A 57,671-nucleotide genomic window follows, 5' to 3' on the forward strand; every position below is an offset into this window, starting at 1 on the left:
CGGTTCATCCCTGCGGGCGCAGGGAACACTGCCCTGAGCAACAGCTCACGGTAAGCACAAACGGTTCATCCCTGCGGGCGCAGGGAACACACCCTGATGCGATATTGCTGACCTCTGATCAGCGGTTCATCCCTGCGGGCGCAGGGAACACCGCTCGAAGATAGAACGCAAGTCACGTTCAACCGGTTCATCCCTGCGGGCGCAGGGAACACATTACAGACGCAGATATCAAGGGTTTGGGACCCGGTTCATCCCTGCGGGCGCAGGGAACACTCCTGCTGTAAAATCATCACCTGATACGACACCGGTTCATCCCTGCGGGCGCAGGGAACACCGTGATGAGGTAATCACCAATCTGGATATTACCGGTTCATCCCTGCGGGCGCAGGGAACACACTTCACCCAACTCTCTAACTTCCAATGTTTGCGGTTCATCCCTGCGGGCGCAGGGAACACTGAAGCGGATCGTTTGGCGGCGATCAATGGCGCGGTTCATCCCTGCGGGCGCAGGGAACACACGATGAAGATTCAGCTGAGGGAAAAGCGTACCGGTTCATCCCTGCGGGCGCAGGGAACACATCGGATAATCACGTTCACCTTCCAGCCACACCGGTTCATCCCTGCGGGCGCAGGGAACACGCTGAACTTGTTTCACTTCGATCTGACGATAACCGGTTCATCCCTGCGGGCGCAGGGAACACCGTTGCCCAGCCGTTTATTGACCAACTCAATGCGGTTCATCCCTGCGGGCGCAGGGAACACTGCAGCGAGCTTATGACCGGCAGAAGGTAGGGCGGTTCATCCCTGCGGGCGCAGGGAACACTGGTTTATGTGATAGGCCGTTGCCCTATTGCCCGGTTCATCCCTGCGGGCGCAGGGAACACATGTTGGCTCAAGGCTCCCTCAATGATGAATCCGGTTCATCCCTGCGGGCGCAGGGAACACTGTCCTGTTTTGTTTGACATAAAAAGAGCGTTCGGTTCATCCCTGCGGGCGCAGGGAACACCAACATCAGGCCGTTATTGTCACCCTCTAAGGCGGTTCATCCCTGCGGGCGCAGGGAACACAGCATCATTAGGTGTGTAACCTATCCGAAAACCGGTTCATCCCTGCGGGCGCAGGGAACACTCTAAAAAAATACATTATTAAATCAGTACGTTGCAAGACCTAAATATTCCACCAGCAAATTCAGCAAAAAATTCACTGAAAAAATTCCATTGTTAAAGAGCAAATTGATCATTCTTCGGACTGAAAAAGAACCAGCCTTAAACCATCTTCCTCAATGGGGATTCTTCTGTTTTTGCCGTAGGTCTGAAAATCAAACCCGGATTCAGTGTTGGTTGCCCAGGCCATAGCCACGTTACCATCTTCAGCAAGTGCAGTGATCTGCTCCCAGATCATCTCCCTGATTCTTATGGAAACATCGCCAACATAAACACCTGCCCTTATTTCCAGTAACCATACGGCAAGCCTGCCTCTTAATCTTGGTGGCACATTTTCCGTCACAACAACCAGCATACTCATTTCAGCTACTCCTATGACCCGTGTCCCCTATAGAAACAGGCTCAGGAATGGCCGGTGGCTGTGCATCTTCTGGAGGTGGAGGTGGCGTGATTTCTCCAGCGGCCAGAATTTCTTCAATGGTGGGAATGATTTTTCTCAGTAACCGTGTTTTACGAAAACTGTCACGACAAGCGATACGTACATCTCTATCTGGACTATGGGTACCTTTGGCTGCAATCTGAAACGCCACAGGCACTACTGTCTCGAATTTAAACAGGTCAGCAATGTCATACACAAACGCTTTCGGTTTACCGGAATGGATAAAGCCAATCGCAGGCGCATATCCCGCCGCTAACACCGCAGCTTCCGTAACGCCGTAGAGGCAGGCGGTAGCGGCACTTAAACATTTGTTGATGGTGTCTCCGGATTCCCAGTCTTTTGGGTCATAACTTCGTCCCTTCCATTGCACACCATATTGTTTTGCCAACAGCTGATAGGTTTTTCTGACCCTGGCACCTTCAATGCCTCGCAACTGATCCACGGAGCGGCGAGAAGGGGCTGGCTCACCAAAACGAAATTCAAACATCTTGCGAACCACTTTTAGCCTCAGTTCTTCATCCAGTGCCAGTTTTGCCTGATAAAGCAATTTATCTGACCTTGCTCCACCCGGCTGTCCGGCAGAGTAAAGTCGAACACCGGACTCCCCTGTCCAGATCAAGAGCGTACCGGTTGTGGCCGCCAACTTAACAGCAGCATGAGATACCCGAGTACCTGGTTCAAGCATGATACAAACGACGGAACCTACAGGGATATGCTTTCTGTCTCCCTTGACTTCATCAACCACAACGAAGGCACCATCGCGGACATCAATCCGGCCTTTGCTGACAAAAACCATGGATACCCGATCTTTGATCGGGATGGGTTTCAGGGGTATGAATGACATTCGCCCTCCGGGTGGCCTGTTATTGGAATTTATTCCGCTGTTCTATCAAAAGCTTTCTTGAGAGAATCGCCAGACTACATCGGGCGAATAAGCATCAGTCCACAACCAAATCGTTTTGCCGGACCAAAGCCTTTATTGAGCTGTGATACAAAAGTATTTGTATCAGTTACCCGAAGAACGCCCTGATAGTCCATGCTACTGTAACCCGCGTTGCGTTTCTGTTTGACAGTACTCAGTGAATGCCAGAGATAGCCTGTTGCCTGAGTCTGTTCCAGTTCGAAACCACCTGCTTCAGCCTTTTTCTCCAGCCAGTTAACTGCCGCCAGATCAGCTTTCTGCTGCTGCTCTTGCATAAAAGCTTCACGGCGGGCATGTTCCTTAAAAGCCGGAAGTGACAGCAGTTTCTGTTGTAACTGTTTGCGGTCCAGATTATTTCGAAGCGTTCTTCGCTGCTTTTGTTGACCAAGATGTTGCTCAAGATACACATCACCTTCGGTCACCACCCCGTTTTCAAAACAGTGCTGCAGGAGATGCTGATATTTAGCATCCATCACTACATCATGACGAGCTGAGTTTTTTTTACCCTCCTGACGCTTGGCTACAGTTGGATTAGCTCGCAGATGAAACGACAGCCGATCACCATTATGCAGCTTTGGCTGAAAAGGTTTGGAGTCAACCCTAAAGAGAGGTGAATTTTCACTGGGCGGTTTATGAGACAACGCATAAAACAGCGGCCAGCTTTGGACAGTGTTCTGCTGTTCACGACTATTTTCTTCCCGGAACAGATATTGCCCATCCGGGAATAAATCCCATAACAGCTGATGCATGCCATAGCTGTCTCGGCGAAGCAGCCTGCCCAACTGGGTTTGCTCCAGCAATGCGGGTGTGAGTTGTATTCGGGATAAATACATCAACTATCCTCTCTTACCGTTAGTTGCTGAAGCCATAGGTTTTCTTTCCGGGGCTGAAACTGCCAGCGTCGACGAGATAATGGCTGGTCATGGCGTACTAGTTGATGCACCTGGCTGGCTGGCACTTCATCGGGCTGGGCAAAATCTGTTAACTTCCCCTGCCAGTAATAGTGACAGGCGTTGTCTTTCTTCAGAAAACGCTCATCGGTCGCCCAGTCGTACTCTCTGCTAAGTAACTCTTTAGGTTGGTAATCCGTCAGTGCCTTAAGGAAACCCTCCGCCTCCATCAGTTCAGGTTGTAATGGTGCTGCCAGAGGGCAGGCTTTGCGGCCAAGGTATAGGTGAAACATTGGTTTCAACAACGCCTGCTGTAGTTGCTGGAGAGACCAGTAAGCTTGCTCACTGGCTCTGATAGCCACTATTGCCAGCGCATCGGTGCGATATTCCCGGCTGGAGAGGACTGTCCCTAAGGGCTTTTTCCCTAAAACAATTTCATCCCGCCGTGTCCGAAAATGAAAGCCTTTCGCTTCATTTTTAGGAGCCTGCGCTGTGTGATAATCCATGAGAAAACCACCAGCAGAAACCTGTTTAACGGCAATGGAATAATCCTGCGCCAGAGCCTGCTGAGAAGATTCATCGCCACGGCGTATACCCAGCGCCGCTCCCAGTAATCCAAGAATGGCTGATTTGCCAGGGTAGCTGGCACTATGGCGATTTTCGCCCAGTGCTATCTCCCCCCAGCTGGCCATAGGGCCATAGAGTCGAAAAAGCAGATAGTTCATCCTCTGCTCCTACTCTGCAACAAAAGCCAGAAGCTCTTGAAGGCTGCCTTCACCTGTGATGGCGTTTAGAGAGCTGTAGACATCAGCACAATCACCATAAACACGGTTAAAGTTGTCACGCTGTTTTTCCAGAGCCTGTACAGCTTCTGTCGCATAATCTTCAGCGTACTTATTCACTGGCTTCAAGAAAGCAACAGAAAGTGAACGCGGTTGCTGGTCACCCTTTTCTGCCAATACATAGGACGCGTAAGCCCGACTGCCGAAACTGTTTTGCTTACCTTGTGGGGACACTTTAACTGCCGCTTCGGTTAATGCAGCAATGGCCTTATTAGCCAGCTCAATATCGCTATTCAGGTTTTCGACCAACAGTTCTTTGTTGATACAGATGTATGAGTAGAACAACCCAGCGGCAAAACCTGTTTCACCAATATGAGCAGCACCGGCATCTTCACTGCCGTCATTCAAATCATCAACAGCGGTAAAGTAGTCATCTTCGATAGTGACAGGGTGAACAGATATAGCGTGGGCGACCTGACAAGCCGCTTCTTGACCAAAATGCTGCTTGCCTTTTACTGCCAACATCCGACCAAACATTGCAATATCAACACAGTGACTATTTTCCCGCAGCAAGTTCAGCTCTTCTGTTTTAGGAGCCCTTTTTTCACTTAACAGGGCAGAAACCAGCTCTTGAACTGCGTTATATTCATCCCTAGATAAATGGACAGGTTGTTTTAAAATAGTTTCTTTATATGCATTCGTTTTATCTTTACCTTCGGTATCAGCAAAAGCAGAAGCTATCTCTTTACCCCATAAAACAGCATCTTTTTCCTTTATTCCATTCTCACTAAACTTTTTTGCCGCATCATAACCCATGCGTTTTGTTCGAGTGCCAATATGGTTTCCTAAAGCACGTTCAAATAACTCTGATGTTTTCCAAGATCGCTTCAGGCTCTGGGAAGAAACCCTGAGACGATCTGTGCCACCCATTTTGGCGGTTTTTGGCCGTCCAAGATCATCACGATTAAGGTTTGCGGGTGGGTAGGAAGTGAGCAGATGCAGTTGCAGAAAACGGCTCATAATGATATCTCCTTCAAATAAAAGGTTAGTTCGCTATCAGTCTTTGAATGCAGCGTAATAGTCACTGGCCCACCTTACAGCCAGCCGATCCTGAGGACGTGAAGCCGGTGCAAACCGGAACTCCCTGAGCCAGTGCAGGATGCTGTCGGCCAGAGAGAGAATATTCACCTTGCCACCGAGCAGATCAACTGCGCGACAGAGGCGGGTAAAAAATTCCTGCTCAGTACGGCTTTTTTGTAACTGCTGAAATCTCAATTCACTCATGGGCACTTTGCCGCCTTTTTCCTTTGGCTTTGCCAGGCTGGTTGCAAAGCTCTGTTCTGGTGAAGCGTCTTTCACCCGGGCAAGCACAGCGGCTACCATGGCTGCATCTGAAAAACCAATTCCGGTCGCATCCGGTGCTACGCCCCAGTAACCCGGCATTTGCTGTAAAAAGCCAGCAAAAGCGGAAGTGAGTAATACATCATCACTGTTGGATACACGCCGCAACCGGGCTCGTTCTCCCCGATTGTCTTGCAGCGACTTATGCCAGGTTTTTAGTGCCTTTTGGTCGTTTTCATTTATTATGTGATAGGTCTTCATTAAGCGACCTCCGGTTCTTTAGCTACTAATTCTTGCATTTTCTTAACACAAGGTATGCGATAGAAGTTTTTCTCTAGTGAATTTCTGGCATTGGCTATCCGCCTCATATTTTTTCCTTCAAAGTCACTGGTCAGCACTGTTTGATCAAACAACTCTGTATAGGTGCTTGAAATCAGTTGAAGCCAACTTTGTGCTACTTTTGAAGGGAAACGGTGATTATCAATACTATCTATAAGATCAGATAAATTTTTATAAAATTCAGTTTCAGCCATTTTCCAAAAGGCAAGTTCAAGATATTTAGTTTTCTTAAAAGCAGCTATAGCTTGCTTATTTCGTTCTCTTTCTGCTTTATCATTGCCCCACCACGCCTCAGAGACAGCAACGTACAGTTTTTCAATTGCTTTTTCAGTGACTTCAATGAGCATAAATGTCCACTCAGATAGTACCGTCTTTTTCTCATTTGCAACACGCAGTGCAGGTATTTTTTTATTTATGAAGCCCAGTACTTTGGCACTCTCTGCTCGATAACCAAAACACCACAATGAAAGGTCATCAATATTGCGCTCATAGAGAGCAAGCTGAACAACAACTGCTGGTGAGATTTGTTTTCCCTGATAATGCATGCCGCACACAATTGATGGCCAATCGGAGAATCCGTAAGAAAAATCCACTCCTGCCAACGCCTTGGGGAATTTATTTTTCTTTTCTTCCAAAACATAAGGACTTAGTGGATGAACCCAGCCATCGGCGTAGAAAACACCATCTTTGATTCTTTTATAAGTTTTTACCCCCGTAGTAAGAGACTCTCCTGAAATATCACAAAATCCGTTTACTTTCTCTACTTGCAAACAAATCCTTCTAGGTTGAGTCCAGTAATGCTGTAAAGGGTTTGTATCAGCAGGGGATGTTTTCTCTTTTTTAGGACTTATTCTCGTTTTCGTTAACCATGGAAAAATAAACTCGGCATTAGCTTTTTCCCAGTCTCCACGTATTAGAAAACCACTTTCTCGATCAATAATGTTAAGCCAGAGTTTTTGCCACAATAAGGATTCATAGCCTGTAGTTAACAAAGTAGTTACAGGGCCATTGTGACGCAACCCAATCCTGTGTTTTCCCCATGCTAAAACACCTGTTGTTTGTGTATCAAACAAAGCGATTGCAGCCCAATAAGGCGAAACAACCCTTGTTACTCCAGTTTTTACAAAAAGGTCAGTATTTTTGTCTCTTGTATTAACGCTCAATTCTCCGCCAATAATATCCTCAATGGGTAAACTGTCCCCTTCAAAATCTTCAAAATCCTGCATAAATGCAGGCCCATCGCTTATATCAATATTGAAAGCCTGCCTAACTGACTCAAAAGCCTTTTTAAGAACCTGTGCATCCGGAACAGTGTCCCAACACTCAAACCACGCCTCATCATCTTCCGGCGCGAAAGTAGTTTGCAAAAGTCCAATCAAGAACTGATACAAAGCGCCCTGAAAGTCAACCCTGGGGGCGTTGATCTCAATCACAGGATTTTCGGTTTCGGCAATTTGCCAGGGAGCGATTTTACAGGGGCTGCCGTCTTGCCGGGTAACAGGCAACCACTGATCTGAAATAAGGTTCATTACTCAGTACCTCTGTAAGCTTGTACAAAGATAGGCATTTTATTCATTTTGTTTCCTTTAATGCAGACATCCCTGTCTAAACTCACTGACGTTATTTCTCTGATGCTAAGAGATGAACCGCTTAGCAGTTTGGTAAACAAAGTTGTTCCCTGCCTTAGCAGGGTTTTCGTCCAAAATCCCAGCCACTTTGTGCCTGATACAGATGTTCTGTTTCAGGAACCAGGGGAAACATCTGAACATACTTTAAAGAAATTATTTCCTGTTTGAGTTGCTCTATGACAGGTAACCAGATTTCAGGAATCAGAGATCTGGCCTTTTCCCACTCATGGACTGGCAGTTGAATCTGGCTAAGCCGCCAGCGGTGGTTTGGATTTTCGTTTTCTGCCCAGGGCTTTAACTGGCCACTGTCGTCCGGCATCACCAGTACCACAGCGAGAGTTTCTACTTCATTGAGCCGGGTTGGGGTATGGATCTCTTCATCCCAGACATTGGCAGGGCCACCACTTTTCGAGGTGTAGCCCGGTTTCAGCTCAAGGCAGTTGAATTCACCTATATTTTTCCTGGATTTATCTTCCCCCTCTGCTTCAAAACTTTGCTGCTGCAGGCATTCTGGAATATCTGACTGTGCTTCATCGCCATAAACCCCCTCGATTAAACGCCGAGCATCTTCGGGCATAGCAAACCCTTGTTTTTTGAGAAGTAAACGCGCCGTCAACCAGAGCTGACCAGTGTGGAAATAAACGCTCTGGGTTCCGGGCAAGACAGACCTGAGCCATTGTTCACTATTTACTGAATCCGGATCAGGTGAATGCAGGAACAGACAAGGCGGCGGGCGCTGGTCAATTTCATTTGTATTTAGCAGGTTCCCATGTGAATCACGGCTATGCCTCTGCAAACGGCCTGCACGTTGAATCAGCAGATCAATAGGGGCCAGATCGGAAATCAGTTGATCAAAATCCAAGTCCAGACTTTGTTCTACTACCTGAGTAGCAATCAGCACCCGCCCTGCTCTTTGTTCTGCTCCAGATTTTTTACCAAACCGTTCCAACACATTGCCTTCAACAGTTTGCCGGTCAATCATGGCAAACCGGCTGTGAAATAAAGACAGGTTCTCAGAATCAATGCGCGGGTCATTCAAGAGTTGCTGATAGGCTGCCCGGGCATCTTTAACAGTATTGCGAATCCAACAGATACAACGCCCCTGCGCCACTACTTGAGCAATTTGTTCAACCGCCTCTTCCGGGTTATTCACCCTTTTAACCTGAACTTTACGTTTTACGCTGTCACGGGTAGGGAGTGCCCGTTTATTAAACCCATGATCAGAGACATAGCTGACCAGCGGGTATTCTTCCGTCTCAGACAACCCAGACAATGGAAGCTCCCTGCCCTCAAGGTAAGCATCCAGCAACTCTTTGCGAAACTGAAACGGTAAGGTAGCCGACAGCAGGACGACACTGCCCCCCTGGGCAGCATGGAATTTTAACAGGGCGGTAAGGAGCTTCCGCATGTATGAGTCATAGGCATGCACTTCATCCAGTAGCAAAACCTTCCCCTTCAGCCCCAGCATCCTTAACGACTGGTGACGTGCAGGCAGCACTGCCAGCAACGCCTGATCAATAGTGCCTATGCCGACATCAGCTAACAGTGCTTTTTTTCGGTTATCTGCTAACCATTGGTTGCAATAGGCACTGGCTGACTGATCGCCAGAACCGTAATTATGATCATCTTCCTGCCCAGAAAGCTTCACTGATTCCTGAAACTTTTCGGATAACTGGCTGGCACCATGAGCAAGTATCAAAGAGGGTTTAGGTTCTCCCTGAAACAGGGACTGATAACTCTTACTGAGTCGGTTATACATCCCGTTGGCTGTCGCCATAGTGGGCAAACCAACATATAAACCTTCTGCCAGCCCCTGATTCATTAAACGATGAACCAGAACCATGGCCGCCTCTGTTTTCCCCGCGCCAGTAACATCTTCAAGAATAAATAACTGTGGACTTTGGGGAATATCTACCGTTTGTGCAAACTGCTGAAGAGGTGTCGGCTGCTCAATAAAATCGAACTGCTGTTTAATCGAAGAAAAAGGATTAATGGCTTTAGGTTGAAATTCAGCTTTTGTCAGAACTTCTTTTGCACGGGGCAGTGCCACCTTACTCCAATATTCCTGTAAAGATTGCCGGGTGCATTGGTATTTAAATACTGTTTGATCAGAACCCAACCAGTCCGCCAGGACTGCGACTCCGGCCAGTTGCCATGACGTTTTTCTGAAACGTTTTCGGCAAATTGTCTCCAGCGGAGAAAGATCAGGTAACCAATACTCAGCAGCGGCTCTGAAAAAAGCTTCGGCTGCTGGAATGTCTTCGTCAGGAACCAGAGATGTTGTTACAGCCCTTACTAGTGGCTGTACTGGTTTCCCATGATGACCACAGACAATTTCCAGCCAGCCGTCAATATTACGCTGTGTTTTACCAACAGGGATAATATCGGTTAGTTTTTTTCGCAGCTCTTTTTGCCAGAGGCCATAGCCTAAAGAATCATGTCGAATCTGTTCATTATCAATTACAGCAAAGGGTACCAGATCATCGGATAACCCGGTCACCTTATTTTGAAAGCTCCGGGCAAATTTACCCAGATCGTGCAACATCAGACAAAAAGTGAACCATTGCTGCAACCATTCAGGCTCTACTTTTAACTGTTCAGCCAAAGATTTGCACAGTGTTTTTTGTGGGTCTAACAGACACCGTCCAACCGCAGCTACATCAAGACAATGATAAACCAGCAAGTGATAACTGTTTTTATCATCCTGATCTTTACTGGCTTTGCCCCAATAACGGTAGAAAGACATATTTCTTTCAACTCTATGTAGCATGGAGTTGTTTATTATACGTATTTACTCTGTACACGACAGTTTTCCATGAGCTCCTGTTCCATCTTGGTTCAAAGAGGAGCGACAGTATTTTGAGAAACTCGTTAAACCCTGTTTCAGGATGCGCTGAAGGTGATCCAGCCCTGCACGAAAAAGGGTTTGCGCTTTTCACGCCCCTTAAGGGCTTGAATTTATGAATTCAGAGCAGGCTTTAATCACGAATATGTTCAGATGCTGATGGGGCACTCCACTGGAAAAATAACGACAGAGTACCAGGAAGGGCACGAGATCCGATACGAGTCTGTAGAGGCTGGGCTGAGTTTGAAAGGCTTAGAAATTTGATCGTTATTTTTCGAGTTTTTTACGATAATTTTACGACGAGCATAAAAAAGCCCACTATAAAAGCGGGCTTTTCTTCAGTGATTTCAATCACTTATTTGGTAGGCGGTACTGGAGTCGAACCAGCGACCTTTACGATGTCAACGTAACGCTCTAACCAGCTGAGCTAACCGCCTGAAGTTGCTGCGTATATTATCAACGCAGCTGAAAAATGCAAGCCCCGATTCCTGATTAATCTAAAAGAAAATCAAACGTTTAGAAGAAAAGACCAGTACTATCGTTTGTACTTACATTCTGAACAAGCATCATCGTACGGGTTTCTTAAACACCAGACAGCGATTGTTGGCGGGCATAGCAATATCCTGAAGGAGCGACAATCCAACCCTGCCTGCCAACCTTTCTATTGCTTCGAAATCACGAATAGCACTGTTGGGGTCTTGCTGTTTCAGCCATTCATCAAATCGGGCATTACTTTCACTGGAATACTGCCCCTGATAGTTAAAAGGCCCGTAGAGACAAACCAGACCACCGTCCAGTAACACTCTGCCAATCCCTGCAAAAAGCTTCTCAACTTCCTTCCAACTCATAATGTGCAGAGTATTTGCCGTAAAAATATTGTCTGCCTGCTGGATGGGCCAATCTGAATTAACATCCAGCTCCAGTGGTGGAAAATAGTTACTCAAGCCACTGGCCTGCCGTCTTGCTTCAATCACTGCTAAATGCTCAGCCCTGTCAGTGGGCTGCCAATGAATAGCTGGCATAGAAGAAGCAAAGAATTCAGCGTGCTGACCAGTGCCGCTGCCAATCTCCACGACACTGACAGCTTTTTCAAAGAGAGGTCGAATCACTTCCAGAATGGGCTGTTTGTTTTTTTCACAGGCTTCTGAGAAAGGTAAACTCATTTTAATACCCGATCCCTGAGTCTGGCGACCTGATCACGGACGGCTGCCGCTTCTTCAAACTCCAGATTCTGAGCATGTTGCATCATCTGATCTTCCAGTTTCTTGATCTCTTTAGCCAGTTCGTGTGCGGACATTTCTCGATGATACTCTGCTTTTGGCTCAGCCACTTTCCTGCCAGACTGCCCTTTCTTCTTACCCGGAATGACAGCGCCTTCAAGAATATCTGCCACAGATTTGTGAATACTCCTGGGAGTAATACCGTGCTCTTCGTTATAGGCCAGTTGCTTCGTGCGACGACGATCGGTTTCATCCATAGCCCTCTGCATCGAACCGGTAACCTTGTCGGCATACAGAATAGCCCGGCCGTTTACATTACGGGCTGCCCGGCCAATCGTCTGGATCAGCGAGCGTTCGGAACGCAGGAAACCTTCTTTATCGGCATCCAGTATCGCGACCAGGGAGACTTCTGGCATATCCAGACCTTCCCTCAGCAGGTTGATCCCTACCAGCACATCAAAAGCGCCTATCCTCAAATCCCGGATAATTTCTACCCTTTCTACTGTATCAATGCCTGAATGCAGGTAACGACAGCGCACACCATTTTCATGAAGATAATCGGTCAGATCTTCTGCCATGCGTTTGGTCAGGGTTGTGACCAGAACCCTGTCGCCTTTAGCGACCGTTTTATTGAGTTCGGTAAACAGATCATCAACCTGTGTCGTGGCAGGACGAATTTCAATCTGCGGATCGATAAGTCCAGTAGGCCTTACCACCTGATCAACAATCTGCCCCTGGTGCTCGGCTTCATAAGGGCCGGGGGTTGCGGAGACAAAAATAGTTTGTGGTCGTCGTCCTTCCCACTCTTCAAACTTCATAGGCCGGTTATCAAGGGCAGAAGGCAGCCTGAAACCATACTCAACCAGCGTTTCTTTGCGTGACCGGTCTCCTTTATACATGCCTCCCACCTGAGGCACGGTGACGTGAGATTCGTCGATGACACACAGTGCATTATCAGGAATATAATCAAACAACGTAGGAGGCGCTTCGCCGGGTGTTGCGCCCGACAAATAGCGGGAATAGTTTTCTATGCCGTTGCAATAGCCCAGCTCCAGCATCATTTCCACATCGTACCTTACTCTTTGCTCTAACCTTTGAGCTTCCACCAGTTTGTTGTTGTTCCTGAGTACCTCCAGACGCTCTGACAGCTCTTCCTTGATGGCATCTGTAGCTTCGATGATGGTCTGGCGAGGGGTTACATAGTGTGTTTTGGGGTAAATCGTGACTCTGGGCATTTTTCTCAGCACTTCACCCGTCAACGGGGCAAATTCACTGATCTCTTCGACTTCCTCATCAAACAGCTCCAGCCTGATGGCTTCTTTTTCAGATTCCGCCGGAAAAATATCAATAACATCACCACGCACCCGGTAGGTCGCCCTTTTCAATTCCGTGTCATTGCGGGTGTATTGCAACTCAGCCAGTCGACGCAAAACTTCTCGCTGATCGATCATTTCACCCCGGGAGATGTGCAGCATCATTTTCAGATAAGACTTGGGATCACCCAGACCGTAAATCGCTGAAACCGTTGCTACGATAATGGCATCTTCCCTTTCCATTAACGCCTTGGTGGCAGAAAGCCTCATCTGCTCAATGTGCTCATTGACCGAAGCATCTTTCTCTATAAAGGTATCTGAGCTGGGAACATAGGCTTCTGGCTGATAGTAGTCGTAATAGGAGACAAAGTACTCCACCGCATTGTCAGGAAAGAACTCTTTGAATTCGCCATATAATTGCGCCGCCAGGGTCTTGTTATGAGCCATAACAATCGTGGGTCTTTGCAGCTTTTCGATCACGTTAGCAATGGTGAAGGTTTTCCCCGAACCGGTCACCCCCAGCAGGGTTTGGCAAGCCAGCCCCGAATTAATGCCCATCAGCAGCTTCTCTATGGCTTCGGGCTGATCCCCTGAAGGTTGAAACTTCGATGATACCTTGAATGTCTTTCCCATATATGTCCACTGGCAAAAGCCGCTGAGAGGGTCTTGAATCTATTGCTGATTATAAACAGCACCGGACAGGAAATGCAGCCGGGCATAACGTTTCGGGCAAGATACCGGAACACTTCGGGGACGAATCAGCCTGTAAACGGATAAAAAGCTTCAGGTGAAACCTATAACTGAGCAGCCCTTTACTACCCGTATTCGAGGCATTTTGATAATGACTTCGATAGATAAATCAGTGCGATCAAACCAATGCCAGTCGCCACGGTGACAACGGGCAAGGCTGTAGCATAAGGAATCCAAAGGCTCCCCTCTCATTACCCTTTAACATTGACCACCTGTCTCAGGGTATGAACTACTTCCAGCAGATCGGTCTGGAGATCCATTACCCGATCGATGTTTTTGTAAGCAGCCGGTATTTCATCGATAACGCCTTTATCTTTACGACATTCGATGCCTTCTGTCTGCTCACGCAGGTCCTTCTGGGTAAACGAGTTTCTGGCAGCGGTTCTGGACATGGTTCGTCCTGCACCATGGGCACAGCTACAGAATGATTCGGCATTCCCCTTGCCACGAATGATGTAGGAGCGAGCGCCCATGGAACCAGGAATAATACCCAGATCCCCTTCCCTGGCACGGATAGCGCCTTTTCGGGTCACCCAGACTCGGTCACCGTCGTGGATTTCACGCTCCACAAAGTTATGGTGACAGTTGATGGCCTCACGAGTCACCGAAAACTTCTTGAGACGATGCTTCAATGATCGCAGTACGGCATTCATCATGTGCTCACGATTCTGCATGGCATAATCCTGAGCCCAGGCGACCGCTTCCACATAATCATCAAAGTATTCGCTACCCTCTTTCAGATAACCCAGCTCTTTATCCGGAAGATGGATCTGGTGTCGCTCCATTTCCCTTCTTGCCAGACGAATAAAGTACTGACCAATCATATTGCCGATGCCACGACTGCCGGAATGCAACATCACCCAGACATCGTCGTTTTCATCAAGACAGAGCTCGATAAAGTGGTTTCCTGAACCCAGGGTTCCCAGCTGACTGGCAAACTTTCGAGCATTACCGTGTCGGGAGATACCCGAATGCTTTTCCAGAATATGACTGAGCCTCATGGCCAGTGCTGAACCACCGGCCAGCTGCTCATTTTTATGGGCCCCACCCGCTCCCAGCGGGATGGTTCTCTCAATGTCATTCCGGATCTGATACAAGTTATCCGGCAGGTCATGCGCTTTCAGTGAAAGCCTGACGGCATTCATCCCGCAACCAATATCCACACCCACAGCAGCGGGAATAATGGCATCGGTTGTAGCGATGACCGAACCCACAGTTGCACCCCGGCCCAGGTGGATATCCGGCATGCCGGCAACATGTTTGTATATAAACGGCAGGCTGGCCACCCGACGCATCTGCGCCAGGGCTTCATGCTGTACCTCATCGGTCCAGATCTTAACCGGTTTTTGCTGATCCTTCGCGGCCAGCAGCGTGACTACAGGCATAATTGCTTTCCTTTTGCTGCCTCCCCTGTTTCAGGCCGGTCATGAACCCAGGCTTTAAACAGGGGATTTAAACGGTCTTCCTGTTCTTTATGAGCGGGTATCATCAAGGATTTTTCACTGCTTCCCAGTCGCTCCAGCTCTTTGACAAGAAATTCATTAATCGGGGCTATCGGGGTGGAATAGTCTGCCTCCAGAGAAGCTCTCTTCTTCTTGAGCAGCGCTTCTATAGAAGCCATCAATCCACCTTCCGACAACAAGCCCCTGGCCAGGGTTTCAAAATCCAGTGGCGGTATGGTGTAGTATGTTTCTATCCATTTCATACACAACACTGGCCTCAATACATAGAAGTATTTCTTTAGTCGAACCCTGTCACCTTTCAGGTAATCCCGAAAATTACCATTAGCCATATGGAGATAGTGATAAAAGCCGGCTCTGGGCGAATAGTATTTATCCAGTACCCTGGTCATTGAGCTTCTGAAACTACTGACCTCTTTGTAGACATAATCAGAATTCAGCCACTCCACCAGCGATGGATTGGACTTTTTCATCAGTTTGAGCGCCTTGCGAAGGTCCCAACCACTGACATCCAACTCATCGGTGATCGGCTTCTCGATCACATCTCGCTTATGTTCGACATTGATCGTCAGATACCAGTCTGCGGGCCTGACATACAGGAATCGAACATCGTAATCGCTGTCTGGGGAAGCAAAACCCCAGGCCCGGCTTCCGGATTCACAGGCGTATAGCACTCGAACATTATGTTCTTTTTCTATGAGTGCAAGCTCTTCCAGAACTCTGTTTTTCATAGCTTTCATTGGATGACTCCTACCCAACCTTTCAACCCAGCCTGACGGTCTGTTTCATCAACTGGTCGATGCCACCGTAAACATTCAGGTTCTGAACTTTTTCAGACACCTTTTCCAAAGCTTCCAGCTCTTTTAACCGGAGCAGAATGGCGTTGTTCTCCATCATTTTCGCGGTATTGTGCAGACTCCGGGTCGCTGCAGTTTCTTCCCTTCTCTTAATCACGTTCGCTTCAGCCGCTTTCTGGGCTTCAACCACCCGGTTGAGAATCGTCCTGATCTCGCCGGGCAGGACAATATCCTTCACACCCACCCGCTCCAGCCGGATGCCTTCTGCCTCCAACTCTGCGACCACCTGATCTTTGACCGTGGTATTAATGTGCAGTTTGTCTTCCAGAAGCTGATCAAGTGTTCTTGTGCCTACCGCTTCACGCAGAGCTAATTGCAAAGCCCGGTAAGCAAATGCTTCGTGATCGGACTGACTTTCAGCCACCTGTCGTGCATCAACAATTCTCAAGCCCGCTGTCAGGTTGACCCGGATAGATACCCGATCTTTGGTCAGAATTTCCTGCCCTGACACTTCCAGGGTTTTCTGACGCAGATCCAGCAGTTTGACTTCCATCTCATGATTGATCTGCCAGAAACCATAAAGACCTGCCTTCAACTCCTGCTGCAGAACACCATCGACATACAGCATGCCTATGTGGCCTGCGGGGACCACAGATTCCAGAACAGGTACCTGCAAGCGACTACCGGGCTCCACCAGTAACCTTTGAGATTGATTGACGTTTCTGAGCCTGATTTCATTCAGTAAAGAGCGATCCACTTCCAAACCTTCTGAAAGCGACACCTTTTTTAACTCCAGTTTTCCGGCTTTTTTCCATACCAGAAGCGTGCCACCGGGAAAGGCAATGCCCTGCAGAACATCGTTGTGGTACAGCAGCCCTACTTCATTTTTGTCGACTCTCCATTCATGGAGCAGTTCGGCAATTTCCTGGTGATCCCGCACCATTTGCAGCGCACTGGGATCATCAAAGTAGAGATCATTGCTATCAAAGCTGTTGATCTCCAATGTGCAGAGTCTGCCGTGAACATGATGACGACCAGCCGACAGAACCTTTTCAAATTTTTTATTGCGATACAGTAAGGCCACTTCATTCTCGGCCACGGTAATCTGTTTGCCGAGCCAGGTGTTTTCTATAACTGCCATTTTCATTACCTCCAGCAGTTTGTTTTTTATCGAGAATAAACAGGGGCAACCCACTTGCCAGACATCAGCCTGCTCCGGGGTAAACTATCGGGAACCTTTCGGTTTGCGACGCATCATGCCGGAGCTGCAGACACCACACAGAGGTCGGTGCAGCTGTTAATTCATTAGTTTTTTGAGCAGGACATGCCTGCGAATCATGGGTTACGTAGCGGGACTCGAACCCGCAACACGAGAAATAATTCCCTGCTATACCATTTAGCTATACGTAGTAGTCAGGAGTCGAACCTGAGCCCTTGGGCTTTCCCATGTCAGCGGCGGAATACGTTTTGGCAGACCACACGCACCGGAGTGTTATTCGAAACACGTCAAAGCTGACGGCATAGGTATTTCAAGGTGCGTGCCAAAAATTTAAAAACCCCAACAAAAAGATCATATCCAATTGTTTTTATTGAATTTATTTTTATCACCGTCTTTTTTGTTGAACAACCAATGAAGCCCCATGCAAACAGAATCTATTTTTTGTGATATTTTTATATCTTTTTAGATATTCATGAATTGATTCGCAATGACTAAAAAGAACGTAGTGATCAGTATCCTGGGTGTTATTAAAGACAATAAAGGCCGGGGATCAAAGCGCTGGCAGACTTGGCGCCCCAATGTCAGTCTGGTGATGCAGGATGATTTCAAGGTTGATCGCCTGGAGCTGCTTTATGATCCGGAGTACTTCAGAATGGCCGGCAAGGTGGTGGCTGATATCCAGTCGGTATCGCCTCATACCGAAGTGGTTCTGGTTGAAGCCCCCTGGGCAGACCCTTGGGATTTTGCTGAAATTTATGGTTGGTTCGATCAATACACCCGGCACTACCCGGTTAAAACCGAGAGTGAAAACTATTTCCTGAATATCACCACCGGAACCCACGTTAATCAGATCTGTATGTTTCTGATCAGTGAGGCCCGTTTAATTCCTGCCAGCCTCCTACAGGTTTCTCCTGACTTAGACGCAGAAAACCGGGCTGTCGGCACCCTGAGAATCATCGACCTGGATCAGGCGAAATACGATGCACTGGCCAGCCGCTATCAAGAACAGGCGCAAACCGGCCAGGACTTTCTGAAGTCCGGCATTAAAACCCGAAACGCTGCATTTAATACCCTGATCGCAGAAATTGAGCAGGTAGCCATTGCTTCCTCAGACCCGATTCTGCTGGAAGGCCCCACAGGTGCGGGTAAAACTCAGTTAGCTCGAAGAATCTATGAACTGAAAGCCAGTCGAAATGATGTGATGGGCAAATTTGTATCCGTCAACTGCGCTACCTTGAGGGGTGATGGGTCTATGTCGGCCTTGTTTGGTCACAGCAAAGGGGCCTACACCGGAGCCCAGCAAAGTCGGGAAGGTTATTTGAAAAATGCCCACCAGGGGATTCTGTTCCTGGATGAAATTGGCGAGCTCGGTCTGGATGAGCAGGCCATGCTGCTGCACGCCATTGAAGAAAAGCGCTTCTACCCGGTGGGCAGTGATAAAACCGTGTTCAGTGATTTTCAACTGCTGGCAGGGACTCACCAGGATCTTCAGCAGGCGGTCATTAAAGGCACTTTCCGGGAAGATCTAATGGCCCGTATAAACATCTGGAGCTGGAAACTGCCAGGACTGACCGAACGACTGGAAGACTTTGAACCCAACCTCGATTTTGAACTGCAACAACACGCGCGACAAAAGAACAAACAGGTGCGCTTCAATAAAACGGCTCGCGCCGCTTATATGCGGTTTGCCACCCAACCGGATAGTTCCTGGTCATCCAACTTTCGAGACCTGACGGCCAGTGTGAATCGAATGGTAACGCTGAGCGAGGGTGGTCGAATCAATGAAGAGAACGTCAACAGAGAAATCTCTCGTTTACAGCAACGCTGGCAACCGGCCAAAAACCAGCATGACTCCTCAGTAGAATTGTCCGATTATCTGAGCGAAGAGCAACTGACTTCAATTGATCAGTTTGATCAGTTGCAACTGGTTAATGTCATACATATATGCCGACAATGCCGCTCCATGGCAGAAGCTGGCCGCAGGTTATTTAATGTCAGCCGATCAGAGAAAGTCAGCAGTAATGACTCTCACCGGTTAAGAAATTACCTCTCACGGTTCGGATTAACATTCAAAAACATAACTGAATAGAAAATGACACAAATATGAAACTTGTGTGTCGGTTTTCAGATGGCGCAGTGTACAAGCGTTGTGTATGATGCGCAGTGCTGATGCATGATTCCCTGATAAGACAGCTTGTCAACCTCGAGAAGTTCGCACAGGAATCCGTATCAGCCTGATTTCATAGGGTTTGAATAACGATTAATGAGGAACATCGTGACTGGTCAACCTTCCCACCGCGTTCAGATGGTTAAGCCATCCCCCACTCTGGCAGTCACTGCCCGAGCCGCTGAACTTCGCGCTGCCGGACAAGATATTATTGGCCTGGGTGCCGGTGAACCCGACTTCGACACCCCTGATCACATCAAAGCAGCTGCAATCAAGGCCATCAACGAAGGAAAAACCAAGTACACTGCCGTTGACGGTACGGTAGAACTGAAGCAGGCCATCATTGACAAGTTTAACCGCGATAATGGTCATTCATATGCTCCAGACCAGATTCTGGTTTCCTCTGGTGGAAAGCAGAGTTTCTTCAACCTCTGTCTGGCCCTGATCGACAAGGGTGATGAAGTCGTTATTCCCGCCCCTTACTGGGTGTCCTACCCGGATATGGTGGCCATTGCCGAAGGTGTGCCTGTCATCGTCAAGGGTACTATGGAGAATCGTTTTAAACTGACTCCGGATCAACTGGAAGCAGTCATCACCCCCAAAACCAAACTGGTTGTTCTGAACAGCCCATCCAACCCATCCGGTACTGCGTACACCCGCAAAGAGCTGGAAGGTCTGGCTGCAGTTCTGCTGAAGCACCCTCATGTCATGGTCGCTACGGATGATATGTACGAGCATATCCTCTGGAGTGACGAGCCTTTCTGCAACATCTTGATGGCCTGCCCTGAACTGTACGACAGAACTATTGTTCTGAACGGTGTTTCGAAGGCTTACTCCATGACCGGATGGCGTATTGGTTATGCCGGTGGTCCAGCCTGGCTGATCAAGAACATGAAGAAGATCCAGTCTCAGAGCACTTCAAACCCCTGCTCTATTGCCCAGGCAGCCGCGACTGAAGCGCTGGCGGGCCCACAGGATTGTGTGAAGGAAATGCTGGTAGCCTTCAAGAAGCGTCATGACTATGTCGTCGGTCGTCTGAACAAACTGCCGGGTGTTTCTACCATTGAAAGTGACGGTACCTTTTACGCTTTCCCTGATTTCAGCGAAGCCATGAAGAAGCTGGGCTTTGAAAAAGACACACAGCTGGCAGAAATGCTGCTGGAAAAAGGCGTGGCTCTGGTACCGGGTTCTGCCTTTGGTATGGAAGGCTGCATGCGTCTTTCCTACGCTACCAGTGACAAAGCCCTGGAAAAAGCTCTGGATCGAGTGGAAAGTGCACTGATCTGATGATTTACTCAGGAGCAGTTTCCCACTGCTCCTGCCACCTTACAATGAAAGCCCTGACCTTATTCACTTTAACACTTCTTCTGCTTTGCCCCTTTCCAACGTTGGCTAACTGGAAAGATACCGCTGAATACATCGACCATTTAGTTGCCACAGGTAAAATACATCGACCATTTAGTTGCCACAGGTAAAAAAGCGACAGTCTCAACGAGTATTTCGACACACTTCCCGATGACCAAAAAGAGGGTATTAAGTGCGTAACGATGGACATGTCCAAGGCCTATATAAAATCAGTCATGGAGAATGCTCCACAAGCAGATCAGAAGATCGCACTTGATAAACTTCATATTGCCCAATCTCTTGGAAGAGCGGTCAACAAGGTCAGGATAGAAGAGAATAAAACCCTGATAAACCAAGGGGTAGAGCTGCTTAAGGGAACTCGCTACTCGTGGTTGACCAACCCTGAAAACATGTCCGAAGAGCAGTGGGATAACTTTGAGCCACTGAGAAACTCAACGCTTAAAACCGCTCGCGCTTGGGCTATCCGGCAAATGGCCATGAGCTTGTGGAATTACAAGTCCAGAGTTTGGGCGATTAAGGCTTGGAAGAAGTGGTTATGCTGGACGCAGAGATGTCGTCTTGAGCCGATCAAAGAAGTTGCCAAAACGGTTAAAAAGCATTTATGAGGTATCATCAATGCCATTGTCCTTGAGGCCAATAACGGACGGGCAGAAGGAGTTAACAGCAAGATTCAGAGTTTGAAGAATCGGGCTTGTGGCTTCAGGAACCGTGAACGATATAAGACAGCGATCTACTTTCATCTTGGAGGGTTGGATTTGTATCCCTCTGGCTTACATCGTTGAAAACTACCCACTTAGGAATAGTCCCAAAATAACTTCCTAATTCAAATCTGCTCAAAATCCGTTCGGGCTGAAGCTTGTCGAAGCCCAATACCATAACCCTTCGACAAGCTCAGGGCGAACGGAATCCGGGTGAAAAATCGGGAAGTTATTTTGGGGTAAATCCTTAGAACGGGGAAGACCCAAATTCTTGGACGCCGTCGCCGCTTTGGAAACACTGCCCCAGTACATAGCGTACCTGGAGATCGTCTTTCTGGTCGTGGCTGGAAACACGACAATAGCACAGTGTTGAGGCCGCTTCGTTGGTGAAACTCATCAGCTCGGCCACGTCATAATAGCGGGTGCCGCCCCAGGTCTTTAGGGCAGGAAACAGCCTGTTTCCAGCCCCCGACCCATTAATCACCATCTCAATAATTTTTTCAAGTGTCAGGTTTGTTGCCATTATAAATGTACTCAAGCTGGAAAGAATGATGGCAACCATTGCACAGAAAACGCTGAATACCTGTAGGAGCCTTGCCATTTCTTGAGGCACCTTGATGCTGCTGGCAGTGTGGGCATTTAACGAGAATCATAGCCATAGTACTGCTTTCTGTCTGCAATCACAGCAGTACCAGGGAATGCAGGTCAGATCAACTCAACGGTTCTGAGGCGTCACTATTTTCATCTCCTCATCATGAACGACAGTGCTTAAGTAATGGGTTCACTTCATGATAGAAATAGGCTTTGCCTTTAGGGTTACGTCATTTTGGAAGAGATTTAATCAGTGCAAACCTGTCTATACTGTCTACGATTGATAACAACCTCCTCTGGCCACAGCCCTTGGTGCCAAGAGAAAACATATCAACAGCACTGAAGCCGTTATTGATGACTATCAGTTTTTTTAGACGCACGCTCAGTACAAATATGCAATCTATCGGTGTGTTTGTTACCAGAATAATTGTTGCCTTCATTTTGTTTTTGATTGCAGGCAGTGGTCAGGCGACAGAGCATCAGGTCGTCGACTCCTATTATGGCGCTACCGAATATTACGAAAATGAGATTATATTCTGGCCTGGAGCTGTAAAAGAACAGATCACCAGCTATCAGGAAAGCTATGAACAGAGTTATTTCTCAGGGTGGGCTATCTTACGTATGGCTCCCTATGTACTGGCAGTGCTTGGGGTATCCATAGCAAATACACATCAGTCTGCTGGTAATCTGTTTAGGAAAATGGGTTCAGTGCTGGGGATTACTGTATACGGAATCTATAATGCCTTAGATCAAATAGGCTGGCCTTTTGAGTTGTTTTTGTCTTATGGGATGGGAAAATATACTCTTTCCATAGTTACCCAGCATCAGGCGTCTTTAGCTCAGGCAACTGCATCGGTTTATCCTGTCATGTTTGAGCCAGAACCTCTCATGGCTTACCTTATTGATGAGCCTTATACTCGCGTTGATGAGCCTTATTCCCGCGCCTCTTCCCAATCCATAAAAAAACTTCGGATATTTACAGACTGCGACACAGAGTGCTTCAAAAAAAAACGTAATTCCCGCAAACCCAGCCCTGCCTTTAAACTAGCTCAGTATCTGTCGGAAAAAGATGCGAATATAGAGATTATCTTTCACGATAGTTCAAAAGAAAATCCGGCGTCTCAAGGGCTATCGGTTGTAGACATTAATGTAAACTTCCAAGCTGTGGGCGTCCCTGACAGACATTATGTGATGACTACATCCGGCCATCACTGGCTAGAAAATATTCTGTTTGGCAAAGAGCGTTGGGTCAATGCCCAGAGTTATGTTTCCTTCCTTACAGATGAGATGCTTGAGCAGTTTTATGTCTTGCTTTCGGGCTCAGACAACTCATCTAAACAGCCTTATATGCCGGTTCCGGATTTTTCAGATCAGACAAAAAACCGTACGGTTCAGTATGATGATGAATCCCACTGTCCATACCTGAATCTTGGGAATTCAAACTGGCTGATACCAAACAGGCAGGATGTATTTGGCACTATGGCAGAGGAGATAGAGCATTACTCCACTTCTACTTCTGAATACACTCCAACAGCCATGGAACACTACGGTTTAGTGATGAGAGTTCGCTCTCCAGCACTAAAAGACTGGCAAAAATTCACTCAGCATAATTATTTACAGGGACAGCTAAAACTGATAGGTGGTCGTATTTTCTGGGCAGCACTTCCTTACGTACTGGAATTAGGCTTCAGACAGCTTTCTATGCTTTACCTGTTAGAGCACAAGAGAAGAGTCGAAATCGGAGTCAACACAGCAATAGGTAAAGCTCATCAAACCGGTCAGATGCTTAATCTGGCCCAATTTCAAGCTCCGGCCCCGGGAAATGGTTTGAATATTCACAACCCGCCTCCTGACGTAAGACCTGAACCTCATAATCACAATGAGATAACAGGTGAATATCCTCAGTTTATTACACTGTTACGGCAGGGTATCCAAGACAAGAACTGGAGATCCCCGAAGCTGATTCAATCCTACAAAGACTGGCTTGGTGATCTACATGTTCGTTTGCGGATTATGCTACCGGTATTGCGTGAGGCATTGAAACAACAGCCGCCGAATATTGAAAGCCTTCGTTCGCTCCTCAAAGTATATGGCCTTGAGCTCGTACTCGTGCCGAATGCAGGCCAAAAAGAATATGATAAAGTATATCCTCTCTACCCCCATCTGCCTGCATTAGGCAGAAAGACAAACGCAAACCCCGCTATAACAGAGCTGTTGCAACCTCTTATTTTGAACAGCCCCTTTTCCGAATCAGAATTTATAACGTTTTTTGAATTTGTTACCCGGCAGTATCTGTCGGACCCCACACGAAACATCAGAGAAGAGCCACCAAAAACAGCACCTTTGGAATTCCCTGAAGATAAACCTGCTACTACATTTCAAAGAACAGCGGCACAGCCGCCCACTTCCCTCCACCGGCCACCTGTTCCGAAAGCTGTTTATGATCGTCATGAGGACTTTGCCACTAAAGAGGTTCTGAAAAATGAGGTAAAAAGAGACCTTGACCCTCTGAAACAGGCAATGCACAGTCTTATTACAGTTTGGCCAGACTGCGATCAATGTAAGCAAAAAATAATCAATTTGGAGCAGGCTGAATGCTGCGGCTTGCTCCGCTGCTTAAGTTGCATGAAGACTTCTAATGTGTGCAGGGATTGTAATAAATCACCAATTATCTACTACCATGATAAAGGCCAAGCCAAATTACTCTTGAAAAAATCCAAAGAGATAGCATCAACCATGAGTTCCATAGAAGGGCTAAAGGCTCCTCAGTGCGATCAGTGCCAAAAAAAAGCATTCCCCATTTTTCATAGTTACCCTTGCAATCATTTCTTCTGCATAGAAGATGTAGCGACATATGGCAACTATTTCCTCAAGAACTCACAACCGCCTGCCTGTAAAGTAAAGGACTGTGGGCAGCCAATAGAATCTATTGTCATAGACCGTAAGCAATGGAATAATCCGGACATTAATCCTGAAGCTAAAACAGTACAATGGAGATACCTCTACTTTAAGAACCAGTCACCTCGGAAGGAATAATTTCCAACAGGAGGTCCCATCACCCGTGCCTGAAGTAGCCTGATTAATCCTGGATCATCGCCGTATTATCACTGCATGGCACGGTGCGTTCGCAGGGCTTGCTTGCGTGATGAGGATCATTTGACCGGTAAGAGTTTTGAGCATCGGTTCCATGCCAGCCGACCTCTGGCAAAGCTGATTCCTGCCAATCAACAGGAACGAGCTGCCCGAGATTGGATGGAAGAGCAGTTCTGGCATTTATACGATGATGTTGAGACTTATTACCAGGCTCCTACGGCAGAGAGACAGGCTCAGATAGAACATGACTTTAATCGCTGGGTAACGCAGGTTGACTACCCCGATCTCCGGTTTGTGCTGGGTAAGCTTCACAGGGTACGTGAGGAATTATTGCTGATATTGGAACATCCATGGCTGCCTCTTCATAACAACCTGAGAGAGCGATAGACCAGGGAGTATGTAAAACGGCGAAAGATCAGTGGTGGAACTCGGAGTACTCTCGGTCGAAAATGCCGGGACACATTTGCAAGTCTGAAAAAGACGTGCAAGCTACATGGCATATCATGTTCCCGATATCTGAAAGATCGAATCTCCGGGATCGGAGTTATTCCTCGGCTATCTGACCTGGTGCGGGAAAAATCTGTTCAGCTTCTGGGCGGTCCTGCCTACGAATTTTGATCAGTTACTCCCTCTTTGCAAAAGGGATTAAAGTTTAGTCCGAATTCTTAAATGATGAATTCAGGTTGAACGTTTCTGTCATTCTCGCGCATCTTGACCATAGGTCAATCACACTGGCTGCATTTGAACTGCTGTATACGACCACCTCTGTGCAGGTACACGAATGCTTCAGAGGCGCCCCAATCAATATCAATACGGTCGATTACCCAACCAGAAAATGCAAACATAGGACGAAGTGAGGGGTTGCAGACATGGCTGATCCTTCAGAAATGTTGATCCGTTCAAATCAATCATTCTCTGAAGGCTGCTTCTGTTGCAACCCCTCTCTTTTCATCAGCTAACCTGCGAAAGCCTCTGTTTTTTTTGTCATCAAACAAAAATCTACCAGAAGTCAGCCGCTGGTGCTTCTACCTTCAAAATCTACCGTTTTTACCTCCAGATATCCCTGAAGAGCCTGTTTTTTTTTATTGAGTACCTCAGATACCTCTGGAGTCAAGAAGTCACTGATTCAGGTATGAGCGAGCAGGAGCTTTGCAGGCCGATTGGTCAACAGTAACGGTGAATAATAGGTCTTTATGATTATGGGAATCGTTATAATACCCATAGTAGGTGTGATGTCCGTTCGATTTAATACCGTGGTAGAGGAAATGCCAGTTATCAATGTTCCACTCATTCATCTCTTTTACGTTGCAATAATTAATTAAATAATCAAACGCACTTTTGATCTCTGATGTGCTCTCCACTCTGATACCGCTGTTTCCAGGCGATACCATAAACCCATCAAACGGGTAGGATGAATAGCTGACGAAAGCCTCAAAATCTGAATAGGGTGAAGCGTTTTCTCCAACTCGTGTTTCTGGTAAGCCGTTATTGGTGAATCGGGTGGCCAGGGCGGAAGAGAAATTACGAGCCGATGACTCTACTAGGTACGACTCATCTTTTAGGGGGGTTTTCAAAATAATATTGGAACCACTACGATCAATTCGAAGGCTTTCAGTCGCTTTACCGTATTTGGCAACGGATGAAAAGTTCCCGCTCGTTACGTTAAACAAGGCTAAAAAGGAAGCAATCGAGCCTTGAGAATTTTTACCATTAAACAGAATGTGAGAAGCATTAGCTGAAGCATCTATAGAGTGTGCTGAGCCTTCTACCAAGGTTGGGTGTGTTACCCAGGCGACTTTAAATGGCTCGTCGGTACTTGAACGGTACCATGTGACTTCACTGTATTTTGCTGGGTCTTGTGTTTTTTCTTTAAGATAGAGCCCTAAGTGTTTTTGAGTGTGAGTTAGCCGGTTTGCCAGTTCCCGATGAGGGTTGTAGGCGCGTGATTTATAACTGTGTTCAGGAGAGTGTTCAAACCCTGCTTCAAGAAGATCTTCATCGCCATAATTTACCTGATAGGTAGTTCCTGTAACTGTAAGGCCGTCATCCGCCACAATGCTTGGGATCAGGGCGTATTTAGGGTCAATGTCTTTAGGTAAAGGCAGGTACGATGAGATGTAGTTGCCGTAAGAGTTCACCTGCCATATGATAGGGGCTCCCTCAGTGTAAAGGTTTGACCCCGTATTCTCGTTATAGGCATACCCGACAGGAAAATTCAGGGCGACATCTGCCGCATATATAGTCGTTGTTTTAAATCGGTGATCACCACTGTCCTGAAGTTGTGCGATAATTCTTCCCGAGTTTTGATCCATAATCAAGCCAGCCCAGTTTTTCTCTTCCGGTGATGTAATGGGATTGCAATCGTAGCCAGGACTGCCAAGATCAACATTATAAAGAATATGCTCTTGACCGGGCTCTCCTGATGTACGAACAATAGCTCTGGCGTTGCCGGTGAAGGGAATTTCACATCCAAAATAGGGTACCGAGTAGCCGTCGGGTATGGTCAGCTCTCTATAAGAGGGTGCGTTTGCTTGAGCTACGCCGTTAAAGAGGGTAGCTGTTGCTATCGTTATTAAGATACGACGCTTAACTTCCATAAAAATGCCTTAATATGAGAGTGAATCACACAGAGAAACATAGCTGTTTGGAGAGGAGTGGGTATATTGATAGGAGATAAAGCGAGTAAGTTCTTAATTATTTTATTTTTATGAGGCCTTCAGTCTAAGTGCGGGACAAAACTTCTGTGGATATAGAATGATAAGGACTGAAGAGTATGAGTTGACTCCCCATATAGGTTAACTTGTATGCTCTCTAACCTCCGTACAGTTTACTGTTGTCGTGCATGAAAGAAGTCAACTCACCAGGAGGCTGACCGAGAATAGACAGCCCGGCCTAAAATCCAGAAAGAACGGCTATCTTTTCCACTGAATTTGCTTAAATAGGTCAACTATTCGCACAAATTCAGTGAAAAAGCTGACTCGTTCTACTGAATTTTATGCTCGGACGCTATTCTCAGTCAGCCTCCTAGTCATGGCTTCAAGCTCGAATCGTATTTTTCGCATAGTTTATTCTCTAACACCCTTTCAATGCATTTCTATGCAAAACACCCATGAATAAGCTATACACAAAACTCCTGTAGTTTATGATTCGATAACCTCAATGCCCTTCATTAAAATCAAGCCCTGCTTTTGGCTACGCAAGACCCTGCTGACCCTCTCCTGGGTTCTGCTGGCCTGTACCGCTGCACTGCCAGCGTTATCTTCATCTTTGGAAAGAGGTCTTCTGGCAACCCCTAAATCTTTACACCCCCACTATTTTGGGGGCTCTCCTGATGCTCAAGTGCTCAAGGATGTGTTTGAAGGGTTGATGGTGCAAAACAAAAACGGTGAACCTGTGCCTGGTGTAGCCAGTGATGTTGAGCGTCATCCTGACGGTATCCGATATACCTTCACCATCCGGGATAATCTGAAATGGTCAGACGGTAGCGCACTCACTGCCGATGACTTTGTCCGCAGTTTCAAAGCCCTTGCCGACCCTGATCGTCGAGCCACTTACCGCTGGTATTTAAAGGTTGCCAAAATCAGTGGCGCTGAACAGGCTCTGAATGGCAAACCCGACGCACTGGCTGTAACGGCTCGGGGCAATAAACTGATCATTGAACTGGATCAACCTGCCCCTTATTTCCTGGATCTGATGACATTCCCCAGCTTTCTGCCGGTCCATCAAACTAACCTGACTGAAGATGCCTCAAGTATCCCGATCACCAATGGCCCCTACTTGATTCAACGTGTCATTCCTCAAACCCGCATTGAACTGGGCAGCAACCCCCATTATTTTCGACATCTGAATACTGATCTCCAACAGATCAATTATCAGATAATCCCCTCGATCCATCGTCAGATTGAAGACTTTGAGAATCACACACTGGATGTGACCGCACCATTACCTGCACTGAATATCAGGGAGCTGAAGAAAAAACATCCGGTGTCTGTGTTTGAGGATCAGATTCTGGCCACTGCCAGCCTGATTGTCAGCCCCAAAGCAACAGCCCTTCAGAATGTAAAAGTACGACAGGCTTTGTCTATGGCTATTGACCGAGAGGCACTGGTCAGGAAAATCTACCCCCACAGCCACACTCAACCCGCCTGCAGCTTTATTGCGCCCCATACCCGTGGATTTAATCCGGACCCCGAAAATTGCAAAAAATTATTGAACAACCCTGATCGTAAAATGCAGGCCATTAAGTTACTGGCAGAAAGCGGCGTGAAAGGCAGCGACATCAAGATGACCATACTGTCCACCCCCAAGTACGACGCAATGGATATTCTGCCTGAGATCTGCCACCAGATTAACAGTACTCTGGGAACCGCTCTTGAGAGCACCAGTGATGATTGGGGCAGCTATCTGGAACGGATATCAAATGGAGACTACGACCTGGTCTGGTTTGCCTGGTTAGCCGGCTACAATGATGCAACTGCATTCCTGACACCGCTGACTGAGAGTAAATTCTTTGGTCCCTTCACAGCACCATCCTACCTCCGAGAACTGTCCCTCGCAGCTAAAAAGAAAACGGCCGTAGAGCGTTTACCTAACTATCAGATTGCTGAAACCATTCTGGCGAGGGATCTCCCCCTCATTCCTGTCATCCACCCATCCATGATGACCCTCGTCAACCCTGACATTGGTGGATTTTATTCTTCCAACCCGCAAGGCTGGGTGCACAGTTGGCATCTCTACCGGATTTTGGACTGATCCTCCTGGGTACCTGACCGAGAATAGACAGTGTTTCATGGCACTGTCTTCTCTATATCTAAGATGGAGTTAACCGACTTTCCCCCCTGCCCCTATACTGGAAGGAACACTCCGCTTTCCAGACTGTACTGAAAAGCTTCATAACAGCTTAGGGAACAGGATCGTCATGGATAGATTCAAACTTGGAATGAAGACAGTCCAACACAAGCCTCTTTCTGAAAAAGAGTTCGATAAGCCGCAAAAAACTGGCCTGTTAGGTCGGTGGAAAGTTAAACTCTCCAAATCCAGGGGTAGATATTCTCCCCAAAATACCGCCCTGAAAACCAATACTTATAAGCTCAAGCAGCGGGAAATCAGAAAACTGGCCGTGAACAGCTCTCCCCCCACCGAACCCAAAGCACTCAGGTCTATGGCCATTGATGCGCAATTGGCCGCATACCCCTATCACCGTTCCCTGGAAAAAATCAGGGCAGCTGGCGACATTCACAAACCAGATAAAGAGGATTTTGCTGCGAATTGGAAAGGCTCTTCAGAAATGGCAGAACTGATTGCTTCGGATGCCGGTTTAACCCTCAGCTCGGAAGACCCCGGATTCATGTATGACCAGGAAACAGGGCTAACTGCTTACGTTCTGATTAATCCAGAGCTGAAAGAAGTCCGGCTGATCTTTGGCGGCACAACGTCCGGGCTGAACACTGGCGAGTTTCTCAAGCGTTCCAGAAAGAACATCAAATTTACCGGTAAACAATGGCAAGCTAACATCAAGAATGCTCTCGGAAAGGGCATTCCCGACAGTTTCAAACAAGCCAGAGAGCTGACTGCCAGCCTTCTTGAAAAAATGCCAGTCACACCCGATGGCCAACCTTTTTCCCTGAAACTGCATGGCCATTCCAAGGGAGGAGCAGAAGCCAGCTATGCAGCCCTGTCCATGGTTCCCCCTGTTGAAGCGGTCTGCTTTTCAAGCTCTGAACTGAACCGGGTAGCCCTGTCCGATATCCCCAGAGAAAATCTGGCGAAGGCAGAGGAGAAGATTACCCATTACACCATCAGCAAGGATCTGGTCTCCAATACAGGAAGGCATTTAAGAGGTCTGGCCCATACCGGAAAAGTTATCACCTTACCGGCCAAACACGCTTATAACTCTTTGCTGGATCGACACGATAAATTTACAAGACATATTGAGCATTATGCCAGAAATGCCGCTCGCTGATTCCTTTCAAACAGTGCTCTCTGTATAAGGCCGTCAGTAGACAAAGCTCTATACCCATTGGATTTCAAGATGCTACCAGGCGACAAGTGAGTGAAGCCCTGTGAGCCTACAAGAAGTAGGTGATCAGGGTGAGCGAACGCTGGCAACAACGTAGCATCTTGAAAGGCGATAGGTATAATTCTCTTTATTGTTCAACCCTGACCCAATGCTTAGACTAATGGATTTCTTCACCTCGGCTGTGATCATCGGAGCACTCTATGACAGATAAGAATATTCCAAAAATCGGTGTTGCCGTTATAGTCATAAGAGACAGTAAAATTCTTCTTGGACGTCGAATCAACAGTCATGGCCAAGGGCAATGGGCTTTTCCCGGAGGGCATCTTGAATTTGGTGAGAGCCCTGAAGAATGTGGCATCAGGGAAGTTATGGAAGAAACCGGCCTGAATATCAACCAGCTAAGAACAGGCCCCTATACCAACGACGTCTTTATCACCGAAGGAAAACACTACATTACACTCTTTATGATTGCAGAGTCTTCCTCAGGAATACCGCAAGTCAAAGAACCGGAAAAGTGTCTTGAGTGGGAATGGTTTGAATGGGACCACTTGCCAGCGCCGTTATTTTTACCGATCGTCCATCTAAAAGAGCTGGGTTACCACCCCGTCAGTCATATTTCCTGAATATTCTTCATTATTCAGTGCCTGATGAATAAGAAATCAATCTGAGTGATTCAGTCCAGAGACAAAAATCATATCTATAATTCAGCCTAACATTAAGCTCGACACTGGCTGAAGGCATTCAAGTCACCATGCGATTATTTACCATTATGGTTTTTACCATTCTTTTTCCCTTATTGGCACTCGCTCAGCCTTATACCCAGCTTGAACAAGAGGAAACTTCTTCTTCAGCAACCGATTCCAGTAATGAGCCCCCAACCGTTAAAAAACCTACTCTTGACGTCTATTTAAATGAACACTGGTATAAAGATGCCAACACTGATGACATTATCTACTGGCACATGGACCACCCATCCTTATTTGCAGTAGATGATGAAGCATTTCGTGAAGATGACTTTAAGGACGGTAAAGTGAATGTCAGCCTGCATCGTTCAAATATGTTGGAAGAACTGCCCGCCTTCTTATCAAGAAAAGGCATTTTTCCAAAAGTGTATATCATTACCGGCCATCTGACTCACCAGAATATCAGAGATTTTCGATCGGCCGTACAAAATGCCTCTTATGATTCTGTGGTGAGTCGAAAAGAGAATATCTGGACCTATTATGCATCTGAAGGCGCTTTCCTGGTCGTCAGCCGCTATGGTTTCCCCAGCAAGGAAGCCTTACTGAAAGAAGTCTGGCTCGATGAATCCCTGTTTGGTAAAAAAATCCATGCCGGGAATATGTTAGCCATCAAAGTGAAAACAGATGAGATTCGAAGTATTGATCTTATGGTGTATTTCTCTACTTCCTTCAACTTTAGTCATCTTCGCGAACAACAAAAACTACAGGCTGATCTACCTGATATTACCAGACACCCTGTGGTCGCAGGACTGGAGCAAGCACTGATGCTGGCCAAAGAAAAAGGGTATGGCTCTATTTCCCCTCTCGTGGTGGCAGGCAACACCAATATCCCTTTATTTCCTGAGGTTAACAACGGTTTTCTGGATCATATGCAGTCCAACCTTCACCTTCATACTGCCACCTGGAATAAAAAGTCACCTGTCGTAGGCAGCTTCAACACCATGAACAATACCATCAGCAGCTTCTGGCTTGGTTTGACAGGAGGCCCTGACTATTTGCTGAATGACAGCGTGTCAGAGTTAATTGACTGGATAGCCATTTCTGGCTCCACAGGATTAAAACGACCCAACATCAAGATGAAAGCCGTTGAGTTTGAATCGGTCTGTCGTTATTCCATGCCCATACAGAAGATTTGTGGGCAAGGGTACTCGCTTAAAAGGCAGGTGATGTTAAATAAAGCTGTCCTGGAGAGCACCATTCTGGACAATATGCCTGAAGAAGTGCGATCTGGTGCAGAAGAAAAAGTGCTCGATTACGTCGTCAATGCGCCATCTGGTCACCATCCCATTCATGCAAAGCTGACACACCCGGACCTTAGAACCCAGCAACAAACACATTTTTGCGAAGTTTCCCGAATGGATATACTTGACCTGAAGTCGGTGACTGGCTTAGCACCTATCACTCCTGATGAGGAAGGTACCATAGACTTGGCATTACCCCCTGAGATTATCAAGAAAGTATTTGAGTTTGCTGAACAAGAAATGATGCCTGACAGTGAGGTGAATATTCTCATGGATCGTCAACAAAATGTTTACGCTCTTCCTGTTCGGGCAGGCCCCAGGGATTGCAACCCTATAGTACACGCCTGGTCTGGTGATGCAGGTTTGGGAAGAGTCGTCAGAACACAACAGGGCAAAATCCAATTAAAAGAAATGATGCTTCGCAGAGAGAAAGTCGATATGTGGAGCCAGATGTTTAAACAACTTTCTACTTCCAATCCAGATGATTACGCTGAGCAGTACTTCGCCTCAGGAAAAGAGCTTCAAAAACTGGGAGAGCCATTGGAAGCTAATGGCAGGACCTACACCTACTATATTCAGAGACGAGCTATGCCTGTTAACAATCAGCAGAAAACCAGTAATTAGAAACCTGATTTAACGTTCTTTAACAAGCTCTATAAGTCCCATTGTCGCTTTTTAAAAACAACAGCCCCTCTGGTGGATCGAATCTGATCTTCAGAGGTGGCTTCAACCAGAGTTTTACCGGTTGAATCAGGCAGTAGAACTCTGTGCCCATCTTTATAGCAACGAACCGCTTTTTCCATGGCTACTTTGACAATAGGGTCATCGTTGGTGCTGTCGCCCTGATTAAACAAACCGAATACCAACAAATCATCACCTGAAAACTCACCCCCCTTATCTAAAAGTCCCAGTTCAGCTAATAATTCCGGATGACGCCCAGCTATTTTATCCAGACTGCCAAATAGACTGTCACGGATATAAGTTTCCAGTACTTCCAGTTGCCTGATGGTTTCATCCAGCTTCTGGTCAAGTGACTCACCCGGCTTCATGGATATACCCAACCAGTCTTTCAATATCACAGGGAGAATGTCCTGCTTGCCTCTCGCTCGAAGATCTTGTAAAGCCTCCGATAACTCGGCATTCGCCAGCATTCGGGAAAGATTATGGGGATTTGCACCGGACATCACCCGGGTAAAACCTTTAACACGGGTGCCCTTTTCACTGGCAGGCTCACTGTCGCCCAGAACAATATCTTCACGCATAACACTACGATCAAAGAAACTGTTCCAGATCCCGAGTTTCAAAATCAGATCCAGTACTGGCTTTGTCAGTTTATCTCCCCTGGCCAGACAAAAAAGATGGATCAGGTGTGGGTACTTGCCATGCTGAATATTCAGACCTTCCATAGCATCTTTAAAACTACACTGTCTGACAATATCCTTCACCGCTTCTGATGGCAAAAACTGCAGAAAAAGCGGAGCTTCTTCCAGCCCCAGCATTGATTTGAGTTCTTCCGACAGAACTCGACCAAGAACCGATCCTTTTTTGATTGTCAGAATGTCCTCCAGCCTTTTTCTCTGAGGTATTCTGACTCGTTGCTCTTTGGCAGCCCAGCTGTTTATCGAGGATGGACAGGTGAACATCATTTTCTTTCTGGCTTCGGTTACAGTTGGGGGCGTTTCACAAAATCCCTGATAACAATCTTCCGTAAATGCCTTGCTGGGAAAAGACTCTTCCTGATGATCAGCCTTCCATAGTGACTCCACTTTTTGGGCCAGGGCGGGCAGATGTCGGGTATAAGATCGGATATCCTGAGCGGTATACATAAGCTCTTTCAGCTCTTTGTCATGCTGAAGGAATGCTTCTTTTAACTTGGGATCTCGTTCCATGTACGATCCGATCATGCACCTCTCAAGTGATACACGAGCCTTCAAAAAAGATTGAATCTGGGTTTCGAACTTTTCTTCGGTTGCCGTCAGCTCCATCCACTGACTTAACGGCATAGTGCTCAGATCTACAAGCTGGCTATCGTCTACCTCAAGCAGTTTGACGATGTAAGATGAGAGTTTTTTAGTGTCACGACCGGTCTGGTAAAACTGGGTGAGATCATTGCTGTAAAGATCCTTCCCTCGTAACTCCAGATAACAGACCCCTGGTAACAGCTCTTTTATGAGAGGAAGGTGCAACTTTGGGCGGGTTGGTACTGGTGAAGGTTGAGGAGCCACTGCTTGCATGCCTGACCCTTATGGCTGTTTGATAATGCCCCTATTATTCAGTCTGGAGTCACAATATCACTAACCAAACCACTTATTTTGGTTAGTGATTCTGACAAAAATGGGTAATAGCTCTATCCGTTGCAACTATTTAAGGTTAAGGCAAGAAGAATCTGAACCTTGAACGCCAGGCGAAGATCCAGGACTGGAGAGCCGAAGTCGACTCCCTGCAGGCTTCGTCAAGCAAAGGATTGCAGTCATCGCTGTCGGAACTCAAGCCCCTGGCCCAGGGCTTTTATTTTGTTCATACTAAAAAAAGGGTCCGATGGGACAGACGGCATTCGGGCAATTCTACGTCCCATGGTATTCAGGAAGTAATGACCTGATTTCAAACCCAGTTCATAATCCCTTTCCAGAGCTTCCATGGGACTGCCAATCAACTTTGAATCCAGCGACTTATTGGGATGAATTTCATAAATGGTGACATCATCAGGAGGTGAAGCCAAAAACGCCTGATTCTTCCGATAGCTTTCTTCATGCTCGACCAGTAGCCCCATCATATCTGCCGCGCGGGTCTTTTTCACCCACTTGCTCATACCCTTTAGCCATTGATGCTCACCGTCGAATTCCACCGGCATGGTACGAACCACAACAATGTGCCGGTATCCACGACGATACGCTTCCTGAACCGGTATTGGTGCACATACACCGCCATCTACATATCGATCTGCATCGATCTGGACTGGTTGGGTATGAAGCAACGGGATCGAGCAGGTTGCCTTTAAAGCCAGCTGCCAGTCATCTTCAGCCAGATTAAAGTAGCAGGCCTGATGCTCACTCAAACCGCAGGCGCTGGCTAATACCGTTCGATTGCGCATATTTTCCCGCCCTGCATTCCAGTCCAGCATCAAATCCGATTTAACCTGCTGTAGCAGCCAATCGAGATCAAGACCTCCGCGCCCCGTCAAAAAACGCTTGAGCGCAAAAAAATCCTGTGAAGTCGTTGCTTCGGTAATCACTCGATAAGCATGCTTTTTCTGGCCACAAATATAGGAGGCCAGATTCAAAGCCCCGGAAGAGGTGCCAATCAACAAACCAAAAGGGTTAAATCCTGCATTCAAAAAGGCATCCAGAACTCCGGCGGTAAAAATTCCTCGCTGCCCCCCCCCTTCGGTAACCAGAGCAATACTGGGTACATCTTGAGCCAGATAGGAGAGGCCATCAAAGTTCTGAGCTGAGTAAGAAATGTGTCTTCCTGGCATGGCAGTCATCTCATAAAAAAAGCAGAAGGAGTCCAGGAAAATGGACGCAGGATAAGCTGAAATTAAGCCTGATCCCAACCAGCTCAACGAGATGGCTGAAATCAGGATGCTATTCCGGACTTTGTCTAATCATTACCTGAGCAGACAATGAAAGAATATTGCGACGAGTGCACTCTTTGAAATTGATTTTTTTTATGACCCTGATTAGAACCTAATGATTACCTTCTTAACAATAACCAAAAATCTTAAGGTTCAATCATCGTTCATCCCCCCAATACCATCACCCTTCGACAAACTCAGGGTGACGGTAACGGAGTGAAAATCAGGCCGTTATTTCGAGCCGACAGGCTTTTAGGCATTTTCAGGATTAAACCATTTGAGCTTATCGTGCAGCTGAACCACATCGCCAACAATGATCAGGGTGGGCGCTTTAACGGTATTTCCCTCTACAATACTGTTGATCGTCTCGAGCGTTCCGGTAAATACCCTTTGTTTCTGAGTAGTCCCTTTTTCTATCAGAGCAATGGGCGTATCAAGACTCCGCCCATGTTTATGCAGCTCTTCACAGATTCTTGGCAATCCCATGAGTCCCATGTAAAAAACCAGAGTCTGTGAAGGATCCACCATTTCATGCCAATTCAGGTTATAGCTGTCGTCTTTAAGGTGACCGGTGACAAACCGGACGGATTGAGCATGATCTCTATGGGTCAGGGGTATACCGGCATAACTGGCACAACCGGATGCTGCTGTGATGCCCGGAACCACCTGGAAAGGAATACTCTCTTCCGCAAGGGTATCAATCTCTTCCCCACCCCGGCCAAAAATAAACGGATCGCCACCTTTGAGACGCAATACTCGCTTGCCTTTTTTAGCCAGATCAACCAGCAGTTGATTGATTTCTTCCTGGGGTCGAGCATGCCTGTCACGCTTTTTCCCTACATAAATGAAATCGGCATCTCTACGGCACAATGACAATACTTGTTCTGAAACCAGTCGATCATGCAATACTACATCTGCCTGCTGCATCAGTCTCAGGGCTTTAAACGTCAGCAGGTCAGGATCTCCCGGACCGCCACCGACCAGATAAACTTCACCTGTAGAAACGGGCTCGGAGCTGGCCAGTTGCTCTTCCATCAGACGTCGAGCAGCCTCTACATCACCGGCAATCGCTTTTTCTGCTGCACTCCCGGTCAATACTCTCTCCCAGAAGTAACGACGATCATTGATTTGACTGAATTTTTGGGACACTTTTGATCTGAACTGACCGGCCAGCGTTGCCAGATGTCCATAGCCAGCCGGTAAAATAGATTCCAGCTGTTGTCTCAGCATACGCGCCAGCACAGGTGCTTTGCCTCCCGTTGAGAACGCCACCATAACCGGAGAACGATCGACAATAGAGGGCATTACAGCATTACCGGACTCGGCATCATCAACCACATTCACAAACAGGTTTTGCAGTTTTGCCTGACTGGCCACTTTTGAGTTGACCTCCGGATCATCCGTCGCAGCAATCACAAGACAGACGCCGTTCAGATCAGAAGGCTCAAAACATTTTTGCTGAAAGTTATGTTGTCCGGCAGTGATCAAAGCCATCAAGTCCGGATGAATATCAGGAGCAACCAGTTGAATATTGGCACCGGCATCATCCAGCAATCTGGCTTTACGCAGTGCAATATCCCCTCCCCCAACCAGCAGACAAGGACGATCACGAACTTCGAGGAATAACGGCAAATAATCCACTCGGGCCACTCTCTCTTCCAGTTATCATTATTGTTTCCAGAAAACGCTGTTTTAATGGCCTATCCAGAGCCTGAACACGTTTCTTTCCTATTAACAGCCATTCTATCAGTGAATGCTTATGCCTTAATAAGAAAAAATAATTTGATACTTATTCCATTCCTATTCGGTTTTCCCTAGCAGATCACCCGTACTGCAGTTCTTATAATCATCGCCGAATAATTCAAGACTGAATATCGAACAGTCTCACCTCTTTTTTATCAGGATCTGAATGAATAAAGCCGCTTTTATGAGTGCTTCTGCGGACAGGGAGTTTTTCAGTAAACTCTGGCGCCTAGCCCTGCCTGTCTCCCTGCAATCCATGATGTTTTCACTGCTCGGGCTCATCGATATCCTGATGGTTGGTCAGTTGGGCGAAACAGCCGTTGCTGCTGTAGGTCTGGGTAACCGAATCTTTTTCTTTAATCTGATTCTGACAGCTTCTTTGGGCAGTGGCATGAGCATCTTGGCCTCTCAGTTTATTGGCTCGGGCGACACCGCAGGCCTGCGAAGAACTCTGGTGCAGTCTCTATTGACGTCGGTACTGATCTCTTTGCCTTTCGTTGCCTTTTATATACTGTTGCCCGACGTAGTCATAGGACTGTCAACCCACGATCCTGAATTAACCCGGCTGGCAGTCGAATATCTTCTGATTACTGCGCCTTCCATTATTTGCACGGCTATTGTCGTACCACTGGAGGCGGCAATGAGAGCATCAGGTGACGCCCGAACACCAACGCGCGTGGGCTTCTATGCCATTCTGCTGAATGTATTCCTGAACTATGTCCTGATTTTTGGCCATTTCGGATTTCCTGAACTGGGTGTAGCTGGATCGGCCTGGGGTACAACCCTGTCGAGATTTTTCCAAACCGCGCTTTTGCTGTGGTACATCAACCAGTTCAGAAGTCACTTGATTCCGAAAAAAAAAGATGTTGAGTGGGGTATGAAAAAAAAGGACCTGGGTCGCTATTTCAAAGTCAGCGTACCTATCGTACTTCAGGATGGCTCCTGGGCTTTAGGACTGATCATTTACAGTATTATCTACGCCAGCATGGGTGTGAATGAGCTGGCTATCATGTCCGCCATTTCATCGATTGAAGCGATTCTGATTTCACTGTTTATCGGCTTTGGGGTGGGTGGTTCCATTATTCTGGGTCAGGAACTGGGTGCTCAGCGCTTTGACAAAGCCTGGCGGCAAGGCTGGATGATGCTGCTCATGTCTCCATTTATAGCCCTATTTATTGGTGCACTATTGATTGTCTTTCGAACCGATGTCGTCAGTCTGTTTGGTAAATTTCAAGGTTCTACCATGACGCTGGCGGAACAGGCCATGATCGTAGCCAGTCTTGGTTTGTGTATCCGGGTTATCAATCTGATGGGGATTATTGGGCTACTGAGAAGTGGGGGGGATGTCAAAGCCACCGCCATCATCAACATCGCTGCTATGTGGGGTATTGGTATCCCAATGGCCTGGCTGGCGGTTCAATGGGGTTTTCCGCTTTATATGGTATTTATCTTCAGCCTGTTCGAAGAACTGTCTAAAGCGATGATGGTGCTTTTCAGGGTGTTTTCACGACGATGGCTGAAAAATCTGGTTTCTGAACCTGTCACCCAGAGCACTTGAAGATGCTCTGGGTGACTGCAAATATCATTTATCAGGAGTACGTCGCTTCCAGGCCAGTCTTTATACCAATCGTGCTTTCTAACTACCGTAATGAGCATGGCAAGCTGGACGGCAGAACAAGGCGGAACGACGAGTAATAGCTAGCTATTGCGAGGAGTTCCAACGCAGGGCTGGTGTTCAGATTACCAGCGCAATAGCGTAGTTAGAGAATACGATGGGTATTACATCTGCTTCATTTCAGCTAACCACATTGGGCTTGTCTATCGCTGTCGTCACTGCCAGCAAGCTCGTGAGATTAACCTGTTCAGGCTATCGGCAGCAGGCAATGATTTTGACTGACAGGATCAAGAAATGGCGCCGGGCATGATACCCGGCCTTTTTCCAAACAGGTTAAGACCTTAAGTTTCGTAAATCCGGTTGAAGAGCTCTTCGGGAAGATGCTTTAACAAGTCCTGAATACAACGTCTCAATTTATCGTCATCCAGATATACCGCATTTGGCTCTCCCAGTGATTGCATGATTCGGGCAGGGTCAAAGCTGTATTGGAATCCAGAGCCTCTGGCAGCAGCAGTAACCGTTGGGCAGTTGATCACCACTGTGTTATTACAATCTCTTACAAAATAACCCATATCTTCCATTTTATAGATGCCGGTATCCAGAGAATTAAATATCTTCGAACTGTTCAGGTTGCGAGTCAGCGGAATGGGTTGAACCAGAGCCCAGTCAGCCTTATCCCTATAGTCATAGAGCGCTTTTTCCAGGCAGCCCACCACATGATTCGCAGCCTCCCTATTAATCTTTCTCTGCTTGTTCACTCTTGGACATTTCTTTAACTCCTCTTTAGCCAGAGTCAGTAATTTCTTCGGATTAACTGGCAAAATCACTGTATTTTTTTCGGTCGCATCGCCTTTCCCTTCAAAAGGAGCAGCCACTCTGGCTAAGCGGGGAATATCCAGTTTTCCTGCAGCAGGATCCCACTTCCACTCCGAATCAATGCCTCGGGAACTCATCAGTTTTTCCAGATAGGGCACTTTGAAAGTATGCCCTTCCAGAAGCTGGTTTCGGCTCCGTACTCTATCAATAGTGGATGGAATATCCCTTCGTACCAACTGCTTCTGATAGTAGTCATTCATTGCCTCCTCTGCCTTGCGCCCATAGTCTGGGTGTCCAAGCAACATGGGAAGCTGAGCAATAACCGCCGAAGGTTCAAAAGCTTGATAATCAAACAGCATCTTTCCCAGCATGGAACAATAAGCCTCTTTTGAAAGCTTGTTGTGCCCCTCCTGCAAAATATGGAAAGAGTTTAACAACTGATAGCCCAGCGTTGAAAAAGCCTCACTCCTTTTCTTCTTAAGTACTTCGAGATCGACTTTCTTCTTATCCTTCTCAACAACATGAATAGGTCGGGTAGCATTTTTACAGAACAAATCCACAAGCCGGACCAGTTGTTCATCTTCTTTCTTGCTCAGCTCACCTTCCGCTTTATGTTCCAGCGCATATCTGATGGGCTGATGAACATAGCCCAATTCAGGAATCGCAAAGTCATCTTTTACATCCAGGTCAAGGTCCAGTTTGTCATCAAGATGCTTAATAAATTCGTTGATCAAAGGGGTTCTCACATCTTTGGGTAACCCCTTGCGGAATGCCTTAGCAACATTTCTTTTTTTATCAGATTCAGAACGCCCTTTTTCTATCCAGACATCACTGGAAACATTTCCCGCCATATCGGTTAGCATGTTTTTAACACCCGTTTTCATGGACTGAAAATATTCCGTCCAGGTTTGGCCATGGGCAGCTTTAAGATGATCAGGCAGACTATCACGGGGAATCTGTCCTATGATGCTCTCTCGATGGGCTTCTGGGACTTCTGCCAATGCCTGCTCCAATGCTCCTGGTGATAACTTAGCCAGAGCCTCAGCCACCGATGACAATTTTACGTTTTCAACAATGGCATTCACATCTTCAGTGGGGAGGGATTCAATGGCAGCGGCCAGAGCATCACTGGACATCCGCTGAATCATACCTGCCATGTTTTCTTCGGGTATATGTTTGATGGCCTCCGCCAATTCTTCATCGGAAAGACTGCCCAACCTGGCCTCAACCAGCTGTTTAGGGACTTCAGCCAGTACTGCCTGCATTAAATCAGGCCCGACCTCACTCATCATCCAACTCTGGCTCTCAACGGGAACCTTTGCCAGTAACTGATTGAGCTCTCCATCTTCAGCTTTGGAAAGCAACTGCATCCGACGACTTTCAGGAACATCGCGCAACAGCTTTGACCACTCGCCATCCTTTGCAGTCAGCAATGCCTTCTGTAAATTATCAGGATTCAAGGCCAGATCAGGCTCACCCCCTGTTTTTGGCAGATGACGATTGATAAGTGCCTGAAGCTCATCTTCAGGTGCATCCTTGAGTAAAGCCTCAGACACATGATCCATGGCGACGGACTTTAAAGCGGGCAGAGTTTCCTGAAAAGGCAGCTCTTTCAACGTTTCAGCTGCATGCGGATTGTTCGCCACTATCTGCCTTTTAACCTTGGCCGACGTATGCTCCCAGACAGAACTCATAAAGGCAGGATCGCTGGCCATCTTCATTCCAGTTTCCACCACAGGCATGAACTCGTTCAACAGCTCAGACAGTTCTTTGGAACCCGACATTTTCATGACCGAAGCCATTAAACCAGAGCCCGCTCCCATAATGGCACTCACCATTTCAGAACGCGGCAGCCGTGATGTTGCCAATCCCAGCATGGAAAAACGATCTTTCTTTTCTTCAGCCTCTTGTTGCTCACCCGGGGTCACTTCGTCCATTCTGGAGACAACAGAAGGGGGTTGTTTCTGCTCTTTTGAGGGGTTGATTTTCTGTGGGGCATCAACAGAGCTACCTGACATATCCTTTACTTTTGCAAGCTCTACGGGCACAAGGGTTGCTTCTTCATCTTCAACAACAACGGGGTCACTGGTATCTGATTCTGGCTTCCAGGGATCTTTAATACCCCCCTCTTCCAGTTCTCCCAACCCGGATCGTATGGTCATCTCCTGGTCATAGGTCTGGAGCGTTTTATCCGCCAGGATTTTTAAATCTTGTACACGACCAAGATCAGGCAAAACCAGAACAGACCGATTACTGAGATAGACGGCACTGGCACCGGGCCCATCCAATATAACCGTGATGGGTTGTGCCCTCTTTTCATTCAGATAACGGCAAACTTCTATTTCTCTGTCACTGCGCCCACTGGTTGGAACACTGGCCGCAGGAGTGGCTGCCGCTTGATGACTTTTAAGCGCCATATGAGCCAACCGGTATTGATCATCGAATACATCTTGCCAATGTTCTTTTTCCAGAGTATGTAACTTCTTTGCGGACTTAATCAGTTTCTTGAGGGGTAATCTGACTGAGGAACCCTGCTTCTCCAGCTGAGAGGCCAGTTTGAAATGCTCTCCCACCAGCCAGTCGGTCAATGTTTTCTTTGCCTTGAAACGGCGACTCAAAATACCTTCAAGTTCGCTAAGCGTAAAACCATCAATCTCTACTTTTACACAGCGGCTGGCCATAGCTTCCGACATTTTTTCACGGCCACTGTAGGTGGAGGGATTAATGGTCGCCAGCAGTTTGAAGCCTGGTGTAGGCTCACCCCCTAGAATTTCGTTGAATAGCCCTTCAAGATAACGACTGGGTAATGTATTCAGTTCACTGATCACCAGTTTGGAACCTTTATTCATAGCTCGCTGGGTCATTTCTTTCAATTCATCCCAGTTTTCCGGACTGGCATTGATCCGCTCAAAAGCCGGATCTTCCCCTTTTGAAACCATCCAGAACGGTAACAGAATATCCAGCAGAGCATCTTTTCCCCGTCCCGCTTCACCTTCAATAATGGTGGCTCGCTTGCCCCCGGTTTTTTCCAGTTCCTGCCAGACTTTCATAGCCAGGGATTTTACCGAGGGCGCATCAAAGTCAAATTGACCGCCCCGGTGGGATTCCTTCATTTGCTGGTAAAACGCGTTAAACGTTTCTGCTTTTTGTTCAACCGGTGAAAAATCGCAATTATAATTTTTCATATACCAGTGTTTTAAAGCCCTGGCTTCACGGGCCTGCTTTTTGCCTACTTCACCTTCAAGACACTGAGCCATGGATTCCCAGATAATGGCATTAAGGGCTTGTTCCGAAGGAGCTGTCCCTTCAGGACAGAACCCGCGAATCCTGGCAATGATGTCTTTGATATCTCTGGGACCAAAGGTGTGTGCAGGTAACACCCTTTGATAATGATCATAAAGCCGGGCTGTGGTGGCGACCGCATGATCCAGAAGTTGTGACGGCCATGCCTTAGGTAGACCGGGACGAATGATCGACTCCGTCAATACAGAATGATTGATCTGCCGGAAGAACATGGGCAACACATGTTTACGCATTTCAGGATCAATCATCCTGCCATCATAATTTTCTGGATTACCGGTCATGATGACCCGGTGTTTGTCCGTCAGTTCGATCACCTGCCCGAGAATATTCAGTACCGGAGGTTTTCTGGACAAACCTATCAATGGCTGAAGGACACCCGCTTTGACCAAATTGGCTTCATCCAGGATCAAAACCGGCGGGTTTCTCATTCTGGCCCACTTCATAATGGGTCCGTCAGAGAATTTCATTTCATTATCCTGAAGCTGACTGACCAGTTCGGCACATTCATCTTCAAGACCCAATGGAACCAATATCTTGTTCAAAGCCTTGATCTTGTCACGATCAAAAGTAATTTGAACAGAGTCACTCTGTTCAGGCGTCTTAGTCACCTGACACAGGGCTGCCCAAAGAGTGCTGCTGGCGGCGGAGAATTTCAGTTTGTCTCTGGTAATCACTACCGGCTTGGCAACCAAAACATCTGAGCCAAATAGATCTTCCTGCTTATGCTCAGGGCTTAATGAAGCCACGATCGGTTCTGATGCATCGGTGTATCGACTGGCAAAGGCTTTGGCCACGGCCTGCGCTGTGAAGGTTTTACCGGTTCCCGCCTCTCCCTTAATCATGATCATGGGATTGGTTTCCAGCCTTTCCAGAATACGTGCTACCCGGCGCTTTTGACGAAACTGACTGTCTCTCCTCTGGATCAGGGAGTCACAAAGATCATTGAAGTCGACCTCAAGCAAGGCTGGCTCAAAGTATATTTTGAGTAACTCAGTCATCTGTTCCGGGTGGCCCATCACCCCCTTTTGACTGAGTTCACAGGCCAGCTGCGCTGCCTGAATATGAACCGGTGTCGTTTTATCAACGCGCTTTTCCAGGCCTGCTGCCAGCAGAGCATTGTAAATACGTCCTTGCAGATCACCGTCATAGGACAGCAATGGAGGCCTTTCTGTCATCCTGCAGCCAAGATGTCTGGACAATACTCGCTGTTGAGATGCCGGGACCAACTGAATCAGTTCTTTTGCCATTTCACTGCTGAAGTTCGTTCCATAGCTTTCAGCTGAAGGAAGACAACCCGGACTGAAATATCGAGCCAGTTCCCAGTAGCTTTCCTTCAGATCTTGCGATCTAACCCTTGGGTGTTTCTCAAGCCAGCTACGAACGCCATGAACATCTACCCGCTTTGGACCGCCTTGCCCATAATGTTCACCAATCGCAGTTTTAACAAAGCCATAAACGTTGGGAACAAGACGATATTCTTTTGCCAGAAGATCGTTGAGCGCTTTTTGCCAGTGATAGTTTGTTGCGATCGGACTGCAGTCACTTTTTCTTTCTCGCTCGACTTCACTAACGACCTTCTCAAGAAAAGCCTTGTTCACTGCTGGAAGATTATCAGGAAATTCGCGGTGGCGACTTCTGGGAATACTCTTCATCAGATGCAGAATATCAATGACTTTCTTCAAGGACTCCTGGCTGCAACCTGTCTCTTCAGCTACTTGCTCTGCCAACTGACTGGCATTAACCGACTCAAGGGTCGAATCCTTACTGACGACAGACGACCATAATCCCGGAAGTTGGGCCTTACCCGGCATGGGACATTCCAGCTGTAAATCTGGCACGTCAATTCGCCGACCATTCAAATAAATATAGGGAGGTCGAGTGATCAATGTTTCCAAAAACAAGGCAACTTCTGGATTGGTTTCAAGCCCCATCAACCTGATCGCTTTTCCCTGTTGAATAGCCTGCATGAGCGGTGAAAAAACTTCTCTGAATGACATCCCTTTCTGACTGCCCATAGGTGTAGTAGCCAACAAAGTGTTGGGATCAGTCTTGGAAGTAATCACATATTCAAATACATTGTCTTCAAATACATTGTCTTCAAATACATTGTCTGCACCGGCTTTCAGCTCAGGTGGCTCAACCTGAACTGGTCGAACAAAACGGGAAAGGGATAGTGCGTCAGGCAGATCACAACCTTTGCAAATAGTCAGAGAGGGCTTGGGATTCAGGCTTTCAAGACGCTTGAGCAGCTGAACCCACTGAAATTCCTCCAGCGAACTTGTCACCATCACAGTGCAAGGCAATTTATCCTGAACCAGAGAAGCAAAAGTGTCACAATGTTTTAACTCACCTTTAGCCAGACTGACATCTGAAGTTAAACGATCAAAATATTGCTCATTGACACAGACATAAGGCTGCCCCTCTACACCGGGAGTGAGCTTATCCAGCCTTTCATTAATCTTTTCAAAATGGGTGACTGATCGCGAGAACTTCAGCGTCTTGGGAAGGGACACCCACTTACCGTTGGCCCAAAAACCTTTTTCACGGTATGCAGTGGCCAGTGCACGCTCAAAAGCTGGGTCATCCCAGGGTGCATTCACCAGGTTTCGATACGCTGCATCCTCCGGGAGGCCGTCCAATACCCCTTCCTTGAACTCCACTGAGCCTGACGGAGAAATGTGGATACCTCCGAACAAATAGGCATGCCAGCTACCTGCAGCATCATGAAAATTGAGATCTAAATACGTTTCGCTCACATCGGAAGCGTCTGCAAACCCTTCTTCATTATCATCCAGATCATCTACATTGAGCTCGTCGTGATCATTAAGGATCAACTTCTGATCAATCCCTGTAAGGTCTCTAACACCCAGATCATCAACACGCCTCCAGAAATCAGGTCCCGGGTTGTATGGGCTGCTTTCCAGCATACTTTCGTTCACAAAAGCCGAAACCGTGATATTCGGACCTAATATGCGCCCCTGGTAGCGGGGCGGATCATCAAACAGTTCGTTTAATGAGGCCATCTGAACAGGCGTCAGCTTCTGGAAATCAATCACCAGAGTCATGGGCTCATCCTCGTACAAACGCCCTGCACTGGTTTCAAGACCTTTTTTCGGGTCACAGGTTACCGTCCGAATGAGGTCATCTTTGTCGAAATCACCCGGTTTGGTGATGTGTACAACAGATCCCCTTGGCTGACTGCTGCGATAATGACGGAGAACAGCCTGCCGCTCTTCATCGTTCTTGACGAAATAAGCCCCTGAGGTGGATTTAGTGTGTCCCTTAAATGTATCAATGCCTTTGTCGTCCACCACAACGACGACAAAGTCGCTAAGCAGCCGCGCTTCTTCCCGTCTCTTTTTTCTCGCTGTACCAATAACAGGAATGATATCCAGCAGTTGAAAGCGCACACTTTCTGCTCTGGGGCCTTCCTTACCCACCGAAGGCTCTGAAGCAACCTGGGAAAGCACTCCCATGAAATCTGTTACTTTTGCCATTTTGCATTCCTGAGACCGATTGACCTGATAGGGTTATCGACAGGCAAAAGCGTTTTAAACATGGGAAATGATGCGCAGCGTGAGAGCTGACTTGGGAAGGGACAGGCCTGCAAGACTGCAGACCTGCTTTTCAAACTGAATTATTTACCCAGAGCTGTGACGCCACCCATATAAGGCTGAAGTACTTCCGGGATATTAATGGAGCCGTCTTCATTCTGGTAATTTTCCAGAATGGCCACCAACGTTCTGCCAACAGCCAGGCCTGATCCGTTCAGAGTATGCAGCAGTTCCGGTTTACCGGTGTCCGGGTTACGGAAGCGGGCCAGCATACGGCGAGCCTGAAAGTCCAGACAGTTACTGACAGAAGAAATCTCACGGTATTTACCCTGACCCGGCAACCAGACTTCCAGATCATAAGTCTTGGTCGCACCAAAACCGAGATCACCGCCACAGAGAGCTACTACACGATAGGGCAGTCCCAGCTTCTGCAGAATAGCCTCAGCATGACCTGTCATTTCTTCCAGTGCCTCAAAGGATTTTGAAGGATGAACCACCTGAACCATTTCAACTTTCTCAAACTGATGCTGGCGGATCAAACCACGAGTATCACGCCCATGACTGCCTGCTTCGCTGCGAAAACAACAGGAATGTGCAGTCAGTTTTAGAGGTAGCTCCGCTTCATCCAGAATACTTTCACGAGCCACGTTGGTCAGCGTCACTTCGGATGTCGGAATCAGGTAGTATGACTTTTCTGCTTCAGCACACTCGGTCTTGAACAGGTCTTCGCTGAACTTTGGCAGCTGGCCAGTACCCAGCAGAGCCGTATCATGGACCAGTGCCGGAGTATTCACTTCTTCATAGCCATGTTCATCGGTCTGAACATTCAGCATGAATTGCGCCAGGGCACGATGCAGGCGAGCAATTCCACCCCGCATCAGTGTAAAACGTGCACCAGACAGCTTGGCGCCGGTTTCAAAATCCAGACCCAAAGGCTCGCCCAGATCGACGTGATCCTTGATGTCGAATTCGAAATCAACCGGAGTCCCCCAGCGACGCACTTCAACGTTGTCCTCTTCGTCATTCCCTTCCGGTACAGACTCATGAGGCAGGTTGGGCACACCCAGCAGCAGATCATTCAGTTCTACCTGCAAGGCTGACAGTTCGTGCTCGGACTCTTTGACCTCTGCAGAGAGCTGGTCCATACGGGCCTTGAGCTCGGAGATATCACCGCCCTGGGATTTGATCTTGCCGAATTCCTTCGAACCGGACTTACGTTCGCTTTGCAGCTGTTCGGTGTGAATCTGCAGGGACTTGCGACGCTCTTCCAAAGCGTTCAGTCTTTCTACATCCAGCTCAAAATGCTTTTTACGAAGCAATGCAGCCACTTCATTGAGGTTGCTGCGAACGTATTTGGGATCCAGCATGTGAATTCCGTAACCTTATGTCTTGAACAATTCTAGTGGTCCTGAATCAGGACGAGTGCGAAGATCCTGAACGAACCTCCGTGAAGCACCAATAATAAGGAAAGTCTGCAAATTCACAAGGGGCAGGCCCTTTAATTACGGAAATTGTTTACTGAGGAAACAGAATACTTATGCATAGCTGGTCAAATGGACTGTCGAGCCTGTTAATAAAGGATGACCTCTGGCCAGTTTTACAGAGCCCAGCGAATCCCCTGATACCCCAGCCAGGTACCCAGCAAACACAGCAACACACTACCCACCCCATAAGCCAGTGCTGTGAGCAACTGATCGGATTGAAGCAGTCTCATTAAGTCCAGTGAGAAAGTCGAGAACGTGGTGAGAGCCCCCAGAAAACCGGTCATAACAAATATTTTCCAGGCAGGTGGTAACATGGCTTTTTCTACCAGCAGATACCAGCAAACGCCCATGATAACCGAGCCCACCAGATTAACGGTTAATGTCGGATAATGATGCAGATGTGGATTACGCGTCAGAACAAAGAGTTCATAGATAAATGCTCTTAGAACGGCTCCCAATGCGCCACCTGCAGCAACGGCGATCCAGTGTGTAGCTTGCATCTTAACTCCTGTCAGTTTTCTGGCAACAGCCTTGCCCACAAGTTCATCAAATCAAGACCTCTAACCTGAAGCTGTATGGAACAAAGCCCACCCTATAAGGTGAGATACACGCCAAGATACCATGAGCGATTCCTCATTAGCAGTAGGGTACACTGCAGAGGTAACAACAATTAGCCTCAAAGATTGGACAGGTTGCGCTGACCTGCTTCAATGATATCGGGTATCTTGAATACCTAACCAGATACTCATCTTTCTTTCCATCATCGAACACATTTAAAGCCAATGAAACATCGTTCAGAAGTTGATATTTTCAATGAGCAATGGCACTGCTACCAATGTCTGGTAGACAAGAATGTTATGGGTCATCAGCAGCTGATAGAGGCTGCTGCCCGGGCCGCCAAAAAACACTTTTCCAATAAGAACATACACCTTCTTGATCTGGGCTGTGGCGATGCTTCAGTAACTAAAAAGATAACCCGAGATCTCTCACTGAGCTCTTATACTGCTGTAGATCTTTCGAAATCTGTTCTGGCTATGGCTAGGAAGAATATGACCAGACCCGGCGTTGAAACCCACTTTGTCCTTAACAATATCTTCGAGTCCTTGCCAGTTAAAGAGTCTCACAACCTGATATTCAGTAGCTTCGCTATTCATCATGGTTCTCTGGAAGAAAAACAGGCCCTTTTCTCAGAAGTCAGAACCAAGGCAGAACCTGGCTGTCTGTTTTTAATGATTGATTCCATAAGACTCAAGGACCAGAACAGAGAACAATACCTTGAAAATGTCAGCCGCTATTTCAGAAGCATTAAGGGGTTGAAAGGCAACTGGCAGGACTCTGTTCTGGAACACATCAGCCAGTTTGATTTCCCGGAAAGTATTAAGCAGTTTCGTGAAATCGGTGAGCAGGCTCAATGGCAACTGACTGATCACCACATACTGGAAGAACGGCCTGAATTTCCTGCAGCCTTGCTGGTCTTTCAGGCTATCGAAGCAAAATAATCACAATCCGGATTAAGTTCTCTCACAACGGGTACAGCCCTGCGATATCGCAATGAACTTGTCGAAGTGCCTACCCAGCATCCTTCGACAGGCTCAGGATGAACGGAGTCTATCGCTACTGCCTTCTCCGCTTCGGGCTTTGCTGATCCCATTCAGCCAGTTTCTCAAGTTTCTCACGAATTTTGATTTCCAGACCACGATCATTGGGCTGGTAATACTTTCGGGCTTCCATATTTTCTGGAAAATAACACTCGCCCGCCGCATATGCTCTGGACTCGTCATGGGCATAACGGTATTCAGCACCGTAACCCAAAGACCCCATCAGTTGGGTGGGCGCATTTCTGAGGTGATTCGGTACTTCAAAGGAAGGGTTGCCTTTTACATCGGCCATCGCCGCTTTCCAGGCCAGATAGACGGCATTACTCTTGGGTGCACAGGCACAATAGACGGTGGCATGTGCCAGAGCCAGTAAGCCTTCCGGATTACCCAGACGCTCAAACGCCTGCCAGGCATTCATGGTGATTTCCAGAGCTCTGGGATCGGCATTACCAATGTCTTCACTGGCAATGGCTACTAACCTGCGGATAATGTAGAGCGGGTCTGCACCGCCATCAACCATTCTGGCGGCCCAGTAAAGTGCAGCATTAGGGTCTGAACCTCGCACTGATTTGTGAAAGGCTGAGATCTGATCGTAAAAAGCGTCACCGCCCTTGTCAAAGCGCCGGCCGCTGTCTGCCAGGATTTCTGTTACCGTGGTCGCTTTTATAAGACCGCTCTCACTGAGATCCGCCGCGACTTCCAGAATGTTCAGTACTCGCCTGGCATCTCCATCACCATATCGAACCAGAATGTCCTCAGCCTCTGGTTCAAGAGAAACAGGACTGTCTTTAAAACCACGCTCATCAGACAAAGCCTGATGAAGCACCTCTCTGAGCGCATCGTCTGCCAAGGGTTTTAACACATAAACCCTTGCCCTGGAGAGCAAGGCGTTATTCAGTTCAAAGGAAGGATTCTCGGTGGTCGCACCGATAAAAGTAATCGTGCCGTCTTCAATGTGAGGCAGAAACGCATCCTGCTGGGATTTGTTAAAACGATGCACCTCATCCACAAACAGGATGGTTTTCCGCTGACGGGTCATCTGCTCATCGCGAGCTCTGCCAACGGCTGCACGAATATCTTTTACACCAGAGAGCACGGCAGACAGTGTCTCGAAATGAGCGTCACAGACTCCGGCAACCAAACGGGCCAGAGTGGTCTTGCCTACCCCGGGAGGTCCCCAGAAAATCATGGAATGAATGGCACCCTGCTCCAGTGCTTCTCGCAGAGGTTTGCCTCTGGCCAGAATATGCTCCTGACCCAGGTATTCGTCCAGATTACGAGGCCTCATGCGTGCAGCAAGAGGTTCATATCGGGATGACTCTTCGTCAAACAGACCTGCAGAATACAAAGTTAACCCCGGGTCTCATCTATTACGTCAAAGCCTTTGGGAGGTTTCACCTCGAACAGGTCGTCATTCACCTGCCCGTTCTCCTTGACCTCTGAAAACAGAATTCTGCGTTTGCCACCCAGAGAATCTGACAACTCAATGGAGGTCAGCGTTCCCTGTCGAAAATCAATGTTCAGCTTTTCAAAAAGATCCGACTCTGCTTTCGGGGTCAGGGTGAATTTCTCATTCCGGTCCTTGCTGTAAACAGACACATTGTACTGCTTCAACAACTCCCGGGCATTACCCGTCAACAACTGTGCCGGTGTGTTAGCCATACGGGCATCCTGTTTCTGGATGATCACCTGTTGCAGGTCACTATCCACCATCCAGACTTTGCTGCCATGAGCCACAATTTCCTGTTTGTAAGGTTCAGTGGTCACCCAGCGGAAAAGGTCAGGACGCTTCATCTGCATCTCACCTGATTCAGTCTGGCTACGACCATCCGAAGAAATCGCATCCTGCTGGAAATGAGCGGTCAGACTTTTCAGGGCTTCCAGCTTTTCAGCCAAAGAGTGAGAGGCTTTTTCGTCATTCAGTCCTTTGCTGACATCAACGCTTTTAACGGGTTGCTCAGTCAGCATAACAGGTGCAGGCTGCTCCTGAGGGGCTGCCAACAACTGCGAAGAGAAACTAAAAACAGCTGTCATTACAGCTACTTGGGAGATTTTCTTAAACACTCAACTTCAATCCTTCACGGGAGGTGGTGCAATCACCTCACGATTACCATTATGGCCTGCCGGACTCACAACTCCGGCTGCTTCCATTGCCTCTATCATACGCGCAGCCCGGTTGTATCCGATCTTTAATTTACGCTGTACTGACGAAATAGAAGCCCTCCGGCTTTCAGTCACAAATGCGACGGCCTCATCATACAGGGCATCTTTCTCGGAATCTTCATCCAGTCCACCACTGAAGGCACTGCCATCAGAAGCAGACTCTACACCATTGAGGACTTCTTCCACATAATCAGGCTCGCCCCGCTTCTTCCAATCTGCGACAACCCGATGGACTTCATCATCGCTGACGAAAGCACCATGAATACGAATGGGAACACTGGTACCCGGCGGCAGGTAAAGCATATCACCATGGCCCAGAAGCTGTTCGGCTCCCCCCTGATCAATAATGGTACGGGAGTCAATTTTACTGGATACCTGAAAACTGATCCGGGTAGGAACATTCGCCTTGATCAAACCAGTGATAACATCCACCGAGGGGCGTTGTGTCGCCAGAATCAAATGAATACCGGCAGCACGGGCTTTTTGAGCAATACGGGCAATCAGCTCTTCTACCTTTTTGCCAACAATCATCATCATGTCAGCAAACTCGTCCACCACCACCACAATGAAAGGCAGGGATTCCAGCTCTGGAGCCAGGTCGCCCAGAGTCAACGCTTCGTAGAAGGGGTCACGAAGAGGCTCACCGGCAGCCGCAGCGTCCTTCACTTTTCTGTTGTAACCGGCAATATTCCGAACGCCCAGAGCCGCCATCAACTTGTATCGACGCTCCATTTCCGCCACACACCAGCGCAGTGCGTTAGCGGCTTCTTTCATGTCAGTCACTACAGGTGAGAGCAAATGAGGAATGCCGTCGTAAATAGACAGTTCCAGCATTTTCGGGTCAATCATGATCAGGCGAACTTCTTCCGGGCCTGATTTAAATAACATGGACAGCAACATAGCATTGACGCCCACTGACTTACCGGAGCCAGTAGTACCCGCCACCAGCAGGTGTGGCATTTTTGCCAGATCCACTACCGCCGGCTGACCGGCAATATCATGTCCAAGAGCGAGACTGAGTGGAGAAGAAGCCTCATCGTAAACTTTGGAGGCAATCAACTCAGCGAAAAATACCGTTTCCCGGTCATCATTGGGAATCTCAATACCCATCACGGACTTACCTGGAATCACTTCCACTACCCGAACACTGACAACAGCAAGAGAACGAGCCAGGTCTCTGGCAAGGTTTGAAATCTTGCTGGCCTTCACACCTGGAGCAGGCTGAATTTCATATCGGGTAATCACCGGCCCCGGATGCACAGCAACGACGACAGCTTTGACACCAAAGTCTGCCAGCTTGGCTTCTAATAAACGAGAGACTACTTCCAGTTCGTCCTGGTTAACACCGCTACCATGATCTTTGACCTGATCCAACAGCCCTACGCCCGGAAGCTCACCTTCTGGAGGAATCTCAACCGCCTCTTCTTTCTGGGCCACTGCAATCTTGCTTAACTTTCTGGGTTTAATCTCCGGCTCAGGGGCAGGCAGAACAACCACTGGTTCCTGACGCCCCCTGGAGGCCGTAATTGCCGGCTCAAGAACAGGCTCAGATTCTGGTTCAGGTTGGGATACTTCAAACGTTTCACGATCCAGCTCTCGCTGTTCTTTCCAACGGGTGATTCGTGACTGAACCGTTTCAACCAGCCAGACACTGCCCTGACCCAATCTGGCCAGGATTCTCTTCAAAATACGGCCACTGGCATCCAGTACACGAAACCAGGAAAGATGGGTATAAAGCGTGAAACCGATCAAGAAAATAGCTAACAAAATCAAGCTACTGCCAATGGTATTAAAGGCAGGAAGTGACTTGCTCATGATCAGCTGACCCAGGATACCGCCGCTTTGTGCTGGCAGGTTACGACCCAAATTTTCCATATGAATCGCAGCCAGTGCAGCGCCCGTGGCCAAAGCCAACAGTAAGCCCAATGAACGTAAAACAAACCAGGTTGGCTGCCAACTCCAGGCCGTGTAACGGTGCTGAAAAACTAGAATGGTTTTGATCATCAGCAGCACAGGAATCCACCAGGCAAACACACCAAACAGAGAGAACAGGACATCACTGAACCAGGCGCCTGCCTGACCGGTACTGTTAGCCACTTGGCCTTCAAAGCCAGCGTAACTCCAACCGGGGTCTGTTGGGCTGTATGAAAACAGCGCCAATGCCGTAAAAGCAGCCAGCACCAGCAGGAAGAGCATACCCGCTTCTCTAAACCTGAGTGCTAAAGCACTGGCTTCTGCAATCCCTTCTCCAGCAACTGAATCGCGAATACCCGTTATGGCTTTAGGTACCGGTTTTTCTTTTGCGGCTCGTTTACGCTTTTTGGTGATCGTTTCCGACATTCGATTCCCGTTCAATCTCCTGACAGCCTTGATATAAAGATATTACTTCAAGATACCATGCTCAATGTGGCATAGGCTACGCAAGGCTATAGCTCTCAAAACCCCGCTCCGGATCAAAACCTTCTCTCAACAACATTTGTCGTTTACCAAGATCCATCATCAGGGTCACTAAAGTGCCTCCATTCCCGGTCAACTCATGATAGCTGTAGGCTCTTAGGACTGGAAAGGGTTTTTCATTATTATCAAGCAGTTGCCTCATTGTCTTAAGGTTCAGTTCAGGATTATACAGTAATGTTTCCTGCAGTCTTTTGAGCCGGGTCTCAGTACAGGGTCTGGAAGACGTGGGTTGCGCCTGGCCTGACTGAAGATAGTGATTAGTGTGCAAGTATGAGTCTTGCTCGGTTGACTGAAACCAGGGTTGATCAGGAGACAATTCCACAGCCAGTGTTTCTGACTGGTCAGACACCATAATATGACTGGCCTTCCCTGCTCCATGTTCTTCGATCAGTAATCGGGCTTCCTGAAGACTTTGGGACTCCAGCAAGGCTCTTAAAAGAATATGAACGGGTAACCCCGTCAGTTTTTGCTTAGCGGGCAGAATATTCAAACAGACACCCAGACCAGCTGAATTCATTCCGATTTTGGCCAGCATGCCGGGTTCCGTCATGGTCAGGAATCGATGGCCATTTTCCAACTCAATATCTGCCAGAGCCAAATGACCTTCCAGTGCTTCAGCCCAATCCCAGTTCTGTCCTGCCAACCCCAGCTTCGGAAAAGCAACAGAAGAGCACTCAACAGGGGAAGACATCAACTCACTGCGGGCATTAATACAATATATCCAGAAAGGCTCAACCCCTGCAGCAGCTGCAATAGCATCCATTTCCTCTTTATAATGGGGTCTGAATGACAGGACCTTCTGCATCAGCAGATGAACATGCGACTCTAGCTTTCCCCTGTCTGTCAGAAAACGTGACCGGTAGTAGTCCAGCACTTCGCTGATGTCTTCGCGCATCTGCTCGCCATGGATATGCCCCCGGTTTTTTGCTGATCCATTTAGCACCAGTTTTTTCATCATTATGAGTCCCGAAATGTCCCGATTCAGTAACAACCAACTGCTCAGTGGGCTTCTGTTGACGCTGCTGGTATCCGTTCTTGTGCCGGTTTCCGTGGAAGATAACACAATAGGCGGTCAAATTTTCTCACTCCTCATTATTGCCTCATTGATGACGGTTCTGGCAAGACTGACTGAAAATCAGATTAAAGTACGTCGCTGGCTGCAGATCACCGGTCTATCTCTATTAGCTATTCGTATTCTGATTGGGCAAGGAAATACCCCACTCTGGGCAGATACAGCCAGTCTCATGCTGGTCATATTGTTTCAGCTGGCACTGATGGTGTTATTAATGGGGCATTTGTTTTCAGACGAAGGTCTGAACGAGAAACTGTTGGCGGCTATTAACTTTTATTTTCTGACCGGAATCACCTTTGGTTTTATCTACACTCTCCTCAACCTGGTGTTACCTGGCGCTTTTGACTTTCCGAGTCATGGCACCTACGACTGGCCAGACTTTATCTATTTCAGCTTTATCAATCTGACCACACTGGGGTATGGAGATATTACTCCGGTCGCCTCGATCGCCAAAAGTCTGGTCGTTATCGAAGCGGCCATTGGAGTATTAAGCCCTACTATTATGATTTCACGGTTTGTTCGTCCGGCTACCTGAGACCGGGACAGGGCGATCGGCCAGGTGGCGACTGAGCCCCAAATAACGTTCAGAATGCCTGATCATGAAAAACCAGGGCATCTCTCACTCTCCCAACAAACGGATACTGCAGACAGCTTGGAAGAACATCCAAATCACATAATTTCAGGGTTTGCCCCTATGTCAAAATCCTCAGCAGAGAGTATCTTTAAATCTTAAGTTTTTAATCGATTCTCAGGAAATCCCATGACTACTTCCGTTCACGGTCGCAAGTTACTCAACCTTCTTCAGGAGCTGCCTCAGCCCATCGAAAAATCCGCGCTGCTGGCACAGATGACTGAACGTTTTGGTGCCCAGGCTGTTTTCCACACTTGTTCTGAGCAGGGTCATAGTGCACAGAGTCTGGTCGAACTGTTTCTTAAAAAAGGAAAACTGCTTCAAAATCAGGAAGGTATCAGCCACTCTGGATGTTCATGTAAAGGACACTGATTTTTTTGCCTAATCATTCGTGTTCACGGCTTTGCCGTTAGAGCCCTGAACACTTCCCTTCCCCATTATCCTTTTAAAAGGATTCACCTCAATTTCATGCTTGACATAAAACAATGAGGTTATAATCTGGAAGCATGGCTAGATTGTCAGGCCATGACAGTATTGAGCCATTCATTGATTCGTTTTTTGACTTACCGAATGTGTTGATGGGTCAATTCATAAAAACCAGAATATTCAGGAAGTGATTCCGAAACGGCCAAGAGC

Annotated in this window: 38 protein-coding genes, 2 tRNA genes, 1 pseudogene and 1 CRISPR repeat array; of the genes and pseudogenes, 13 read left to right on the plus strand and 28 right to left on the minus strand. The window is 47.5% G+C overall.

Annotation, left to right across the window (positions count from 1 at the left end):
* Positions 1 to 1,128: a CRISPR direct-repeat array (repeat unit 29 nt; unit sequence CGGTTCATCCCTGCGGGCGCAGGGAACAC).
* A 108-nt stretch (positions 1,129 to 1,236) separates the two neighbouring features.
* From cas2e to GZ78_RS21815, 15 genes are all read right to left on the minus strand, one after another.
* Positions 1,237 to 1,524 carry a type I-E CRISPR-associated endoribonuclease Cas2e gene (cas2e, locus tag GZ78_RS21745; protein ID WP_034840900.1) on the minus strand — a complete coding sequence of 96 codons (288 nt, stop codon included), beginning with the start codon at positions 1,522 to 1,524 and terminating at the stop codon, positions 1,237 to 1,239.
* A gap of 1 nt (position 1,525) precedes the next feature.
* Complete coding sequence (gene cas1e / locus GZ78_RS21750) at positions 1,526 to 2,446, minus strand: type I-E CRISPR-associated endonuclease Cas1e (protein WP_034840902.1); 921 nt, start codon at positions 2,444 to 2,446, stop codon at positions 1,526 to 1,528.
* A gap of 74 nt (positions 2,447 to 2,520) precedes the next feature.
* A complete protein-coding gene (cas6e, locus tag GZ78_RS21755) occupies positions 2,521 to 3,357 on the minus strand; it encodes a type I-E CRISPR-associated protein Cas6/Cse3/CasE (RefSeq protein WP_034840905.1) in 837 nt (278 codons plus the stop codon).
* Positions 3,357 to 4,139 carry a type I-E CRISPR-associated protein Cas5/CasD gene (gene cas5e, locus GZ78_RS21760; RefSeq protein ID WP_034840908.1) on the minus strand — a complete coding sequence of 261 codons (783 nt, stop codon included), beginning with the start codon at positions 4,137 to 4,139 and terminating at the stop codon, positions 3,357 to 3,359. The genes cas6e and cas5e overlap by 1 nt, the downstream gene beginning before the upstream one ends.
* Before the next feature lie 9 nt (positions 4,140 to 4,148).
* Complete coding sequence (gene cas7e / locus GZ78_RS21765; protein WP_034840911.1) at positions 4,149 to 5,216, minus strand: type I-E CRISPR-associated protein Cas7/Cse4/CasC; 1,068 nt, start codon at positions 5,214 to 5,216, stop codon at positions 4,149 to 4,151.
* A 36-nt stretch (positions 5,217 to 5,252) separates the two neighbouring features.
* Positions 5,253 to 5,798, minus strand: a complete 546-nt coding sequence (gene casB / locus GZ78_RS21770) for a type I-E CRISPR-associated protein Cse2/CasB (RefSeq protein ID WP_034840914.1) — start codon at positions 5,796 to 5,798, stop codon at positions 5,253 to 5,255.
* On the minus strand, positions 5,798 to 7,405 hold the full coding sequence (gene casA, locus GZ78_RS21775) for a type I-E CRISPR-associated protein Cse1/CasA (protein ID WP_051786432.1): 1,608 nt from the start codon (positions 7,403 to 7,405) through the stop codon (positions 5,798 to 5,800). The genes casB and casA overlap by 1 nt, the downstream gene beginning before the upstream one ends.
* Before the next feature lie 154 nt (positions 7,406 to 7,559).
* Complete coding sequence (locus GZ78_RS21780; protein WP_051786451.1) at positions 7,560 to 10,250, minus strand: CRISPR-associated helicase/endonuclease Cas3; 2,691 nt, start codon at positions 10,248 to 10,250, stop codon at positions 7,560 to 7,562.
* A gap of 459 nt (positions 10,251 to 10,709) precedes the next feature.
* Positions 10,710 to 10,786, minus strand: a tRNA-Val gene (locus GZ78_RS21785).
* Positions 10,787 to 10,915: 129 nt separating this feature from the next.
* Positions 10,916 to 11,512, minus strand: a complete 597-nt coding sequence (locus GZ78_RS21790; RefSeq protein ID WP_034840920.1) for a DUF938 domain-containing protein — start codon at positions 11,510 to 11,512, stop codon at positions 10,916 to 10,918.
* Positions 11,509 to 13,515 (minus strand): excinuclease ABC subunit UvrB, encoded by a 2,007-nt coding sequence (gene uvrB, locus GZ78_RS21795; protein ID WP_034840922.1) that lies wholly within the window; start codon positions 13,513 to 13,515, stop codon positions 11,509 to 11,511. The genes GZ78_RS21790 and uvrB overlap by 4 nt, the downstream gene beginning before the upstream one ends.
* Before the next feature lie 308 nt (positions 13,516 to 13,823).
* Positions 13,824 to 15,017 (minus strand): RtcB family protein, encoded by a 1,194-nt coding sequence (locus tag GZ78_RS21800; protein ID WP_034840925.1) that lies wholly within the window; start codon positions 15,015 to 15,017, stop codon positions 13,824 to 13,826.
* Positions 15,008 to 15,832, minus strand: a complete 825-nt coding sequence (locus GZ78_RS21805) for a nucleotidyltransferase domain-containing protein (protein WP_051786433.1) — start codon at positions 15,830 to 15,832, stop codon at positions 15,008 to 15,010. Before GZ78_RS21805 ends, GZ78_RS21800 begins: the two co-directional genes overlap by 10 nt.
* Positions 15,833 to 15,854: 22 nt before the next feature.
* Positions 15,855 to 17,030, minus strand: a complete 1,176-nt coding sequence (locus GZ78_RS21810; RefSeq protein ID WP_034841132.1) for a slipin family protein — start codon at positions 17,028 to 17,030, stop codon at positions 15,855 to 15,857.
* Between the two features lie 197 nt (positions 17,031 to 17,227).
* A tRNA-OTHER gene (locus GZ78_RS21815) sits at positions 17,228 to 17,299 on the minus strand.
* Positions 17,300 to 17,595: 296 nt separating this feature from the next.
* On the opposite strand from GZ78_RS21815, the gene rtcR reads away from it, so the two are divergent.
* The 3 genes and pseudogenes from rtcR to GZ78_RS30445 all read left to right on the plus strand — a co-directional run.
* The gene (gene rtcR / locus GZ78_RS21820; RefSeq protein ID WP_034840929.1) at positions 17,596 to 19,197 is read left to right on the plus strand and encodes an RNA repair transcriptional activator RtcR; all 1,602 of its coding nucleotides are present in this window, start codon (positions 17,596 to 17,598) and stop codon (positions 19,195 to 19,197) included.
* Positions 19,198 to 19,413: 216 nt separating this feature from the next.
* Positions 19,414 to 20,562, plus strand: a complete 1,149-nt coding sequence (locus GZ78_RS21825) for a pyridoxal phosphate-dependent aminotransferase (RefSeq protein ID WP_236631655.1) — start codon at positions 19,414 to 19,416, stop codon at positions 20,560 to 20,562.
* A 203-nt stretch (positions 20,563 to 20,765) separates the two neighbouring features.
* Positions 20,766 to 21,422 (plus strand): annotated as a pseudogene (locus GZ78_RS30445) (transposase); the annotation flags it as partial.
* 163 nt (positions 21,423 to 21,585) lie between these two features.
* On the opposite strand, the gene GZ78_RS27795 reads toward GZ78_RS30445, so the two are convergent.
* Positions 21,586 to 21,861, minus strand: coding sequence for a hypothetical protein (locus GZ78_RS27795; protein ID WP_081869986.1), 276 nt, complete (start codon positions 21,859 to 21,861; stop codon positions 21,586 to 21,588).
* The gene (locus GZ78_RS31075; protein WP_081869987.1) at positions 21,839 to 21,997 is read right to left on the minus strand and encodes an IS1 family transposase; all 159 of its coding nucleotides are present in this window, start codon (positions 21,995 to 21,997) and stop codon (positions 21,839 to 21,841) included. The genes GZ78_RS27795 and GZ78_RS31075 overlap by 23 nt, the downstream gene beginning before the upstream one ends.
* A 631-nt stretch (positions 21,998 to 22,628) precedes the next feature.
* On the opposite strand from GZ78_RS31075, the gene GZ78_RS21840 reads away from it, so the two are divergent.
* Together GZ78_RS21840 and GZ78_RS30450 are read left to right on the plus strand one after the other, a co-directional pair.
* Positions 22,629 to 24,965, plus strand: coding sequence for a hypothetical protein (locus GZ78_RS21840; protein ID WP_236631648.1), 2,337 nt, complete (start codon positions 22,629 to 22,631; stop codon positions 24,963 to 24,965).
* A 102-nt stretch (positions 24,966 to 25,067) separates the two neighbouring features.
* Entirely contained in the window at positions 25,068 to 25,409 is a 342-nt protein-coding gene (locus GZ78_RS30450) for a hypothetical protein (RefSeq protein ID WP_051786436.1), read from the plus strand.
* 731 nt (positions 25,410 to 26,140) lie between these two features.
* Here GZ78_RS30450 and GZ78_RS21850 read toward each other — a convergent pair.
* Positions 26,141 to 27,619 (minus strand): hypothetical protein, encoded by a 1,479-nt coding sequence (locus GZ78_RS21850; protein WP_034840938.1) that lies wholly within the window; start codon positions 27,617 to 27,619, stop codon positions 26,141 to 26,143.
* 562 nt (positions 27,620 to 28,181) lie between these two features.
* Between GZ78_RS21850 and GZ78_RS21855 the strand changes: the two genes are divergently transcribed.
* The 4 genes from GZ78_RS21855 to GZ78_RS21870 all read left to right on the plus strand — a co-directional run bounded on the left by GZ78_RS21855 (position 28,182) and on the right by GZ78_RS21870 (position 33,649).
* The gene (locus tag GZ78_RS21855; protein ID WP_034840941.1) at positions 28,182 to 29,774 is read left to right on the plus strand and encodes a peptide ABC transporter substrate-binding protein; all 1,593 of its coding nucleotides are present in this window, start codon (positions 28,182 to 28,184) and stop codon (positions 29,772 to 29,774) included.
* Between the two features lie 166 nt (positions 29,775 to 29,940).
* Positions 29,941 to 30,984, plus strand: coding sequence for a hypothetical protein (locus GZ78_RS21860; protein ID WP_034840944.1), 1,044 nt, complete (start codon positions 29,941 to 29,943; stop codon positions 30,982 to 30,984).
* 257 nt (positions 30,985 to 31,241) lie between these two features.
* Entirely contained in the window at positions 31,242 to 31,664 is a 423-nt protein-coding gene (locus GZ78_RS21865) for a nucleotide triphosphate diphosphatase NUDT15 (RefSeq protein WP_034840947.1), read from the plus strand.
* A 128-nt stretch (positions 31,665 to 31,792) separates the two neighbouring features.
* Positions 31,793 to 33,649, plus strand: a complete 1,857-nt coding sequence (locus GZ78_RS21870; protein WP_034840949.1) for an SRPBCC family protein — start codon at positions 31,793 to 31,795, stop codon at positions 33,647 to 33,649.
* Positions 33,650 to 33,678: 29 nt separating this feature from the next.
* On the opposite strand, the gene GZ78_RS21875 is transcribed toward GZ78_RS21870, so the two are convergent.
* The 3 genes from GZ78_RS21875 to cysG all read right to left on the minus strand — a co-directional run bounded on the left by GZ78_RS21875 (position 33,679) and on the right by cysG (position 38,240).
* Complete coding sequence (locus GZ78_RS21875) at positions 33,679 to 35,259, minus strand: hypothetical protein (RefSeq protein ID WP_034840952.1); 1,581 nt, start codon at positions 35,257 to 35,259, stop codon at positions 33,679 to 33,681.
* A gap of 236 nt (positions 35,260 to 35,495) precedes the next feature.
* Entirely contained in the window at positions 35,496 to 36,500 is a 1,005-nt protein-coding gene (locus GZ78_RS21880; RefSeq protein WP_081869992.1) for a patatin-like phospholipase family protein, read from the minus strand.
* A 351-nt stretch (positions 36,501 to 36,851) separates the two neighbouring features.
* Positions 36,852 to 38,240, minus strand: coding sequence for a siroheme synthase CysG (gene cysG, locus GZ78_RS21885; RefSeq protein ID WP_034841139.1), 1,389 nt, complete (start codon positions 38,238 to 38,240; stop codon positions 36,852 to 36,854).
* Between the two features lie 268 nt (positions 38,241 to 38,508).
* On the opposite strand from cysG, the gene GZ78_RS21890 reads away from it, so the two are divergent.
* Positions 38,509 to 39,900 (plus strand): MATE family efflux transporter, encoded by a 1,392-nt coding sequence (locus GZ78_RS21890; protein ID WP_034840954.1) that lies wholly within the window; start codon positions 38,509 to 38,511, stop codon positions 39,898 to 39,900.
* A gap of 398 nt (positions 39,901 to 40,298) precedes the next feature.
* Here GZ78_RS21890 and GZ78_RS21895 read toward each other — a convergent pair whose 3' ends face one another.
* From GZ78_RS21895 to crcB, 3 genes are all read right to left on the minus strand, one after another.
* On the minus strand, positions 40,299 to 47,573 hold the full coding sequence (locus GZ78_RS21895; RefSeq protein ID WP_034840956.1) for a magnesium transporter MgtE N-terminal domain-containing protein: 7,275 nt from the start codon (positions 47,571 to 47,573) through the stop codon (positions 40,299 to 40,301).
* A 140-nt stretch (positions 47,574 to 47,713) separates the two neighbouring features.
* The gene (serS, locus tag GZ78_RS21900; RefSeq protein WP_034840957.1) at positions 47,714 to 48,997 is read right to left on the minus strand and encodes a serine--tRNA ligase; all 1,284 of its coding nucleotides are present in this window, start codon (positions 48,995 to 48,997) and stop codon (positions 47,714 to 47,716) included.
* A gap of 230 nt (positions 48,998 to 49,227) precedes the next feature.
* Positions 49,228 to 49,614 (minus strand): fluoride efflux transporter CrcB, encoded by a 387-nt coding sequence (gene crcB / locus GZ78_RS21905; protein WP_034841142.1) that lies wholly within the window; start codon positions 49,612 to 49,614, stop codon positions 49,228 to 49,230.
* Positions 49,615 to 49,896: 282 nt separating this feature from the next.
* Here crcB and GZ78_RS21910 point away from each other — a divergent pair, with 282 nt between their 5' ends.
* Positions 49,897 to 50,613, plus strand: coding sequence for a class I SAM-dependent methyltransferase (locus GZ78_RS21910; protein WP_034840959.1), 717 nt, complete (start codon positions 49,897 to 49,899; stop codon positions 50,611 to 50,613).
* A 115-nt stretch (positions 50,614 to 50,728) separates the two neighbouring features.
* Here the strand turns inward: GZ78_RS21910 and GZ78_RS21915 are convergent, their stop codons facing one another.
* The 4 genes from GZ78_RS21915 to GZ78_RS21930 form a co-directional block, all read right to left on the minus strand.
* Positions 50,729 to 52,000: a replication-associated recombination protein A gene (locus GZ78_RS21915; RefSeq protein ID WP_051786452.1), complete on the minus strand. Its 1,272-nt coding sequence runs from the start codon at positions 51,998 to 52,000 to the stop codon at positions 50,729 to 50,731.
* 62 nt (positions 52,001 to 52,062) lie between these two features.
* On the minus strand, positions 52,063 to 52,746 hold the full coding sequence (lolA, locus tag GZ78_RS21920; protein WP_051786437.1) for an outer membrane lipoprotein chaperone LolA: 684 nt from the start codon (positions 52,744 to 52,746) through the stop codon (positions 52,063 to 52,065).
* Positions 52,747 to 52,782: 36 nt separating this feature from the next.
* Positions 52,783 to 55,215, minus strand: coding sequence for a DNA translocase FtsK (locus GZ78_RS21925; RefSeq protein ID WP_161787460.1), 2,433 nt, complete (start codon positions 55,213 to 55,215; stop codon positions 52,783 to 52,785).
* 76 nt (positions 55,216 to 55,291) lie between these two features.
* Entirely contained in the window at positions 55,292 to 56,290 is a 999-nt protein-coding gene (locus GZ78_RS21930) for a C45 family autoproteolytic acyltransferase/hydolase (RefSeq protein WP_034840962.1), read from the minus strand.
* 13 nt (positions 56,291 to 56,303) lie between these two features.
* Here GZ78_RS21930 and GZ78_RS27805 point away from each other — a divergent pair, with 13 nt between their 5' ends.
* Positions 56,304 to 56,939 (plus strand): potassium channel family protein, encoded by a 636-nt coding sequence (locus tag GZ78_RS27805; RefSeq protein WP_161787461.1) that lies wholly within the window; start codon positions 56,304 to 56,306, stop codon positions 56,937 to 56,939.
* Between the two features lie 225 nt (positions 56,940 to 57,164).
* Complete coding sequence (locus GZ78_RS21940; RefSeq protein WP_034840965.1) at positions 57,165 to 57,407, plus strand: YecH family protein; 243 nt, start codon at positions 57,165 to 57,167, stop codon at positions 57,405 to 57,407.
* Positions 57,408 to 57,671: the final 264 nt, after the last annotated feature.

Source organism: Endozoicomonas numazuensis, from assembly GCF_000722635.1.
GTDB lineage: Bacteria > Pseudomonadota > Gammaproteobacteria > Pseudomonadales > Endozoicomonadaceae > Endozoicomonas_A > Endozoicomonas_A numazuensis.

Excerpts from the sequence above, each read along its gene's own strand:
- cas2e (WP_034840900.1), bottom strand. The coding sequence starts at position 1,524 with ATGAGTATGCTGGTTGTTGTGACGGAAAATGTGCCACCAAGATTAAGA.
- cas1e (WP_034840902.1), bottom strand. The coding sequence starts at position 2,446 with ATGTCATTCATACCCCTGAAACCCATCCCGATCAAAGATCGGGTATCC.
- cas6e (WP_034840905.1), bottom strand. The coding sequence starts at position 3,357 with ATGTATTTATCCCGAATACAACTCACACCCGCATTGCTGGAGCAAACC.
- cas5e (WP_034840908.1), bottom strand. The coding sequence starts at position 4,139 with ATGAACTATCTGCTTTTTCGACTCTATGGCCCTATGGCCAGCTGGGGG.
- cas7e (WP_034840911.1), bottom strand. The coding sequence starts at position 5,216 with ATGAGCCGTTTTCTGCAACTGCATCTGCTCACTTCCTACCCACCCGCA.
- casB (WP_034840914.1), bottom strand. The coding sequence starts at position 5,798 with ATGAAGACCTATCACATAATAAATGAAAACGACCAAAAGGCACTAAAA.
- casA (WP_051786432.1), bottom strand. The coding sequence starts at position 7,405 with ATGAACCTTATTTCAGATCAGTGGTTGCCTGTTACCCGGCAAGACGGC.
- GZ78_RS21780 (WP_051786451.1), bottom strand. The coding sequence starts at position 10,250 with ATGTCTTTCTACCGTTATTGGGGCAAAGCCAGTAAAGATCAGGATGAT.
- GZ78_RS21790 (WP_034840920.1), bottom strand. The coding sequence starts at position 11,512 with ATGAGTTTACCTTTCTCAGAAGCCTGTGAAAAAAACAAACAGCCCATT.
- uvrB (WP_034840922.1), bottom strand. The coding sequence starts at position 13,515 with ATGGGAAAGACATTCAAGGTATCATCGAAGTTTCAACCTTCAGGGGAT.
- GZ78_RS21800 (WP_034840925.1), bottom strand. The coding sequence starts at position 15,017 with ATGCCTGTAGTCACGCTGCTGGCCGCGAAGGATCAGCAAAAACCGGTT.
- GZ78_RS21805 (WP_051786433.1), bottom strand. The coding sequence starts at position 15,832 with ATGAAAGCTATGAAAAACAGAGTTCTGGAAGAGCTTGCACTCATAGAA.
- GZ78_RS21810 (WP_034841132.1), bottom strand. The coding sequence starts at position 17,030 with ATGGCAGTTATAGAAAACACCTGGCTCGGCAAACAGATTACCGTGGCC.
- rtcR (WP_034840929.1), top strand. The coding sequence starts at position 17,596 with ATGACTAAAAAGAACGTAGTGATCAGTATCCTGGGTGTTATTAAAGAC.
- GZ78_RS21825 (WP_236631655.1), top strand. The coding sequence starts at position 19,414 with ATGGTTAAGCCATCCCCCACTCTGGCAGTCACTGCCCGAGCCGCTGAA.
- GZ78_RS27795 (WP_081869986.1), bottom strand. The coding sequence starts at position 21,861 with ATGGCAACAAACCTGACACTTGAAAAAATTATTGAGATGGTGATTAAT.
- GZ78_RS31075 (WP_081869987.1), bottom strand. The coding sequence starts at position 21,997 with ATGGCTATGATTCTCGTTAAATGCCCACACTGCCAGCAGCATCAAGGT.
- GZ78_RS21840 (WP_236631648.1), top strand. The coding sequence starts at position 22,629 with ATGGGTTCAGTGCTGGGGATTACTGTATACGGAATCTATAATGCCTTA.
- GZ78_RS21850 (WP_034840938.1), bottom strand. The coding sequence starts at position 27,619 with ATGGAAGTTAAGCGTCGTATCTTAATAACGATAGCAACAGCTACCCTC.
- GZ78_RS21855 (WP_034840941.1), top strand. The coding sequence starts at position 28,182 with ATGCCCTTCATTAAAATCAAGCCCTGCTTTTGGCTACGCAAGACCCTG.
- GZ78_RS21860 (WP_034840944.1), top strand. The coding sequence starts at position 29,941 with ATGGATAGATTCAAACTTGGAATGAAGACAGTCCAACACAAGCCTCTT.
- GZ78_RS21865 (WP_034840947.1), top strand. The coding sequence starts at position 31,242 with ATGACAGATAAGAATATTCCAAAAATCGGTGTTGCCGTTATAGTCATA.
- GZ78_RS21870 (WP_034840949.1), top strand. The coding sequence starts at position 31,793 with ATGCGATTATTTACCATTATGGTTTTTACCATTCTTTTTCCCTTATTG.
- GZ78_RS21875 (WP_034840952.1), bottom strand. The coding sequence starts at position 35,259 with ATGCAAGCAGTGGCTCCTCAACCTTCACCAGTACCAACCCGCCCAAAG.
- GZ78_RS21880 (WP_081869992.1), bottom strand. The coding sequence starts at position 36,500 with ATGCCAGGAAGACACATTTCTTACTCAGCTCAGAACTTTGATGGCCTC.
- GZ78_RS21890 (WP_034840954.1), top strand. The coding sequence starts at position 38,509 with ATGAATAAAGCCGCTTTTATGAGTGCTTCTGCGGACAGGGAGTTTTTC.
- GZ78_RS21895 (WP_034840956.1), bottom strand. The coding sequence starts at position 47,573 with ATGGCAAAAGTAACAGATTTCATGGGAGTGCTTTCCCAGGTTGCTTCA.
- serS (WP_034840957.1), bottom strand. The coding sequence starts at position 48,997 with ATGCTGGATCCCAAATACGTTCGCAGCAACCTCAATGAAGTGGCTGCA.
- crcB (WP_034841142.1), bottom strand. The coding sequence starts at position 49,614 with ATGCAAGCTACACACTGGATCGCCGTTGCTGCAGGTGGCGCATTGGGA.
- GZ78_RS21910 (WP_034840959.1), top strand. The coding sequence starts at position 49,897 with ATGAAACATCGTTCAGAAGTTGATATTTTCAATGAGCAATGGCACTGC.
- GZ78_RS21915 (WP_051786452.1), bottom strand. The coding sequence starts at position 52,000 with ATGAGGCCTCGTAATCTGGACGAATACCTGGGTCAGGAGCATATTCTG.
- lolA (WP_051786437.1), bottom strand. The coding sequence starts at position 52,746 with ATGACAGCTGTTTTTAGTTTCTCTTCGCAGTTGTTGGCAGCCCCTCAG.
- GZ78_RS21925 (WP_161787460.1), bottom strand. The coding sequence starts at position 55,215 with ATGTCGGAAACGATCACCAAAAAGCGTAAACGAGCCGCAAAAGAAAAA.
- GZ78_RS21930 (WP_034840962.1), bottom strand. The coding sequence starts at position 56,290 with ATGATGAAAAAACTGGTGCTAAATGGATCAGCAAAAAACCGGGGGCAT.
- GZ78_RS27805 (WP_161787461.1), top strand. The coding sequence starts at position 56,304 with ATGTCCCGATTCAGTAACAACCAACTGCTCAGTGGGCTTCTGTTGACG.
- GZ78_RS21940 (WP_034840965.1), top strand. The coding sequence starts at position 57,165 with ATGACTACTTCCGTTCACGGTCGCAAGTTACTCAACCTTCTTCAGGAG.